The 46715-nt window shown below is 53.8% G+C and carries 42 protein-coding genes; 22 read left to right on the top strand and 20 right to left on the bottom strand.

Features of this window, described 5'->3' with window-relative positions; all coding sequences use genetic code 11:
- Both thiL and pgpA read left to right on the top strand, forming a co-directional pair.
- On the top strand, positions 1-557 hold a 557-nt coding region (gene thiL, locus FD737_RS03265), incomplete at its 5' end, for a thiamine-phosphate kinase (RefSeq protein ID WP_160832683.1).
- Complete coding sequence (pgpA, locus tag FD737_RS03260) at positions 547-1035, top strand: phosphatidylglycerophosphatase A (RefSeq protein WP_034831038.1); 489 nt, start codon at positions 547-549, stop codon at positions 1033-1035. The genes thiL and pgpA, both read left to right, overlap by 11 nt.
- A 149-nt stretch (positions 1036-1184) precedes the next feature.
- Here pgpA and FD737_RS03255 read toward each other — a convergent pair whose 3' ends face one another.
- The 4 genes from FD737_RS03255 to xseB all read right to left on the bottom strand — a co-directional run bounded on the left by FD737_RS03255 (position 1185) and on the right by xseB (position 5248).
- A complete protein-coding gene (locus FD737_RS03255) occupies positions 1185-2159 on the bottom strand; it encodes an aldo/keto reductase (protein ID WP_097117498.1) in 975 nt (324 codons plus the stop codon).
- A 62-nt stretch (positions 2160-2221) separates the two neighbouring features.
- The gene (dxs, locus tag FD737_RS03250; RefSeq protein ID WP_097117497.1) at positions 2222-4087 is read right to left on the bottom strand and encodes a 1-deoxy-D-xylulose-5-phosphate synthase; all 1866 of its coding nucleotides are present in this window, start codon (positions 4085-4087) and stop codon (positions 2222-2224) included.
- Positions 4088-4106: 19 nt separating this feature from the next.
- Positions 4107-5006 (bottom strand): (2E,6E)-farnesyl diphosphate synthase, encoded by a 900-nt coding sequence (ispA, locus tag FD737_RS03245; RefSeq protein ID WP_034831043.1) that lies wholly within the window; start codon positions 5004-5006, stop codon positions 4107-4109.
- A complete protein-coding gene (xseB, locus tag FD737_RS03240) occupies positions 5006-5248 on the bottom strand; it encodes an exodeoxyribonuclease VII small subunit (RefSeq protein ID WP_034831045.1) in 243 nt (80 codons plus the stop codon). The genes ispA and xseB overlap by 1 nt, the downstream gene beginning before the upstream one ends.
- A gap of 233 nt (positions 5249-5481) precedes the next feature.
- On the opposite strand from xseB, the gene thiI reads away from it, so the two are divergent.
- Positions 5482-6930 (top strand): tRNA uracil 4-sulfurtransferase ThiI, encoded by a 1449-nt coding sequence (thiI, locus tag FD737_RS03235; protein WP_160832682.1) that lies wholly within the window; start codon positions 5482-5484, stop codon positions 6928-6930.
- Positions 6931-7051: 121 nt separating this feature from the next.
- Here the strand turns inward: thiI and yajL are convergent, their stop codons facing one another.
- A complete protein-coding gene (gene yajL, locus FD737_RS03230) occupies positions 7052-7663 on the bottom strand; it encodes a protein deglycase YajL (RefSeq protein WP_097117495.1) in 612 nt (203 codons plus the stop codon).
- Positions 7617-8537, bottom strand: coding sequence for a 2-dehydropantoate 2-reductase (panE, locus tag FD737_RS03225; RefSeq protein WP_045833921.1), 921 nt, complete (start codon positions 8535-8537; stop codon positions 7617-7619). The genes yajL and panE overlap by 47 nt, the downstream gene beginning before the upstream one ends.
- Before the next feature lie 125 nt (positions 8538-8662).
- Between panE and FD737_RS03220 the strand changes: the two genes are divergently transcribed.
- Entirely contained in the window at positions 8663-9154 is a 492-nt protein-coding gene (locus FD737_RS03220; protein ID WP_034831052.1) for a YajQ family cyclic di-GMP-binding protein, read from the top strand.
- Here FD737_RS03220 and FD737_RS03215 read toward each other — a convergent pair.
- The gene (locus tag FD737_RS03215; protein WP_160832681.1) at positions 9151-10923 is read right to left on the bottom strand and encodes a sigma-54-dependent Fis family transcriptional regulator; all 1773 of its coding nucleotides are present in this window, start codon (positions 10921-10923) and stop codon (positions 9151-9153) included. The two genes, FD737_RS03220 and FD737_RS03215, sit on opposite strands and share 4 nt — an antisense overlap.
- A gap of 291 nt (positions 10924-11214) precedes the next feature.
- Between FD737_RS03215 and FD737_RS03210 the strand changes: the two genes are divergently transcribed.
- Both FD737_RS03210 and adhP read left to right on the top strand, forming a co-directional pair.
- Positions 11215-12735, top strand: a complete 1521-nt coding sequence (locus FD737_RS03210) for an aldehyde dehydrogenase family protein (protein WP_097117493.1) — start codon at positions 11215-11217, stop codon at positions 12733-12735.
- 30 nt (positions 12736-12765) lie between these two features.
- A complete protein-coding gene (gene adhP / locus FD737_RS03205; RefSeq protein ID WP_034831060.1) occupies positions 12766-13806 on the top strand; it encodes an alcohol dehydrogenase AdhP in 1041 nt (346 codons plus the stop codon).
- 61 nt (positions 13807-13867) lie between these two features.
- Here adhP and FD737_RS03200 read toward each other — a convergent pair whose 3' ends face one another.
- The 8 genes from FD737_RS03200 to FD737_RS03165 form a co-directional block, all read right to left on the bottom strand.
- Positions 13868-15232: an MFS transporter gene (locus tag FD737_RS03200; protein WP_034828088.1), complete on the bottom strand. Its 1365-nt coding sequence runs from the start codon at positions 15230-15232 to the stop codon at positions 13868-13870.
- A gap of 256 nt (positions 15233-15488) precedes the next feature.
- Positions 15489-16376, bottom strand: a complete 888-nt coding sequence (cyoE, locus tag FD737_RS03195; RefSeq protein ID WP_034828090.1) for a heme o synthase — start codon at positions 16374-16376, stop codon at positions 15489-15491.
- Between the two features lie 13 nt (positions 16377-16389).
- Positions 16390-16719, bottom strand: coding sequence for a cytochrome o ubiquinol oxidase subunit IV (locus tag FD737_RS03190; RefSeq protein ID WP_034828092.1), 330 nt, complete (start codon positions 16717-16719; stop codon positions 16390-16392).
- Positions 16719-17333 (bottom strand): cytochrome o ubiquinol oxidase subunit III, encoded by a 615-nt coding sequence (locus tag FD737_RS03185; protein ID WP_038648564.1) that lies wholly within the window; start codon positions 17331-17333, stop codon positions 16719-16721. Before FD737_RS03185 ends, FD737_RS03190 begins: the two co-directional genes overlap by 1 nt.
- Positions 17333-19315 carry a cytochrome o ubiquinol oxidase subunit I gene (cyoB, locus tag FD737_RS03180; RefSeq protein WP_034828096.1) on the bottom strand — a complete coding sequence of 661 codons (1983 nt, stop codon included), beginning with the start codon at positions 19313-19315 and terminating at the stop codon, positions 17333-17335. Before cyoB ends, FD737_RS03185 begins: the two co-directional genes overlap by 1 nt.
- A 4-nt stretch (positions 19316-19319) precedes the next feature.
- Complete coding sequence (gene cyoA / locus FD737_RS03175) at positions 19320-20246, bottom strand: cytochrome o ubiquinol oxidase subunit II (protein ID WP_034828097.1); 927 nt, start codon at positions 20244-20246, stop codon at positions 19320-19322.
- A 440-nt stretch (positions 20247-20686) separates the two neighbouring features.
- A complete protein-coding gene (gene ampG / locus FD737_RS03170) occupies positions 20687-22174 on the bottom strand; it encodes a muropeptide MFS transporter AmpG (protein WP_160832680.1) in 1488 nt (495 codons plus the stop codon).
- A 54-nt stretch (positions 22175-22228) separates the two neighbouring features.
- A complete protein-coding gene (locus tag FD737_RS03165; RefSeq protein WP_034828101.1) occupies positions 22229-22807 on the bottom strand; it encodes a lipoprotein in 579 nt (192 codons plus the stop codon).
- A gap of 267 nt (positions 22808-23074) precedes the next feature.
- Between FD737_RS03165 and bolA the strand changes: the two genes are divergently transcribed.
- The 9 genes from bolA (at position 23075) to FD737_RS03120 (ending at position 33459) form a co-directional block, all read left to right on the top strand.
- Entirely contained in the window at positions 23075-23389 is a 315-nt protein-coding gene (gene bolA / locus FD737_RS03160; RefSeq protein WP_034828103.1) for a transcriptional regulator BolA, read from the top strand.
- A 301-nt stretch (positions 23390-23690) separates the two neighbouring features.
- Positions 23691-24995, top strand: coding sequence for a trigger factor (gene tig / locus FD737_RS03155; RefSeq protein WP_160832679.1), 1305 nt, complete (start codon positions 23691-23693; stop codon positions 24993-24995).
- 336 nt (positions 24996-25331) lie between these two features.
- Positions 25332-25955: an ATP-dependent Clp endopeptidase proteolytic subunit ClpP gene (clpP, locus tag FD737_RS03150; protein ID WP_008103933.1), complete on the top strand. Its 624-nt coding sequence runs from the start codon at positions 25332-25334 to the stop codon at positions 25953-25955.
- A 127-nt stretch (positions 25956-26082) separates the two neighbouring features.
- Entirely contained in the window at positions 26083-27354 is a 1272-nt protein-coding gene (gene clpX / locus FD737_RS03145; RefSeq protein ID WP_034828109.1) for an ATP-dependent protease ATP-binding subunit ClpX, read from the top strand.
- A gap of 186 nt (positions 27355-27540) precedes the next feature.
- Positions 27541-29895, top strand: a complete 2355-nt coding sequence (gene lon, locus FD737_RS03140) for an endopeptidase La (protein WP_034828111.1) — start codon at positions 27541-27543, stop codon at positions 29893-29895.
- Between the two features lie 213 nt (positions 29896-30108).
- Positions 30109-30381 (top strand): nucleoid-associated protein HU-beta, encoded by a 273-nt coding sequence (gene hupB / locus FD737_RS03135; protein WP_034828113.1) that lies wholly within the window; start codon positions 30109-30111, stop codon positions 30379-30381.
- A gap of 237 nt (positions 30382-30618) precedes the next feature.
- Positions 30619-32487, top strand: a complete 1869-nt coding sequence (gene ppiD, locus FD737_RS03130) for a peptidylprolyl isomerase (protein ID WP_160832689.1) — start codon at positions 30619-30621, stop codon at positions 32485-32487.
- A 139-nt stretch (positions 32488-32626) separates the two neighbouring features.
- Positions 32627-32950: a helix-hairpin-helix domain-containing protein gene (locus tag FD737_RS03125; RefSeq protein WP_160832678.1), complete on the top strand. Its 324-nt coding sequence runs from the start codon at positions 32627-32629 to the stop codon at positions 32948-32950.
- Between the two features lie 101 nt (positions 32951-33051).
- Positions 33052-33459 carry a thioesterase family protein gene (locus FD737_RS03120; protein WP_058962233.1) on the top strand — a complete coding sequence of 136 codons (408 nt, stop codon included), beginning with the start codon at positions 33052-33054 and terminating at the stop codon, positions 33457-33459.
- A gap of 209 nt (positions 33460-33668) precedes the next feature.
- Here FD737_RS03120 and queC read toward each other — a convergent pair whose 3' ends face one another.
- Both queC and FD737_RS03110 read right to left on the bottom strand, forming a co-directional pair.
- On the bottom strand, positions 33669-34364 hold the full coding sequence (gene queC / locus FD737_RS03115; protein WP_058962234.1) for a 7-cyano-7-deazaguanine synthase QueC: 696 nt from the start codon (positions 34362-34364) through the stop codon (positions 33669-33671).
- A 26-nt stretch (positions 34365-34390) separates the two neighbouring features.
- Positions 34391-36106 (bottom strand): SgrR family transcriptional regulator, encoded by a 1716-nt coding sequence (locus tag FD737_RS03110; protein WP_160832677.1) that lies wholly within the window; start codon positions 36104-36106, stop codon positions 34391-34393.
- A gap of 93 nt (positions 36107-36199) precedes the next feature.
- On the opposite strand from FD737_RS03110, the gene cof reads away from it, so the two are divergent.
- On the top strand, positions 36200-37021 hold the full coding sequence (gene cof, locus FD737_RS03105; RefSeq protein ID WP_160832676.1) for an HMP-PP phosphatase: 822 nt from the start codon (positions 36200-36202) through the stop codon (positions 37019-37021).
- A gap of 34 nt (positions 37022-37055) precedes the next feature.
- Here cof and FD737_RS03100 read toward each other — a convergent pair whose 3' ends face one another.
- A complete protein-coding gene (locus FD737_RS03100) occupies positions 37056-38090 on the bottom strand; it encodes a PLP-dependent cysteine synthase family protein (protein WP_160832675.1) in 1035 nt (344 codons plus the stop codon).
- A 115-nt stretch (positions 38091-38205) separates the two neighbouring features.
- On the opposite strand from FD737_RS03100, the gene FD737_RS03095 reads away from it, so the two are divergent.
- From FD737_RS03095 to amtB, 5 genes are all read left to right on the top strand, one after another.
- Positions 38206-38667, top strand: coding sequence for an Lrp/AsnC family transcriptional regulator (locus FD737_RS03095; RefSeq protein ID WP_034828126.1), 462 nt, complete (start codon positions 38206-38208; stop codon positions 38665-38667).
- A gap of 24 nt (positions 38668-38691) precedes the next feature.
- A complete protein-coding gene (locus FD737_RS03090) occupies positions 38692-40461 on the top strand; it encodes a SmdA family multidrug ABC transporter permease/ATP-binding protein (RefSeq protein ID WP_160832674.1) in 1770 nt (589 codons plus the stop codon).
- Positions 40454-42229 carry a SmdB family multidrug efflux ABC transporter permease/ATP-binding protein gene (locus tag FD737_RS03085; RefSeq protein ID WP_160832673.1) on the top strand — a complete coding sequence of 592 codons (1776 nt, stop codon included), beginning with the start codon at positions 40454-40456 and terminating at the stop codon, positions 42227-42229. The genes FD737_RS03090 and FD737_RS03085 overlap by 8 nt, the downstream gene beginning before the upstream one ends.
- 259 nt (positions 42230-42488) lie before the next feature.
- Complete coding sequence (glnK, locus tag FD737_RS03080) at positions 42489-42827, top strand: P-II family nitrogen regulator (protein ID WP_007886947.1); 339 nt, start codon at positions 42489-42491, stop codon at positions 42825-42827.
- A 33-nt stretch (positions 42828-42860) separates the two neighbouring features.
- Positions 42861-44150 (top strand): ammonium transporter AmtB, encoded by a 1290-nt coding sequence (gene amtB / locus FD737_RS03075; protein ID WP_038648536.1) that lies wholly within the window; start codon positions 42861-42863, stop codon positions 44148-44150.
- A 72-nt stretch (positions 44151-44222) separates the two neighbouring features.
- Here amtB and tesB read toward each other — a convergent pair whose 3' ends face one another.
- Positions 44223-45086 (bottom strand): acyl-CoA thioesterase II, encoded by an 864-nt coding sequence (gene tesB / locus FD737_RS03070; protein ID WP_034828133.1) that lies wholly within the window; start codon positions 45084-45086, stop codon positions 44223-44225.
- Positions 45087-45290: 204 nt separating this feature from the next.
- Here tesB and FD737_RS03065 point away from each other — a divergent pair, with 204 nt between their 5' ends.
- On the top strand, positions 45291-45848 hold the full coding sequence (locus tag FD737_RS03065; protein ID WP_034828134.1) for a YbaY family lipoprotein: 558 nt from the start codon (positions 45291-45293) through the stop codon (positions 45846-45848).
- Between the two features lie 393 nt (positions 45849-46241).
- Here FD737_RS03065 and FD737_RS03060 read toward each other — a convergent pair whose 3' ends face one another.
- Complete coding sequence (locus tag FD737_RS03060) at positions 46242-46553, bottom strand: MGMT family protein (protein WP_097117484.1); 312 nt, start codon at positions 46551-46553, stop codon at positions 46242-46244.
- Positions 46554-46715 lie beyond the last annotated feature (162 nt).

The raw sequence follows: 46715 nt of genomic DNA, 5'->3' as shown, positions 1-46715 counted from the left end.
GACGCGCATTAAAGCGTTCGGGTGCCAAACCTGGCGACTGGATCTTTGTCACCGGTACGCTGGGTGACAGCGCGGCTGGCCTGTCGCTGCTACAACATCGTCATCGCCTGAACGATCCGGCTGTCCATGAAGTGTTGATCAAGCGCCATCTGCGCCCGATGCCACGCGTGTTGCAGGGCCAGGCGCTGCGCAATCTGGCGACCTCGGCGATCGATATCTCCGATGGTTTGATTGCCGATCTCGGCCATATTCTCACGGCGAGCCGCGTCGGTGCGCGCCTCAATCTGGAAGCGTTGCCGCTGTCTGCTGCGTTGCGCGATCATTTTGAGCCGGAACAGGTGCTGACCTGGGCGTTAAGTGGCGGCGAAGATTATGAGCTGTGCTTTACCGTGCCGGAAGTCAATCGTGGTGCGCTGGACGTGGCGCTGGGTCATCTTGGTGTGCCTTATACCTGCATCGGGCAGATTGCGCCTGAAGCCGACGGGTTGACGCTGCTGGAAAATGGCAAGCCACGTCGTTTTAATCACAAGGGATTTGATCACTTTAATGCGAAGTAAAGATGTAGCGAAAAGCCGCCTGCGCCTGAGCAATCCCTGGCATCTGTTGGCAACCGGTTTTGGCAGTGGCCTGAGCCCGATCATGCCAGGCACCGCCGGTTCGATTGCCGCGATTCCCTTTTGGTGGTTGATGACCTTTCTGCCGTTGCAGATTTACTCTCTGCTGGTGCTGATTGGCATTAGCGTGGGCGTTTATCTGTGCCATCGCACGGCGAAAGACATGGGTGTGCACGACCACGGCAGCATCGTCTGGGATGAGTTTATCGGCATGTGGATTACGCTGATGGCGATCCCAGCGATGAGCTGGCAGTGGGTGCTGGCCGGGTTTGTCATCTTCCGCATCTTCGATATGTGGAAACCCTGGCCGATTCGCTGGTTCGATCAGAACGTGCATGGCGGCATGGGCATTATGGTCGATGACATTATCGCAGGCGTGATATCAGCGGCAATTTTGTATGGATTGGGGCTGGTGCTTTAATTCGGCAGATGCGCCTAACTCACGTGCCCTCTGTCACAACGCGTACGAAAGATTCAGAGCAAGCTGGTGCCGTTCAGGGGCTGGCAATCCGCAGCGCTAAACGGAATGAGTCTGCCAGGATAGCCCGCAGGACGCGGGCTGTTAAATCATTACTCGAATCCTACAACCGGATGCGGTTGATATACCGTCTCCAGCTCGGCGATATCCGTTGAACTCAGCTCCACATCCACTGCTTTAACCAACTCTGCAAACTGCTGCTCGCGCGATGCACCGATAATCGGGGCTGTGACCACCGGTTTATGCAGCAGCCACGCCAGTGCCACCTGTGCACGCGTCACGCCTTTATCGGCGGCAATGGTCGCCAGACGCTCTGCAATCGCCGCATCGTTCTCTTCGGTGCCGGTATAGAGTTTTTCCATCACGTTATCCGATACCGAACGTGCGGTGGTTTCGCCCCATGGACGTGTCAATTTGCCGCGTGCCAGCGGGCTCCACGGCAGCACCGCGATGCCTTCACGTTCACACAGCGGGTGCATTTCGTTCTCTTCCTCGCGCTGAATCAGGTTGTACTGATCCTGCATGCTGACAAAACGCGCCCAGCCATTCTGCTTTTGCAGATCCAGCGCCTGAGCGAACTGCGCAGCATGCATCGAAGAAGCGCCGATGTAGCGCGCTTTACCCGATTTCACCACCTCATTCAGCGCCTCAAGCGTCTCTTCGATCGGCGTGTCGTAATCCCAGCGGTGAATCTGCAGCAGGTCGACATACTCCATGCCGAGACGCGTCAGGCTATCGTCGATGGATTGCAGAATGTTCTTGCGTGACAGTCCCTGAGAAAGGTTGCTGAGCGGGAAATAGACTTTGGTGGCGACAACAACCTGATCGCGCTGGGCGAAATCTTTCAGCGCACGCCCGACAATCTCTTCACTGCTGCCATCGGAGTAGCTGTTGGCGGTGTCGAAAAAGTTAATGCCAGCGTCCAGCGCTTGCTTGATCAGCGGTCGACTGCTCTCTTCGGGCAGGGTCCATGCGTGATTACCGCGCATCGGATCGCCGTAAGTCATGCAGCCTAAACAGAGACGCGAAACCTGTAAGTCGGTTTGGCCTAAACGAATGGTTTTCATGGGAGCTCCTGCTCTTATGCGTTAGGAATGCCCTAAGCATAGCAGCAGGAGCGGGGAGGGGATTACTGCGCCAGCCAGTCAGTGATTTGCTGCTGAATACCGGCGGCATCCAGCTGATAATCCTGACGAACTTCTTCCTGCGTGCCCTGTGGAATAAATTCATCTGGCAGGCCGAGGTTCAGCACGTGCACACGCAGGCGTTTAGCCATCACGTATTCGTTGACGCCGCTACCGGCTCCGCCTTTGATCGCGCCTTCTTCCAGCGTCACCAGTGAATCATGGCTGGTGGACAGTTCGGCAATCAAGGCTTCATCCAGGGGCTTCACAAAACGCATATCTACCAGCGTGGCGTTCAGCGCTTCAGCGGCAGCCTGTGCTTCAGGCAACAGCGTGCCGAAGCTGAGGATCGCCAGCTTTTCACCACGGCGCTTCACAATGCCTTTGCCCAGCGGCAGGCTGGCCAACGGCTCCAGCGTGGCACCGGTGCCCGTGCCGCGCGGATAGCGCACTGCACTTGGCCCCGCCTGATAGTGATAGCCGGTGTAAAGCATCTGGCGACATTCGTTCTCATCGCTTGGCGTCATGATCACCATTTCGGGCACACAGCGCAGGAAGGCGATATCGAATGCGCCCTGATGCGTTTGCCCATCGGCGCCAACGATGCCGCCGCGATCGATAGCGAACAGCACCGGCAGTTTCTGGATCGCCACATCGTGAATCAGCTGATCGTAAGCGCGCTGCAGGAAGGTGGAGTAAATCGCCACCACCGGCTTGTAACCGCCAATCGCCATACCTGCAGCAAAGGTCACCGCATGCTGTTCAGCAATCGCCACGTCAAAGTACTGTTGCGGATAGTCACGAGAGTAGCTGACCATGCCAGAACCTTCACGCATCGCCGGCGTCACCGCCATTAAACGCGGATCGTCCGCCGCCATTTCGCTCAGCCAGCTACCGAAAATTTTCGAGTAGCTCGGCAGGCCTGGCGCGCTTTTCGGCAGAGAACCGCTGGCCGGATCGAACTTCGGTACCGCATGCCAGGCGATAGGGTCTTGCTCGGCAGGCGCGTAGCCTTTGCCCTTTTTGGTCATGATGTGCAGGAACTGCGGGCCTTTCAGGTCACGCATATTCTTCAGCGTGCTCACCAGCGTCAGCACATCGTGGCCATCAACCGGACCGATGTAATTAAAGCCCAGCTCTTCAAACAGCGTGCCCGGCACCACCATGCCTTTCAGGTGCTCTTCGGTGCGCTTCACCAGCTCTTTGATCGGAGGTAGGCCGCCCAACACACGCTTGCCGCCTTCGCGCAGACGTGAGTAGGTTTTACCGGAGAGAATCTGGGCCAGACGATTGTTGAGTGCGCCAACGTTTTCCGAGATCGACATCTCGTTGTCGTTAAGGATCACCAGCATGTCAGGTTTGATGTCGCCAGCGTGGTTCATGGCTTCGAACGCCATACCTGCGGTGATGGCGCCATCGCCAATAATACAGGCAGTACGACGTCCTTTGCCTTCGCGCTCAGCGGCAACCGCCATGCCCAATCCGGCACTGATCGAGGTCGATGAATGACCGACGCTCAATACGTCGTATTCACTTTCGCCGCGCCACGGGAACGGATGCAGGCCATTTTTCTGGCGGATAGTGCCGATACGATCGCGGCGTCCGGTCAGAATTTTGTGCGGATAGGCCTGATGACCAACGTCCCACACCAGATGGTCAAACGGGGTGTTGTAAACATAATGCAGCGCGACTGTTAGTTCGACGACGCCCAGACCCGAAGCAAAGTGGCCGGAAGACCGGCTCACGCTATCCAGCAGATACTGACGCAGCTCGTCACACAGTACCGGAAGTTTTTCTTTCGGTAGTAAACGTAATTCCTGAACCGTGCTCGCTAATGCCAGTGTCGGGTATTTTGCAATATCAAAACTCATCAGAGACTCATTATGAAAGTTATTTATCGCGTTCAATTATGAAGCTTGCCAGTGCTTGTAATGCGGTGGTGTTGTAGGACTGCGCCGCCAGAATCTCTAACGCGCCCAGTGCTTCCTGATAAAGATCCCACGCTTTACTGCGGGCATTATCCAGTCCCATCAGCGCCGGATAAGTGCTCTTACCCAATGCCTGATCCGCGCCCTGAGTTTTGCCCAGCACCGCGGTATCGCCCACCACATCAAGAATGTCATCCTGCACCTGGAACGCCAGTCCGATGGCGTTGGCGTAGGTATCCAGGACCGGAAGTGCCGCACGGCCACGTTCACCCGCCGTCAATGCGCCAAGACGCACTGCAGCGCGAATCAAAGCGCCAGTTTTATGACGATGAATCTGCTCGAGCTGGGCGAGGTCAATGTGCTTGCCTTCTGCGGCGAGATCCAGCGCCTGGCCACCGCACATGCCTGCCACACCGCTGGCCTGAGCCAGTTCGGAGATCATCGCAATGCGATCTTGCGGGCTGACGCCGGGCATCGGCTCATCGGCCAGAATCGAAAACGCCAGGGTTTGCAACGCATCACCAGCGAGAATTGCTGTATCTTCACCATATTTTATATGGCAGGTTGGCTGTCCGCGACGTAACGCATCGTCATCCATCGCGGGCAGATCATCATGAATCAGAGAGTAAGCATGAATGCACTCAACGGCAGCGGCCGGGGCATCCAGGCTGGCCGCATCGGCCTTTAACATCTCGCCCGTGGCGTAAACCAAAAATGGACGCAGACGCTTACCGCCTAATAGTGCCCCATATTGCATGGATTGCACCAGAGGAGAACTCTGAAAAGGAAGTGGATCTATTAAGCGTGTCAACGCCAGATTGACGCGTTCGTGATACGCGTTGAGTAATTTGGCGAAATCCATCAGTCATTTTCCGGCGTGAACGGCGCGAGCGCGGCATCTTTGTCATCGCTGAGCAGGATCTGCACGCGCTGTTCAGCCTGCTGCAGGGTTTGCTGACCGGTGCGTGCCAGCTGTACGCCGCGTTCAAATTCGTTCAGTGCTTCTTCCAGCGGCAGTTCACCACTTTCCAGACGGCTGACGATTTGTTCCAGCTGCTGTAATGCGCTTTCAAAACTGGCTGGCGCTTCGGCTTTTTTCGGCATAATCAGTGTCGACTCACAGGTTAGGAATCATCTTGCAATCGGTCATGGTAGCCGACGAGGATTAATTAGCAAAATAATGAATGTGATTGCGGTTGCAGAAGCGGTCATCTGACAAAGGTGGTATACTTTTGCGCCTCGGATGCGGGCGCCTCTGCGTTACCCGTAATTATATGATTTTACCAGTTAAGTGCCGATGGTTTTAGCACTTATTTGCCCAACGAAGCTGTGTCGCCATGAAGTTTATCATTAAGCTCTTCCCTGAAATCACCATCAAAAGTCAGTCGGTGCGTTTGCGCTTTATCAAGATCCTGACCGGTAACATCCGCAATACCCTGCGTACTGTCGACGACGAAATCGCCGTGGTGCGCCACTGGGACCATATTGAAGTGCGCGCTAAGAAAGAAGCGCTGCGTACCGTCGTTATTGATGAACTGACGCGCATCCCCGGTATTCACCATGTACTGGAGGTTGAGGATCAGCCTTACACCGATATGCACGATATCTTCGAGCAGACGCTGGCACTGAATCGCGAACGTCTGGAAGGGAAAACTTTCTGCGTGCGCGTGAAGCGTCGTGGCAAACACAGCTTCAGCTCGATTGAGGTTGAGCGTTACGTGGGTGGCGGTCTCAATCAGCACATTGAGACTGCACGCGTGCAGTTGAAAAATCCCGATGTGACGGTCAATCTCGAGATCGAAGACGATCGTCTGCTGCTGATCACCGGCCGTTATGAAGGGCTGGGTGGTTTCCCGATCGGGACGCAAGAAGATGTGCTGTCGCTGATTTCAGGTGGCTTCGACTCCGGCGTTTCCAGCTATATGCTGATGCGTCGTGGTTGCCGCGTGCACTACTGCTTCTTCAATCTCGGCGGTGCCGCGCATGAAATCGGCGTGCGTCAGGTCGCGCATTATCTGTGGCAGCGTTATGGTCGTTCGCATCGCGTGCGCTTCGTGGCGATCAACTTCGAGCCGGTGGTAGGCGAGATTCTTGAGAAAGTGGATGACGGCCAGATGGGCGTGGTGCTGAAACGCATGATGGTGCGTGCGGCATCGATGGTCGCTGAGCGTTACGGCGTGCAGGCGCTGGTGACCGGTGAAGCGCTGGGCCAGGTATCGAGCCAGACACTGACCAACCTGCGTCTGATTGATAACGCCTCGGATACCCTGATCCTGCGTCCACTGATCTCGCATGATAAAGAGCACATCATCGATTTGGCGCGCCATATCGGCACCGAAGATTTCGCCAAAACCATGCCGGAATACTGCGGTGTGATTTCGAAAAGCCCAACGGTGAAAGCGGTGAAGGCGAAGATCGAAGCGGAAGAGCAAAACTTCGATTTCGAGATCCTCAATCGCATGGTGCAGGAAGCCAGCAACGTCGATATCCGCGAGATTGCGGAGAAGGCACAGGAAGAAGTGGTGGAAGTGGAGACGGTGGTCTCGTTCACCGCAGAGGATGTGGTGCTGGATATCCGTTCTGTGGATGAGCAAGAGGCATCACCGCTGGCGCTGGAAGGCGTGGATGTGAAATCTCTGCCGTTCTACAAATTGAGCACACAGTTCGGCGATTTGGATCAGAACAAAACCTGGCTGCTGTATTGCGATCGCGGCGTGATGAGCCGTTTACAGGCGTTGTATCTGCATGAGCAAGGCTTTAAAAACGTGAAGGTCTATCGTCCGTAACGGTGATAACCTGGTAACGGCGTGATTCATCGCGCGTGTCACACTCGGCACCTTGCCACTGTGACATGCGCAATACATTGCGCCGCTACCGTTAAGTGCTTTTTACTGCATTACAATGCGGTTATTCACGCTCTTCAAATTCCTGATAGTTATAAATCCCCGCCGCTAATACCAACTGTGACGCCACTTCACGCGCTTTCTCTTTATCCACCAGCAGATCAATCAGCTTCAGTGCAAAATCAATCGAAGTGCCTGGACCCTGGCTGGATAGCAGGTTGACGCGCGGATCCCATACCACACGGCGATCCATCCAGTGTTTGTCAGGGATAGTGTCGCGCAAGCCAGGAAAGCCGGTCATATTGCCTACCGGGAACAGATCGTGCGGAATCAGCACCGTGCCAGGTGCGGCACAAATCGCGGCAACGATTTTCCCTGCCAGATGAAACTGGCGTACGGTTTCCACCAGCAGTGGGCTGTCACGGAAGGTCTCTGCGCCCTTGAGGCCGCCGGGCAGCACCACGGCGTCATAATCGTTATCCGCCACCTCAACCAGTGGCGCATCGGCCAGCAGGCGCACGCCGCGTGAGCAGACGATCTCGCGCGTGCCATCGCTTTCGACACTGGCGGTGGTGACGCTTAAGCCCGCGCGGACCAGCAGGTCGATAGTGGTGACAGCTTCAATCTCTTCACTGCCATGTGCCAGGCAAACCAGAACCGATGCGGTCGCGCTCATATTGGGACTCCTTGCGTTTAATCAGATCGTACAAACGGGTGTTCTCCGGCAGCGCAATGCCCTGCGCGCGAGCGCGGCGCAGCAGGTAGCCGGTGATGTAGTCAATTTCTGTCAGGCGCTGGGCGCGCACATCCTGCAACATTGAGGAGGTATTCGCTGCGGTGCTGTCGATGACGTCATAGATGATGTCGCGCAGGTTATCGACCGCAATGTGCTGGCCTTCACGCTCCATCACCCAGGCAATCTCTTCACACAGCGTGGCAATCTGCTGCGGCCAGGCGCGCAGGGCACCGTTCTGGCAATCGTGTTCAACGGTAAGCGGATTAATCACGCAGTTCACCGCCAGTTTGCGCCAGCTGGCAGATGCAATGTTGTCGTGCCAGGCCACGTCCGGCAGCGCCTGGTGCAGGATATCGGCGATATCGCTCATCGCGGCACTTTCACGTCCGGTGGGACCGATATGCGTGATGCCCTGCGCGACGTGTTTGATCACCGTGCCATCACGCATTGCCGCGTGAGTGGTAATGCCGCGCAGCAGCGGTTGCTGCAACTCCTTCAGCTCTTCCAGCGTGCCCATGCCATTGTGCAATAACAAAATGGCAGCATGAGCAGGCAGGATACTTTGCAGGTTTTTGACTGCCGGGGAAACCTGTGGCGCTTTTAGTGTCACCAGCAACAGCTGGCTTTCGGCAAGAAACAGCGGATCGTTGGCGATAAACGTGTGATTGCTGACCTGTCCTTGCGGATCAATCACGTTCACCGAGCAATAGGGCTGCGGCACGCGCAACCAGCCCTGAACCTCATGTCCCTGACGTGCGAGCGCGGCGAGCCAAATTTGACCCAGGGCGCCACAACCCAACACGGTAATTTTCATTTTGCCTCCCGCTGACGGGTTCTCAATTTCACGACATCGTTAAGTATAGCTTTCCGCGTATCGTGTTTAATTAGCGCCATAAGACGCGTATTATGCATGTCACTTTAGTATCAGGAGAAGAAAAGATGCCATCTTTCGATATCGTTTCCGAAGTCGAACTGCCGGAAGTGCGTAATGCGGTGGAGAATGCCAGCCGTGAAATCTCAACCCGTTTCGATTTCCGCAACGTGAGCGCCAGCATTGAGCTTAACGAAAAGAATGAGACCATCAAAATCACCAGCGAATCTGATTTCCAGGTTAAACAGCTGGTGGATATTTTGCGTGAAAAGCTGCTGAAACGCGGCATTGAAGGCGCAGCGATTGAAGTGCCAGAAGAGATCATTCACAGCGGTAAAAGCTGGAGCGTAGAAGCCAAGCTGAAAAAGGGTATCGAAAGCGATATCGCTAAAAAGCTGGTGAAGCTGATTAAAGACAGCAAGCTGAAAGTGCAAACGCAGATTCAGGGTGAAGAGCTGCGCGTGACCGGTAAATCACGCGACGATTTGCAGGGTGCAATGGCGCTGGTGCGCGGTGGCAACCTTGGTCAGCCCTTCCAGTTCAAGAACTTCCGCGACTAATCGCGTTTGTCGCGTGCGGCACGACGATAGAGCGTGCTGCGCGCGACACCTAATGCCTCCGCCGTTTTACTGATATTGCCATTGAAGCGTTGGAGCGTTTCGCTAATCAGCCGCTCATCATGGCTCTGCTTATCTTCCGCTGGCACCGCCGCTGCTCGGCGATATTCGGCTGGCAAATGCACATCAGTGACTTCTTCCCCTTCGTCCGCCAACGCCAGCAGCACGCGCAACAGACTGCGCAATTGCCGCACGTTGCCCGGCCATGGCAATTGTGCCAGCGATGCCAGCAAGGCGGGAGAAAGCTGGATATCGCGATCTGCGCCGCCCAGCTCAATCCACAACCGACCAATAAAGTCTTCGATATCTGGCCAGGCACGCAACGGCGGGATGGTCATGGAAAATTCCTGCAAGCGATAGAGAAGATCCTCGCGGAACTCGCCCTCGGCCACACGCTGCGCCAAATCACGGTGCGTGGCGCAGATCACGGCAAAATTCACCGGCCAGCTGCGACTGGAACCGAGCGGCGCGACCTCTTTTTCTTGCAGCACGCGCAGCAAACGGGTTTGTAGCGCCAGCGGCATATCTCCAATTTCATCAAGAAACAGCACGCCACCATCCGCCTCGCGGATTTTACCGATGTAGCCATTTTTGCTGGCTCCGGTAAAGGCACCAGGCTGATAACCAAATAGCTCGGATTCAACCAACGCTTCCGGAATGGCAGCACAGTTGATGGCGACAAACTTCCCATCACGCCAGCGACTCTGCTGATGCAGCGCACGGCTGACATACTCTTTACCGCTGCCGGTTTCACCGTGAATGCACAACGACACACCGGCATTCATCAGACGCACCATTTTCTCGCCATCGCGACCCAGTGAGAAGGGAAGATCCACGCTGGGTTCACTTGGCGTAGCAAAGTGGGTGCGGTGCGGAGCGCGCAGGCGGAAGTAGTAGCGCTGTTGTGCAAAATGAATCGGTAAAGGAATGGTGTTGGCCTGCTGTTCGAGCTGATCAAACAGCTGCTGGAATGTCAGGGTGCCCAACTGCCCGGTGGTGAGATTGAGTTCACGCATCGCCAGGCGGTTTGCGGCGGTGAGCACATTATCGGAGAACACCAGCAGCAACTCATCACTGGTATCAATGCCGTGCGGCTCAACGTGCAGGCTCATCAACCATTGTTGGGGATGCAGGCTTTGCTTAACCCACAAATACTCGATCTGTTTAGCGGCGGCTTTGACCCACTGAAACGTTTGCGGATGCGGGAAGTGCGCTGGGCCAGAGATATCCAGCACGCCCGCAATCTGACCGTTGGGCATTTGCAACGGCATGGCGGCGCAGTAGAGCCCCTGATTCAAGGTGAGAAAATGTTGCTGGCCTTCAATTTCACAGCCATCGTCAATCGCTAGCGCGGTGCCAATCGCATTGGTGCCGCGCCCGCATTCGCTCCACAAATTGCCAGGGGCGAGGGCGAATCGCTGCGCTTTCTCCATCGATTGCATGTCGCCAAAGGTGTTCAGTACCAAACCGGTGGCATCAGAAAGGATTACCACAGATTGTTTTTCCGCCAGTTTCTGCGCCAGCTGTTTGATCACCGGCTGGGCAAATTGTTGCAGCCCGGCATTACTGGCCAGCACATCAGCCAGCTCACCCTGGCGGACGCGAGGAAAATCATCGGCGGTGCGGTCGAGACCATACAGCTGGCTACGAAACCAGGAGTCGCTCAAAAGCGGGTTGGTATTAAAGGCAGACGCGGCTGAATTTCCCTGCATTGGTAACCTCATGCCTAAGCGAAAGTGTTGCAGCATTGTAGCGGCTTGGTTTCTGCGGTGTTGCGATACGCAACACAGATGAGGATTTTGGTGGCAGAAACCGTGCGTTTAAAAGGGCTATTGGTTTTATAAATTGATGATAGATAAAACGATTTTTCGAAAATTCGCAAGCTGAAAAAAACTGGCACGCCCGCTGCAATAGGTATGTACGGCAGCGGGCTGTTCAATCTGTTGACCCACAGGTTGCCGCTGCCAGCTAACAATAAACGACCCTACACGAAGGAGTTTGCGATGCGTTATGCACATCCCGGCACGCCCGGCGCTTTGGTCACTTTTAAAGCGACCTACGGCAATTTTATTGCGGGCAAATTCACAGAGCCGCTCAGCGGCCAGTATTTTACGAACACCTCGCCTGTTGATGGCAGCGATATTGCGCAGTTTCCGCGTTCTGACGCGCGGGATATCGATTTAGCACTGGACGCTGCTCATCAGGCCGCTGACGCCTGGGGAAAAACCAGCGTGCAACATCGGGCCAATCTGCTGCTGCAGGTGGCCGACTGCATTGAACAAAACCTCGAAATGTTGTCTGTGGCGGAGAGCTGGGACAACGGCAAGCCGATCCGTGAAACCCTCAACGCCGATCTACCGCTGGCGGTGGATCACTTCCGCTACTTCGCCGGTTGTCTGCGTGCGCAGGAAGGCAGCACCGCTGAGATTGATGAAACCACCGTTGCCTATCACTTCCATGAACCGCTGGGCGTGGTCGGGCAGATCATCCCGTGGAACTTCCCGCTGTTAATGGCGGCATGGAAACTGGCTCCGGCGCTGGCGGCGGGTAACTGCGTGGTGCTGAAACCGGCTGAGCAAACCCCGCTGGCGATCACCTTGCTGATGGAGCTGATCGGCGATCTGTTCCCGGCCGGCGTGCTTAACGTGGTGCAGGGCTTTGGCCGTGAAGCCGGTGAAGCGCTGGCCACCAGCAAACGTATCGCCAAAATCGCTTTCACCGGTTCTACGCCAGTGGGCCGTCATATTATGGCGTGCGCGGCTGAAAACATCATTCCTTGCACCGTCGAGTTGGGCGGCAAGTCGCCGAACATCTACTTTGCCGATGTGATGGACGGTGAATCGGACTTTATCGAAAAAGCGGTGGAAGGGCTGGTGCTCGGTTTCTTCAACCAGGGCGAGGTCTGTACTTGTCCATCACGTGCGTTGATCCATGAATCGATCTATGAGCCGTTTATGGCGCGGGTGATGGAGAAAGTGGCAAACATCCGTCGGGGCGATCCGCTGGATACCGACACCATGATCGGTGCTCAGGCTTCCCGTCAGCAATTCGACAAAATCCTGTCTTACATCAACATCGCGCGCGACGAAGGGGGGCAAATTCTAACCGGAGGCGATCGCGCCAGCGTCGCTGCCGAACTGGATAACGGATTCTATATCCAGCCAACCCTGATTAAAGGCACCAACCAGATGCGGTGTTTCCAGGAAGAGATTTTTGGGCCGGTTATCGGCATCACCACCTTTAAAGATGAAGCGGAAGCCTTGTCGATTGCCAACGAAACCCAGTTTGGTCTCGGGGCGGGCGTGTGGACGCGTGATACCAATCTGGCGTATCGCATGGGACGTGGCATCAAAGCCGGTCGTGTCTGGACCAACTGCTATCACATCTATCCCGCACACGCGGCTTTCGGTGGCTACAAGCAATCGGGCGTGGGACGCGAGACGCATAAGATGGCGCTTAGCGCCTACCAACAAACCAAAAATCTGCTGGTCAGCTATGGCACCGCGCCTTTGGGCCTGTTCTGAGTCTGCATCCGATCAAATGGAGAGTGAAAGATGAATATGCAAATCAAAACCACCATGAAAGCCGCCGTTGTTAAAGCCTTTGGTGAACCGTTAGTGATTGAGCAGGTGCCAGTACCGCAAGTGGGACCGGGCCAGATTCTGGTGAAAATCGCCGCGACCGGCGTGTGCCATACCGACTTACATGCCGCCGAAGGCGACTGGCCGATTAAGCCCAATCCCCCGTTTATTCCTGGCCACGAAGGCGTAGGGCAGGTAGTGGCGCTCGGTGAAGGTGTGAAGCATTTAAAACTGGGCGATCGTGTGGGCGTGCCGTGGCTCTATTCCGCATGTGGCCACTGCGAGCACTGTCTGGATAGTTGGGAAACCCTGTGCCTGTCACAGCAGAATGCCGGTTATTCGGTGAACGGCAGTTTCGCAGAATATTGCCTCGCGGATGCGAATTATGTCGGCATCATTCCGGAAAACATCGATTACAACGAAATCGCACCAATTCTGTGTGCCGGCGTGACGGTGTACAAAGGCCTGAAAATGACCGATACCAAGCCAGGCGATTGGGTAGTGGTGTCCGGTATTGGAGGTTTAGGTCATATGGCGGTGCAGTACGCGGTGGCGATGGGACTGAATGTGGCTGCGGTTGATATCGACGATGAGAAGCTGGCGTTTGCTAAGCGGCTTGGTGCCAGTGTGGTAGCGAATGCGAAGAACGTCGATCCCGCAAAAGTGTTCCAGGAAAGTTTTGGCGGCGCGCATGGTGTGCTGGTTACGGCCGTATCACCTAAAGCGTTTGAGCAGGCGATTGGTACCATGCGCCGTGGCGGCACCATGGTGCTGAACGGTCTGCCACCGGGCAAATTTGATTTGTCGATTTTCGATATGGTGCTGGACGGGATTACGGTGCGCGGTTCAATTGTGGGCACGCGTAAAGATCTCCAGGAAGCGTTGGATTTCGCCGGTCGTCATAAAGTGAAAGCCAACGTGGCGGTTGAACCGCTGACCAACATTAACGACATTTTTGCGCGTATGCATGCGGGAAAAATTGAAGGGCGTATCGTGGTGGATATGTCGCTTTAATTAGCGTGATGGTTTGTGGCGGTGCGGTTAATCGCGCCGCCACAGAGTGTGTGACTACTAACTAACAGCTGGCGAGCAGCGCTTCGATTTCGACGCGGCTCGTCACTTTACTGTCGATCTTGATATAAGCACTTTTCTCTTCCGGCACGATAAATACTGAAGAGACACCCGGCTGCGCTTTTAAACGCTTCTCAAGGTTAGGCACCGCTAATACGGCATCACTGAGCACCATGCGCAGGCTGCTGACGTAAGGCGGCTCCTGCATCGACATCGCCACAAACAACCAGGCTGCCGCGACAATCGCACCCACCAGAAACACCGTCTGCGCATCAAAGTGACCGAAGATCCAACCGCCCATGCTGCCGCCAATCGCCACGCCAATGAACTGGCTGGTGGAGTAAATGCCCATCGCTGTGCCTTTGTAGCCCGGCGGTGATTCTTTACTGATCAGCGAAGGCAGAATAGCTTCCATCAGGTTGAAGGCGAGGAAGAATAGCTGCACGCCAATCACCAGCGTCCAGAAATGACCAGCCGCACCCCACAGTACGATTTCCGCGATAATGATCAGTGCCACGCAGGTAACAAAAACGCGCTTCATGCGGCGTTTCACTTCGGCATAGATGATGAAAGGCACCACCAGAACGAAAGCGACCAGCATGGTGACCAGATAGACTTTCCAGTGTTCAGATGCCGGGAAGCCCGCTTGTTCAAACTGGCCTGGCAAAGCCACAAAACTCGACATCAGCAGGATATGCAGGCAAAGAATACCGATGTTTAATTTCAGGAGTTTAGGGTTGGCTAACACTTCACGAATGCTGGCTTTTACCATGCCGGATTCACGATTCAGCACGTGATTCGGTGCGCTCGGCACCACCAATAGCGTGATAACAATGCCCAGCGAGGCCAGAATAGCGATCATCCAGAACAGTGCATGCAAACCCAGAGCATGGGTGACAATTGGGCCTACCACCATCGCAATAGCAAAGGTCACACCGAAACTGATGCCAATAAACGCCATTGCTTTAGTGCGGTTTTGTTCGCGAGTGAGATCTGAGAGTAACGCCATGACGGCAGCGGCAATTGCGCCAGAGCCTTGTAAAGCACGACCCAGGATTACGCCCCAGATTGAGGTGGTCATCGCTGCGATAATACTGCCCAGCACGAACACTAACAGCCCGCCAACAATGAGCGGTTTGCGACCGACGCGATCGGACAGCAGACCAAACGGAATCTGGAATACGGCTTGCGCCAGACCATAGATGCCAATTGCCAGACCAATTAAGGTTTCACTGGCTCCCTGCAACGCCATACCGTACGTGGTGAGTACCGGCAGGACCATAAACATTCCCAGCATGCGCAGGGAAAAAACTGTGCCTAAACCCCATGTAGCCCGAAGCTCTACTGGCGTCATTTTATTGTCGTTCATTCCAACCTCTGTAAGTTTATGCCCTTTATACTTCAAGCCGCAGATGCGTTGGCTGCGCACGTTCACCCAGGTCACTTACTTTAGTCAGCTCCCAGGGATTCATGCACTTGCCGCCTTCCTGCATCTCGAATTATTCCGGGCATTTAGCTCTCATTTTAGGGAGCAGGGCAGGGCGGGTAAAACAATTGTTGTTAAGCAGTGGTAACAAAAAGAAAGGGCGCGAAATTCGCGCCCTTTCTGGTGTTGCGGAGCTGTATTACCAGACGTAAGTCAGCAGGTCTTTAGAGGCCGGCGTCATAAAATCAACCGACATCATCACGCTCAATGCTGTGATAGCGACAATCGAGAACACAAACAGTTTACGCGCCCAAACTTTATCGTTTGAGGTTTTGTAACCTGAAAGCGCCATGCCCAACCACCACACACTCACTGCCGCGGCGACCACCAGATACTTGTAACCCGCGTAACCGCCGAGTGTCAGCATCAGCGTAGCAATCATGAACGCCAGGATGTATAGCGTAATATGATTTTTGGCTACCGAGATACCTTTCACGACAGGCAGAACCGGGATGTTAGCCGCCTGATAATCCTTGAAGCGGAAAATCGCAATCGCGTACGAGTGCGGCATCTGCCACAGGCTAAAGATAGCCAATAAGATCAGGGCGCCAGCATCAAACTGGTTGGTCACTGCGCAGTAGCCAATCACTGGCGGTGCTGCGCCAGAGAGGCTACCGATCAGCGTGCCATACACGGAGTTGCGTTTCATATACAGGCTGTAAATGCCCACATAGACAACGAAGCCCATCACCGCCAGCCACATGGCCAGCGGGTTAGCGCCGAAATACAGCAACGCAAAGCCAGCAATACCCAATGCGGTTGCATAAACCAGGCTTACTTTCGCCGAGATCAGGCCTTTGACCAGAACACGGTTCCGCGTTCTCTCCATTTTGATATCGATATCGCGGTCAATCACGTTGTTGAATACACAACCCGATGCGACAACCAGCGAAACGCCCACCAGTGAATAGAGAAACAGGGGGTAATCAATGCTGCCTTTCGAAGCCAGCAAGAATCCACCGATCACAGAAATTAAGTTGCCGAAAATAATTCCTGGTTTTGTTACTTGCAGGTATTGCTTAATCATTACGTGTGACTCTTTAGTCGGCCATCATGTTGTAGTTGAGGTTCCACATGATCCACAGTGAGCCGACAACAACAATCAGAATGATGAGTGCTGAGAAGACTATCGCCACCATGTTCCAGCCACCCTCTGACTTGCTGTCTAAGTGCAGGAAGTAGACCAGGTGCACTAACACCTGAACCACCGCACACACCAGAACCACACCCAGAATCGTGCCGTGTGATGCGCCGCCATCCATTACCATCCAGAACGGAATACCGGTCAGGATGATAGAGAGGATGAAGCCGATCATGTAAGACTTCACGCTACCGTGAGAAGCGCCATGTTCGTTAACTGAATGACTCATTACATGGCTCCCATCAGATAGACAACGGTGAATACGCAGATCCAAACCACATCCAGGAAGTGCCAGAACAAGCTCAGGCACATGATGCGGGTGCGGTTGGTTGCAGTCAGACCACGTTTAGAAATCTGGAACATCATCACTGCCATCCAGATCAGGCCTGAGGTCACGTGCAGACCGTGGGTACCGACCAGCGTAAAGAACGCGGACAGGAAACCACTGCGGTCAGGACCGAAGCCTTCCAGGATCAGATGATGGAATTCATAGATTTCCATGCCGATGAATCCAGCACCAAACAGGAAGGTCAGAGCCAACCAGCTGATGACTGAACCCTTGTTCTGGTTGTTCATCGCGATCACTGCCATTCCATAAGTAATGGAGCTGAGCAGCAGCAGCGCGGTTTCAACCAGCACAAACGGCAGTTCAAAGATGTCTTTACCTGCCGGACCACCGGCAGTGTTATTGACCATAACTGCATAGGTCGCAAACAGGGTTGCGAAGATAATGCAGTCACTCATCAGGTAGATCCAGAAGCCAAAGACTTTATTGGCTCCTGCATCGTGATGCCCATGCTCCGCATGGGCGTCGTGGTGGTGTTTTGCAGTTTCAGTTGACATTATTTCAGACCTGCTTTGCTGATTTCGTCAAAGTGCTTCTTCTCGATCTGCTCGACTTCAGCAACCGGAACGTAGTAATCCACGTCTTCATCGAAGCTCTTCACAATCCAGGTCACAATTGTGGCCAGGAAGGTAAGGCCAGCCAGCCACCAGATGTGCCAGATCATCGCGAAACCAAACACAGTCATGAAGGCTGCGATAATCAGGGCTGCGCCGCTGTTTTTCGGCATATGAATTTCTTCATATTTTTCTGGTTGCTTATAGGCTTCGCCTTTCTCTTTCATTTCCCAGAACGCATCGCGCTCGTGGATTTCAGGGATAACAGCAAAGTTATAGAACGGAGGCGGTGAAGAGGTTGCCCACTCCAGCGTACGACCACCCCACGGGTCACCGGTCAGATCGCGGTTCTGGTCGCGGTCACGCACAGAAACGTAGAACTGAGTCAGCTGGCACAGGATACCGCATGCAATCAGTGCCGCACCGCCTGCTGCAACAACCAGCAGTGAGTGGAACTGAGGATCGATGTCCTGGCTGATACGACGGGTCATACCCATGAAGCCCAGTGCGTACAGCGGCATGAAGGCAACGAAGAAACCAATGATCCAGAACCAGAATGCACGGATACCCCATTTTTCGTTCAGGGTGAAGCCGAATGCTTTCGGGAACCAGTAGGTCACGCCAGCCATACAACCGAACACCACACCACCGATAATCACGTTATGGAAGTGTGCAATCAGGAACAAGCTGTTGTGCAGAATGAAGTCCGCACCTGGAACGGCCAGCAGAACACCGGTCATACCACCAATAGAGAAGGTGACCAGGAAGCCGATTGTCCACAGCATCGCTGAGTGGAACTCAACGCGACCCTGATACATGGTGAACAGCCAGTTGAAGATTTTCACGCCGGTCGGAATGGCGATGATCATCGTCATAATACCGAAGAAGGCGTTAACGTTGGCGCCGGCACCCATGGTGAAGAAGTGGTGCAGCCAAACGATGAACGACAGAACGGTAATTGCGATGGTCGCCCACACCAGAGAGGTATAACCGAACAGACGCTTTTTGGAGAAGGTTGCAGTGACTTCCGCGAACACACCGAATACCGGCAGAACGAGGATGTATACTTCCGGGTGACCCCAGACCCAAATCAGGTTGACGTACATCATCATGTTACCGCCCATTTCATTGGTGAAGAAATGGAAGCCGAGGTAACGGTCAAGCGTCAACAGTGCCAGCGTGACGGTCAGAACCGGGAACGCAGCGATGATCAGGACGTTGGTACACAGTGATGCCCAGGTGAATACAGGCATCTTGAACAGGTCCATACCCGGTGCACGCATCTTCAGAATGGTCACGAAGAAGTTGATACCGGTCAGTGTCGTACCGATACCGGATAGCTGGAGACTCCAGATCCAATAATCGACCCCGACGCCAGGACTGTATTCCGCGCCCGAAAGCGGTGGATAAGCCAACCAGCCAGTCTGTGCGAACTCGCCCACACCCAGAGAAATGTTCACCAGGATCACACCGATCGCAGTAAACCAGAAGCTCAGGTTGTTCAGGAACGGGAAGGCAACGTCACGTGCACCGATTTGCAGCGGTACCGCGATGTTCATCAGACCTACCACGAAAGGCATCGCCACGAAGAAGATCATGATCACGCCGTGCGCGGTGAAGATCTGGTCGTAGTGGTGCGGTGGTAATATGCCGGCTTCGCCTGCGGAAGCCATCACTTGTTGGGTACGCATCATTACTGCATCGGCAAAGCCGCGCAGCAGCATGACGAAAGCCATGATGATGTACATGATACCCAGTTTTTTGTGGTCAATGGAGGTGAACCATTCTGACCACAGGTATTGCCACTTACCAAAATAAGTAATCGCGGCAACCAGTGCCAGACCACCTAAGATGATTGCGGCTACCGTTACCACGATAATGGGTTCGTGGTATGGCACTGCATCCAGTGTTAATTTTCCGAACATCGTATTATTCCTCGGCTCCCGCAGCAGCGGCGTGATTCATGTCCATGCCTTTGTGCTCTGGCATGTCCATCTTCCCGTGGCTCATCATGAACTTATCAATAACCTGCTTGAACAGTTCTGGATTCGCAGTTGAGAAATATTCCACCGGGTGATTTTCGCTTGGCGCAGCCAGTTTCTCGAAATCATCCATGGTGGTCAGCGCGTTAGGTGCTGCTTTAACTTTAGCCACCCACTGCTGGAATTCCGCATCGTCTTTGGTTGCAATAGCTTTAAACTTCATGCCAGAGAAACCGCGACCACTGAAGTTCGCAGAGATACCGTCGAATGTTCCTGGCTCATTGGCGATCAGGTGCAGTTTAGTCTGCATGCCCGCCATGGCGTAGATCTGGCTACCGAGCGTAGGAATAAAGAAGGAGTTCATTACGGAGTTGGAGGTGATCTTGAAGTTCACCGGAGTATTTGCCGGGAAGGCAATCTGGTTCACGGTTGCAATACCCTGTTCCGGGTAGATAAACAGCCATTTCCAGTCCAGCGCAACCACATCGATCTCAACCGGCTTCACATCAGAGACCAGCGGTTTGCTTGGCTCAAGTGCGTGGGTTGATTTCCAGGTCAGCACGCCGAGGAAGATAATGATCAGGATTGGAATCGTCCAGACCACGGCTTCCACTTTGTTAGAGTGTGACCAGTTAGGGCTATAAGTCGCATTAGTATTGGTTGCCCGATATTTCCAGGCAAAGAATACTGCCATGAAGACTGCCGGGATAACCACGATCATCATCAAGCCAAAAGCTGTCAGAATCAGCGAACGTTGCTCCAGTGCAATCTGTCCTTTGGGATTTAACAACGCACTATCGCAGCCACTGAGTAATACAGCGCCTGCAATTAATGACAAAATCCCCAAACTTTTATTGTATTTCCTGAGTCTCATTTAACGACCTCAATGACAAAGGGCTCTATTGTCGTTTAAGTGTGCGCGCATTTTACGGGAAGGTTTATGCAGTGTAAACCAGCTTAAGGATGTGTCAGAAGGCTGTTGACACCTTTTGCTAAGGGTGTCACAGATGTTGCGCAGGGTGACAAATTATTAATTGCGACAAGCAGTTGGCGTCAATATAACAAAAAACAATGATAGAAACCGCAGAAAAATCAGGGAAAGCATAAACCGTACTATTAATGCCCATTTATTTAACAATTATGTAGCATTTGGGTGATGAGTTTTCTACAAAGTAATTGCGCACCGGATTTAAATATAATCCAGGGTTGTTAATTTAATGTTTCTTTTTCGCGATGAAAAAAATGCTATTCGTTAAAATGAGTTCGTTGGATTTTTTTTAGCCAAATATTTAGCCGCTGGCAAATTATCATTACTTAACTCAGATTTTTTCCCGGCATTTTTCTTAACGCCAGACAATCCAGAATCACACCTAGCGCCACGGCCACCAGCGCTAGTGCCATGCCCCACTCAAAAAGCGGAGTCAGCAAGGCATTGACATGCCAGACGTCAGCCGCATTTAGTGCCAGCAGCACTAACCAGAGCGCCAGCAGGCCACAGCCGGCGCTAAACAGGCGCACTGTCCAGCGATAGCCTTGCGGCCACAGGCTTCGCATGACAAAACGTCCGTCTTGCTGAATGGCTTGCAGAGTGCCGCGGCTGATCCACAACAGCAATAAGCCAGGCACGCCAGCGAACACAGTGAAAGCGTAGAAGGTCGGCCAGCCCCACAGCTCAACCAGCCATCCCGCTGCCGGTCCGACATAGACACGCCCGACGGCAGAAAGCGCCGAGAGCAGCGCGAACTGTGTCGCGGAAAACGATTTGTTGCACAGCGTCATCAGCAGGGCAACAAAGGCGGCGGTGCCCATCCCTCCGCAAAGGTTCTCAATGAACACCGCGCTCGCCATGCTCCATAAATGAGGCGGCGTCACGGCCAATAGCCAGTAAGCGAAGTTGGAAACGGCCTGAAGAATGCCGAAAATCATCAGGGCACGGAACAGGCTCAGGCGTTGCATCAGCACACCGCCGTACAGCGCACCAATGATGGTTGCCAGCAATCCCAGCGTTTTATTCACCAGTCCGACATCGCCGGCGCTGAAACCTACACCGCGAATCAGGAAGGTGGTGGTGAGCGACGCAGCAAAAGCATCACCCAGCTTATAAAGGATGATTAAGGTGATCAGCAGCCAGGCATTGTTACGCAGGAAGAAGTCTTTGAGCGGGAACGAAACGGCCTGACGCAGGGTGTGCGGCTCGCGCGCGGGTGCTGCGGGCTCTTTGGCCAGCAATGTCGCAATCAAACCTGGCAACATCAACAGTGCCATTAACCAGTAAGTCGCCTGCCATCCCAGATAGCGATCGGCCAGCCACAGCGCCAGTCCGCCTGAAATCAGCATCGCCAGGCGATAACCCAACACAGTAATCGCGGCTCCGCTGCCCCGTTCTTCTGGCGGTAGCACATCGGTTTTCCAGGCATCAAACACGATATCCTGCGATGCAGAACAGAAGGCAACCAGCACGGCCAGGGCAGCCAGCAGCGTCAGATCGCGCGAAGGCTGCATAAAGCCCATGGCGATAATACCGGCGATCAGTGCGAGTTGAGTGACCAGTAGCCAGCCACGGCGACGGCCAAGAAACGGCGGGGTATAGCGATCCATCATCGGCGACCACAGGAACTTAAACACGTAAGCCTGGCCGACAAGGGAGAAGAAACCGATGGTTTTCAGGTCGACATTCTCTACGGTCATCCACGCCTGTAGGGTCCCGGCCGTGAGTGCTAAAGGCAGTCCGGAAGCAAAACCGAGCAGCAGTAATACGGCTGCATTACGTTGGGTGAAAATGCGCAGATAGTGAGAAGTCATAACCAACCTGAAATGATGCCCGGCCAAAGATGACCGGGCAGAATAGCTGAGGAATTAGCGGGCGTTCTGTTTAATAAATTCGTGAACGCTGGTGTCCTGCGCCATATCAGCAATCACGTCGCTCAGGGTAGAGTTGACCGCGTTGGTGATCTTCGCGTTAGTGGCGGTGAATGCGCCTTCTACGCTGTAAGTCTGACGATAGTTTTTAACCTGCTTGTTACCGTTTTTCGCGGTTGCAATGATGGAAATGTCAGCTTTAGTGGTAATGCTGTAACGCACGTTACCTTGTGTCACATCAGCGTAAAGACCATTGACGACAATCTGCAGGTCAACCGCACCGTTTGGTCCGATCATATAACCGCGTGCTGTCATCTGCTTCTCCAGCACTTCCTGTAACAGGAAACGCAGATCGCGCGATGGTGTTAAGGTGACTAACTGACCGTCACGATTCACTTTTGCCAGTGCCTGATCGGAACGCTGATCGGCACCGTTAACGCTGATGGTGGCACCCATCAGACCGGGATCTTGCTGTGGCAGCTGGATCTTAGGCTGAATGTTCAGGGTGGTGTTATTGCTGGCACAGCCGGCTAAAATAAACGCAGCCAGCAGAGGGAATAACAGTTTTTTCAACATACTCATTCTCGTTAGCATATGGGTTGGTTTGCAAAACTGCGGCCATCATAGCATTGCGCGACGGCGAAAAAAGCCCCGTGCCAGTGGAAATTGATTGTAAAGGCTTTTTTCGGACAGGCGGTCATGCAACAGCATTGACCTGACGCATGAGCCCGTTAAGATGCGCAGCAGATCAGGAATTATTTCCGGCGCGCCTGCGGGTTGGGCTAAAAACCTACTAATATTTAAACAGATGGGCACAGCGCTCGCCGTTGAGGAGTGTTAACAATGATTCGCGAACAAATAGAAGAAAAGCTGCGTAAGGCGTTCGAACCTGCACATCTCGAAGTGCATGATGAAAGCTATCGTCATAACGTGCCCGCTGGTTCTGAAAGTCACTTTAAAGTGGTGATTGTCAGCGATGTGTTTACCGGCCAGCGATTCCTGCAGCGTCATCGCGCCATTTATGGCGAATTGACCGAAGAGTTAGCAGGGAGCGTGCACGCACTGGCACTACACACTTACACGCAAAAAGAGTGGGATGGCTTGCAAGATACCGTGCTGGCGTCACCGAACTGTCGTGGAGCGGGTACCCTCGCCTGAGTTCACACTTCATCCTCTCTCAAAACGGCCTGCGGGCCGTTTTCTTTTCATCTATTACCCTCAAACGCGATCCATGGCGCAAAAAAGCAGCAAAACCGCTAAAAAGTGGTGAGTTTGCAGCCTCGACTCATTCCAGCGATGCCGCTATAATGCGGCGTCTATTTTTCCGGAATGTCTTCGGGACGCTTCTGGTGACAGGGATTAGGTTCTGCCTGCAGAGGCCGTCCCGATTGTTGGATACGGCGCATTTAATGTGTGGTGTCTGAAGTTGACCGAGCACGTGATTTTTTGAGGTAACAAGATGACAGTTTCAGTAGAAACCACTCAGGGTCTGGGCCGTCGCATTTCGATTACTGTTGCAGCTGACAGCATCGAAAGCGCAGTGAAGAAAGAACTGGTGGAAGTGGCTAAGAAAGTCCGTATCGACGGTTTCCGTAAAGGCAAAGTGCCGGCAAACATCATTTCTCAGCGCTACGGTGCTTCTGTTCGCCAGGACGTGCTGGGCGAGCTGATGACGCGCAACTTCGTTGACGCCATCATCAAAGAGAAAATCAACCCAGCTGGCGCACCAAACTACGTGCCAGGTGAGTACAAAGAAGGTGAAGATTTCACCTACGCGGTTGAGTTCGAAGTGTATCCTGAAGTTGAGCTGAAAGGCCTGGATGATATCGAAGTCGAGAAGCCAGTGGTTGAAGTCACCGATGCTGACGTTGATACCATGCTGGAAACCCTGCAGAAGCAGCAGGCGACCTGGAAAGAGAGCGATGCAGCAGCGACTGCTGAAGATCGCGCAACCATCGACTTCTCCGGTTCAGTAGACGGCGAAGAGTTCGAAGGCGGCAAAGCGTCTGACTTCGTACTGGCGATGGGCCAGGGTCGTATGATCCCAGGCTTCGAAGAAGGTGTTGTTGGCCACAAAGCGGGCGAAACCTTCACTATCGACGTGAAATTCCCGGACGATTACCACGCTGAAACCCTTAAAGGGAAAGACGCGAAGTTCGAAATCGTGCTGAAAAAAGTGGAAACTCGCGAGCTGCCAGAACTGACTGAAGAGTTCATCAAGCGCTTTGGCGTTGAAGATGGTTCCGTTGCCGGTCTGCGTGCAGAAGTGCGTAAGAACATGGATCGTGAGCTGAAAGGCGCTATTCGTAACCGCGTAAAATCTCAGGCGATTGATGGTCTGGTTGAAGCCAACGACATCGACGTGCCAGTGGCACTGATCGACAGCGAAATCGACGTTCTGCGTCGTCAGGCTGCTCAGCGTTTTGGTGGCAACGAGAAGCAAGCTTTCGAACTGCCACGTGAGTTGTTCGAAGAGCAGGCTAAACGTCGCGTTGTTGTCGGTCTGCTGCTGGGCGAAGTGATTCGCATCAACGAGCTGAAAGCTGACGAAGACCGCGTTAAAGCGCTGATCGAAGAGATGGCTTCTGCATACGAAGATCCGCAGGAAGTGATCGAGTTCTACAGCAAGAACAACGAGCTGATGAACAACATGCGCAACGTTGCGCTGGAAGAGCAGGCTGTTGAAGCGGTTCTGGCGAAAGCCAAAGTGACCGATAAAGCAACCAACTTCCAGGAACTGATGAACCAGACCTCAGCGGCCTGATTCGTTAGTTAACCGAAAGTGCGAAGCCCGCGACTGAAAAGTCGCGGGCTTTTTCGTTTTAAGGCGCTAACCGCACAGATTTGTCCTCTATTTGCCTAATTAATCGGCAAATTGTTCGCTAAGCTCTTTTTCCGTGTTAGCGAATGGGCAAAAGGTTGTTATGCTTGAAACAACTGGGCAGCATCCCCAGATACAGGGAGAATGCATGAAAACAGTGAGACTGGCTGATTAACCGTCCTGTTATGTCGGAGTGAGAAGGCAGCGCATAGTTTTCCCGACGCGCCTCACGTAATATCGGTACAGAATGTTGCCAATGAAATTTATCAGGAGACGGTAATGTCATACAGTGGCGATCGTGAATTTACTGCACCGCACATGGCGCTGGTGCCAATGGTGGTCGAACAAACCTCGCGCGGCGAGCGTTCATACGACATTTACTCCCGCCTGCTCAAAGAGCGTGTGATCTTCCTGACCGGCCAGGTTGAAGATCATATGGCCAACCTGATCGTGGCGCAGATGCTGTTTCTGGAAGCTGAGAATCCTGAAAAAGACATTTATCTCTACATTAACTCGCCAGGCGGCGTGATTACTGCCGGGATGTCGATTTATGACACTATGAAATTTATCAAGCCGGACGTCAGCACCATTTGTATGGGTCAGGCTTGTTCAATGGGTGCGTTCCTGCTGACTGCAGGTACCAAAGGTAAGCGCTTCTGCCTGCCGAATTCCCGCGTCATGATTCACCAGCCGCTGGGCGGTTATCAGGGCCAGGCGACGGATATCGAAATCCATGCGCGTGAAATTCTGAAAGTGAAGCAGCGTATGAATGAGTTGATGGCTGAACATACCGGCAAATCACTGGAAGAGATCGAACGCGACACTGAGCGCGATCGTTTCCTCTCTGCCAGCGAAGCGGTAGAGTATGGCTTGGTCGATTCCATCCTGACGCATCGCCAATAAGACACATCTGGCTGCCCCTTACGCTATAGTTAACGGGGCAGCACGATGAGTTGCATGAATATCGGCCGTTGATGTGCGGCCAGTGCCGTACACCAAATTGGGTCTGAGAACGAAAAGAGGTTAGCTGATGACAGATAAGCGCAAAGACGGTTCAGGTAAGTTGCTGTACTGCTCTTTCTGCGGCAAAAGCCAGCATGAAGTCCGTAAGCTGATTGCCGGGCCGTCAGTGTATATTTGCGACGAATGTGTTGATTTATGCAACGACATCATTCGCGAAGAGATTAAAGAAGTGGCTCCGCACCGTGAGCGCAGTGCACTGCCGACACCGCATGAAATCCGTCATCATTTAGATGATTACGTCATCGGTCAGGAAAGGGCGAAAAAAGTGCTGGCGGTAGCGGTCTATAACCACTACAAACGTCTGCGCAACGGCGATACCAGTAATGGAATCGAACTGGGCAAAAGTAACATTCTGCTGATCGGTCCAACCGGTAGCGGTAAAACCTTGCTGGCTGAAACCCTGGCGCGTTTGCTGGATGTTCCGTTCACCATGGCGGATGCCACCACCCTGACCGAAGCCGGTTATGTGGGTGAGGATGTGGAGAACATCATCCAGAAATTGCTGCAGAAGTGTGATTACGATGTGCAGAAAGCACAGCGCGGTATCGTTTATATCGATGAAATCGATAAGATTTCTCGTAAGTCAGATAACCCGTCAATCACGCGTGACGTTTCCGGTGAAGGCGTACAACAGGCGTTGCTGAAGCTTATCGAAGGTACCGTTGCCGCCGTTCCGCCGCAGGGTGGACGTAAGCATCCACAGCAGGAGTTCCTGCAGGTTGATACGTCTAAGATCCTGTTCATTTGTGGTGGTGCTTTTGCTGGCCTTGACAAAGTGATTTCCCAGCGCGTGGAAACCGGATCCGGTATCGGCTTCGGCGCTACGGTGAAAGGTAAATCGCAAAAAGCCAGCGAAGGCGAGTTGCTGTCGCAGGTTGAGCCAGAAGATCTAATCAAATTTGGTCTGATTCCAGAATTCATTGGTCGTCTGCCGGTGGTGGCGACGCTGAGTGAATTGAGTGAAGAAGCCCTGATTCAGATTCTGCGCGAACCGAAGAATGCGTTGACCAAACAGTACCAGGCTCTGTTTAACCTTGAAGGTGTGGAGCTGGAGTTCCGTGATGAAGCTCTGACGGCGATCGCTAAGAAAGCGATGTCACGCAAAACCGGCGCGCGTGGTCTGCGTTCTATCGTAGAAGGTGCGCTGCTGGAAACCATGTACGATCTGCCATCGATGGATGACGTGGAAAAAGTGGTGATTGATGAGTCAGTGATTGACGGTCAATCCGAGCCGATGTTGATTTATGGTAAGCACGAAGCTCAGGCTTCTGGCGAATAAATAAACAATCTAACCATGTTGTTATCTTAAAAAAGGGGAAAATGTTTCCCCTTTTGTTTTTCTCTCTCCCCTGACATTGAATGTCGACCAAGCATCCCCATATACTCAATATCCTGTGGGTTGAACTGCAAACTTCTTTTACGCGGTACCCATCACCTGGCGGACATTAAACTAAGAGAGAGCTCTATGAATCCTGAGCGTTCTGAACGCATTGAAATCCCCGTGTTGCCTTTGCGCGACGTGGTGGTTTATCCGCACATGGTAATTCCGTTGTTTGTTGGTCGGGAAAAATCGATTCGTTGCCTCGAAGCCGCAATGGATCATGACAAGAAGATCATGCTGGTTGCCCAGAAAGAGGCTTCAACGGATGAACCTGGTATTAACGATCTCTTCTCTGTAGGGACCGTCGCTTCCGTATTGCAGATGCTCAAGCTGCCCGATGGCACGGTGAAAGTGCTGGTTGAAGGCTTGCAGCGTGCGCACATCACCACACTGGCTGATAATGGCGACCATTTTGTTGCCCAGGCCGAATACCTGATCTCGCCAGAAATTGAAGAGCGTGAGCAGGAAGTGCTGGTGCGTACGGCGATTAATCAGTTTGAAGGCTACATCAAACTGAATAAAAAAATTCCTCCTGAGGTTTTGACCTCACTGAACAGCATCGACGATGCGGCGCGTCTCGCCGACACCGTGGCAGCGCATATGCCGCTGAAGCTGGCTGATAAGCAGTCAGTGCTGGAAATGTCCGACATCAACGAACGTCTTGAATATCTGATGGCGATGATGGAATCCGAAATCGATCTGCTGCAGGTTGAGAAGCGCATTCGCAATCGCGTGAAAAAGCAGATGGAGAAAAGCCAGCGTGAGTACTATCTGAATGAGCAAATGAAAGCCATTCAGAAAGAGCTGGGCGAAATGGATGATGCGCCGGACGAATACGAAGCGCTGAAACGTAAAATTGAAGCGGCAAAAATGCCGACTGAAGCGCGCGAAAAAGCCGAAGCAGAACTGCAGAAGCTGAAAATGATGTCGCCGATGTCTGCAGAAGCCACCGTGGTACGCGGTTATATCGACTGGATGGTTCAGGTTCCGTGGGTCGCGCGCAGCAAAGTGAAAAAAGACCTGCTGAAGGCGCAGGAAACGCTGGATACCGATCATTACGGTCTGGAACGCGTGAAAGACCGCATTCTTGAGTATCTTGCGGTGCAGAGTCGCGTTAGCAAAATTAAGGGCCCAATTCTGTGCCTCGTCGGACCGCCAGGCGTGGGTAAAACCTCGCTGGGTCAGTCGATCGCGAAAGCCACCGGCCGTAAATATGTGCGTATGGCGTTGGGCGGTGTACGTGATGAAGCGGAAATCCGTGGGCATCGCCGTACTTACATCGGTTCTATGCCGGGCAAACTGATCCAGAAAATGGCGAAAGTTGGCGTGAAGAACCCGCTGTTCCTGCTGGATGAGATCGATAAGATGTCGTCCGATATGCGTGGCGATCCGGCTTCGGCACTGCTGGAAGTGCTGGATCCAGAGCAGAACATTGCGTTCAACGATCACTATCTGGAAGTGGATTACGATCTCTCCGATGTGATGTTTGTGGCGACCTCCAACTCCATGAACATCCCGGCACCGCTGCTGGATCGTATGGAAGTGATTCGTCTCTCGGGTTATACCGAAGATGAAAAACTGAATATCGCCAAACAGCACTTACTGCCGAAACAGATTGAGCGTAATGCACTGAAAGAAAAAGAGATCAGTGTTGACGATAGCGCCATCATCGGCATTATTCGTTACTACACCCGTGAAGCGGGCGTGCGTAGTCTGGAACGTGAACTCTCCAAGCTGTGCCGTAAAGCAGTAAAAACGCTGCTGATGGACAAAAGTAAGAAGAGCATCAAGATTAATGGTGAAAACCTTCACGACTTCTTGGGCGTGCAGCGCTTTGATTATGGTCGAGCGGACACTGAAAACCGCGTAGGTCAGGTCACCGGTCTGGCATGGACGGAAGTGGGGGGCGATTTGCTGACCATTGAAACCGCCTGCGTACCGGGTAAAGGCAAACTGACTTATACCGGCTCACTGGGTGAAGTGATGCAGGAGTCTATCCAGGCTGCGCTGACAGTGGTTCGCGCACGTGCGGAGAAACTCGGCATTAACGGGGATTTCCACGAGAAACGTGACATCCACGTGCACGTGCCGGAAGGGGCAACGCCGAAAGATGGTCCAAGTGCCGGTATAGCCATGTGTACGGCACTGGTTTCTTGTCTGACCGGTAACCCGGTGCGCTCTGATGTGGCGATGACAGGTGAGATCACTCTGCGCGGTCAGGTGCTGCCAATTGGTGGTCTGAAAGAGAAGCTCCTGGCCGCGCATCGCGGTGGCATCAAAACCGTGTTAATCCCGGATGAAAATAAGCGCGATCTGGAAGAGATTCCACAGAACGTGATTGCCGATCTGACCATCCATCCTGTGAAGCGTATTGAAGAAGTGCTGAACCTGGCACTGGAAAATGCGCCTTACGGCATGCAGGTTGCGACGGCAAAATAGTGATTAACGGCAAAAACCGTTAAAAAGCGAAGCTGGCAGGCCAAATGGTGCTTGCCAGCTTTTTTTTGTGCCGCTAATTTAGGGGGCTGTTGAATCAACGATTAAGATGAATACCGTTGTTTCAGCTCCACAGGCTTGATATAACTGGCTGCGCGTTCGCACCGGGCGGGAAGCGCGGGTGCGATGTGAATAATAAAAGAGGGGATGAATAGAGTGAATAAGTCACAGTTGATCGACAAAATTGCTGCAGACGCTGACATTTCTAAAGCAGCAGCGGGACGTGTGTTAGATGCATTCATGGGCTCCGTTTCTGACGCGCTGAAAGGCGGTGATGAAGTGGCACTGGTTGGTTTCGGTACTTTCTCTGTACGTGAGCGTGCTGCTCGTACAGGCCGTAACCCGCAAACCGGTAAAGAGATCACCATCCCGGCTGGTAAAGTTCCGGGCTTCCGTGCAGGTAAAGCACTGAAAGACTCAGTCAATTAATGACCGCTGACACATCCATTGAAGCATTTTCTTCTATGGATTGAGGACGAAAAAGCCGTTCTCATGTAACATACGGGCACATCATTTTTGATGTGCCTTTTTTATTCTTGATGCGCGGCGATGGCCACAGGCTATTGTCTCCGCATGGTTGCCAACTGCCAGCCTGAACAGCAGTTGCACGATGATGACATCGTGTCAGAGCTTTACATTCACACTACAGCGGAGTGTTGTCATACCATGATGGACAATTTACGCGCGGCGTCGAATCATGTCGTGCTCAAGATCATTCTGGGGTTGATCATCCTGTCTTTCGTACTGACCGGGGTGGGCAACTACCTGATCGGCGGTGGCAGCGATTATGCCGCCAAAGTTAATGGCCATGAAATTAGCCGTGCAGAGCTTGAGCAGGGCTTTAACAACGAGCGTAATCGTCAGCAGCAGATGCTGGGCGATCAATTCTCGCAGCTGGCCAGCAACGAAGGTTACATGCAGCAGATGCGTCAGCAGGCGCTGTCTCAGCTGATTGATCAGGCGTTGCTTGATCAATACATCAAAGATCTGAAGATTGGCATTAGCGATGATCAGATCAAGCAGGCGATCTTCAATCAAAAAGCTTTCCAGACTAACGGCAAGTTTGATAACGCGAAATACAACGGCTTAATCACTCAGATGGGCTTTACGCCGGATCAGTACGCGGCGGCGCTGCGTAAGCAGTTGGCCACTCAGCAGTTGATCAATGCGATCGCTAATACCGATTTCATGCTGAAAGGTGAAACCAGCAAGCTGGTAGACCTGGTCTCGCAGCAGCGTGAAATTCGTCAGGCGGTGATTGATGTTAACGCGCTGGCAGCGAAACAAACGGCCAGTGATGATGAGATCAATCAGTATTACCAGCAGCATCAGAACAGCTTCATGGCACCTGAGCAGTTCCGCGTCAGCTACATCAAAATGGATGCTGCCAGCATGCAGGAAACCGTGAGCGAAGCGGACATTCAGAGTTGGTTCGATCAACACAAAGCTGACTACTCACAGCCGCAGCGCAATCGCTACAGCGTGATTCAGACCAAAACTGAAGCGGATGCCAATGCCGTTCTGGAAGCGCTGAAGAAGGGTGAAGACTTCGCTACGCTGGCAAAAAGCAAATCCATTGACCCAATTTCGGCACGCAAAGGCGGCGATATGGGTTGGCTGGAGCCGGGTACCACGCCGGATGAGCTGAAAAATGCCAACCTGACGCAGAAAGGCCAACTGTCTGGCGTGATCAAATCTTCAGTCGGTTTCCTGGTGGTACGTCTGGATGATATCCAGGCCGAGCAGATTAAGCCGCTGGCTGAGATCCATGACGCCGTTGCTGACAAGGTGAAGCAGGAAAAAGCAGTCGACGCCTTTTACAAGCTGCAGCAGAAAGTCAGTGAAGCGGCCAGCAATGACAACGAGTCGCTGGCGGGTGCGGCACAGGCTTCCGGTCTGAAAGTCACGGAAACCGGCTGGATCACGCGTGATAATGTTCCGGCTGAACTCGATTTCGATCAGGTCAAGCAGGCGATCTTCAACGGTGGACTGGTGGGCCAAAACGGTGCGCCGGGTAATAACTCTGACATCATCAGCGTCGATGGCGATCGTGCATTCGTGCTGCGCATCAGTGAGCACAAGCCTGAAGCCGTGAAACCGCTGGACCAGGTGAAAGCGCAGATTGCCGACACGCTGAAGCATGACAAAGCCACACAGCAGGCTAAAGCGCAGGCCGATAAGCTGCTGGTTGATCTGAAAGCCGGTAAAGAAGATGCGCTGAAAGCGGCAGGCTTGACCCTGAGCGCCAGCAAATCCTTTGATCGTAATGCACAAGATCCGGTTGCGCAGTCTGCCTTTAACTTGCCACAACCCGCGGACAACAAACCGTCCTGGGGCGTGAGCGAAGATATGCAGGGCAACGTGGTGCTGGTCGCACTGGATAAAGTCAGCCCGGGTAATATGCCGCAGGCGCAGATTGATGAGATGGTGAAAGGCGTGACGCAGAATAACGCACAGATTGCGTTTGAAGCGCTGCTGGAAAACCTGCGCAAAGACGCGAAAATCAAATACGGCGCGGCTGCACAAAACCAGTAAGCCTCACAAAAAATGTGAATCCGCTGCAACACTCAAAGGCCGCTTCTGCGGCCTTTTCCATTTCTGGAATTGCCCTTTTGAGCCTGAAAACACGCTGTGACACTCTGCTGTGGCTGTCAAACACAAGGAGAAACACAGCATGGTGAAATCAACTTTTCGCGCTCTATGTATCACGCTGGCGCTGGGTGGCGCACTCTATACCACCGGACTGTCTGCGGCCGAAAGCCCCAGCGAAACGCAGGCGACGCAAGTATCCTCGCCGCAAGAGGGACAGGTCAGCATCAATCTAGCCAGCGCTGAACAGCTCGCAGCCGCAATGAACGGCATCGGCCTGAAGAAAGCTCAGGCGATTGTCAGTTACCGCGAGCAATATGGTCCGTTTACCGCCATCGATCAGCTTAAGGAAATACCGGGCATCGGCAATGCGCTGGTCGAACGTAACAGCGATCGCCTGAAACTGTGAGGCGGGTCGCGACTTAGAAGGATTGATAAAGCACCCAATCAGGCTGTGCTATGCTCAACAGGTCATACCAGTTGGCATTCACAGTCTGAACAGGAGTAACAATGCAAACCACAATCAAAGTACGCGGCTATCATCTGGACGTTTATCAGCATGTGAACAACGCACGTTATCTCGAGTTTCTGGAAGAGGCGCGCTGGCAATGGCTGGAGGATGTCGATGCTTTTCACTGGCTGATGGATCAGAAGCTGGCGTTTGTGGTGGTCAATATCAATATTAACTATCGTCGTCCGGCGGTGCTGGGCGACGTATTACATATTGAGAGCGAAGTGTCACAGTTGAATGGCAAAAGCGGCATTATTTCGCAGCGCGTGCTGCTGGCGGGTGATAACACCGTGGTGGCAGACGCCGCGTTAACTTTCGTCTGCATCGATTTGCGTACGCAAAAAGCGGTACCGATGGAAGGGGAGTTGCGCGACCGTTTGTCGGCATTGATGGTAGAAAGCCATTAACAGCAGAGCGAGCTGGCGTCAGAAACGCCAGCCAGCTAAACCGCTTAATAAGTTCCAGCTAGTTAAGTAGCCCAATGAATTGCAGCGAACGAAGACGCTCAATCAGTTCCTGCTAGCGAAGCAGCTCAATTATTTCCTGCTAGCGAATCAGCTAAACCCTCCCAACCAGCCAGGCCGCGCAATCACTGCGAGCCACCGATTTAGCGCAATCAGTTAAGGCCGCTTTTTTGTTTCATCGCTGCCATGACGGCTGAAGCATTAGCCTGATAATCCGCCAACCCGCGCGCGCGCAGATGGCAAGCCGCGCATTCACCACAGCCATCGCCTTTCACACCGTTATAACAGGTCAGGGTTTCCGCCCGCACCAGTGGCAACTGTTGCCAGTAATCGGCCAGCGCCCAGGTTTCCGCTTTATTCAGCCACATCAGTGGCGTTTCGAAGCGAACGTTGCGCGCCATACCGAGACTCACGGCATTGTTGAGCGCTTTAACGAACTCATCGCGGCAATCAGGGTAGCCGGAGAAATCTGTTTCGCAGACACCGGTAATCACCGCCTCGGCTTCCACCTGATAGGCGTAGATAGAGGCTAAGGTCAGGAACAGAATATTGCGGCCCGGCACAAAAGTGCTCGGCAACCCGCTGGCGTCAGGATCGTAAGTGGGCACTGGAATGTTATCGCGCGTCAGGCTGCTGACTGCCAGCTCATTGAGCAGCGTCACATCCAGTACTTTGTGTGCACGCGCCCCCAGTTTGTGCGCCAGTTCTGCCGCGACTTCAATCTCTTCGCGATGGCGCTGACCATAATCGAAGGTGACACAGTGCACTTCATCATACTGCTGCAGTGCCTGAATCAAGCAGGTGGTGGAATCTTGTCCGCCACTGAATACGACAACGGCTCGTTTCATCTCAATTTCCCCAAAAATCAGTGCGTCTATGGTACTGGCTCGGGCGCGGGCTGAACAGCCCCTGCGGTTGCGGGCGGTGGAATCCAGGCGCGGGTGAAATCAAACCAGCCCAATGTATTGAGCTGGATGCCTTCAACGCCGGGCGGGGCAAACACCTGATAGCGATAGTTAAACAGCGGCAACAGATGTCCGTCACCCATCAGCTGCTGGAACAATTGCTGTGTTAATGCTGCGCGTTGCTCTGGGTCGGGCTGATGGGCGATAGCGATGAGTGGCGCTTGTAGTACCGGGGCACGTAAGGGAGTCCATACGGGATCGTTCTCCAGCCAGTTCACCAGGGTAAACAGCGGCGCATCGCCAATTAACCGGTCACCCATCACCACATCGGCATCGCTCAGGTCGATATCGTCACGCCAGTTTTTCACATCATGAAAAACGCAGGTTAATTCGCAGCCCTGATGGGCCAGCAAAGGCACCAGCGCCTGCGCCATCACATGCAGTTCGATAGGAAGATGGTAGTGCAGTGTGAGTTTTTCGGGCAGCTTGACGGTGGTCATCCCGGCAGAGGGAACGGGCCAACCGGGCAGCAACTCCTTGCTCGCGGTAATCAAGCCTTCATCCAACGGTAACTGCTGAATCACGCCACTGTGTTGTATTAATGCAATCAGTGTTGTTGCCTGAGCAGCAGTGAAACTGGCGGAAATGCGCGGTGCCAGATAACAGAAGCCGAGGCTGATGCTGTGATCGACCGGGCGCAATGCGTCCAGCTCGTCAGGATCACCAATGGCGATTTGCACCGGGTGGCGACAGCTGGTGCCGAGACCATGGGCAAACAGCTGTGGAGTAATCCAGTATTCCACCAGCTGAATCAGCGGTCGTTGCAGATGCCAGCGGGCATGACTTTCCAGGCGAACCAGCTCATCAGTGAAATGGGTCAGCTTCCAGGGGCCACTGCCTATATCCACTGCATCAGGATGTGGCAGCAGGCAGTATTGATGTGCCAGACGCTGCGGCAGCCAGTAGTCGCTCTGACGCAATTGAATACGCAGAGCCAGCGGATGTGGCGCCTCGATGCGTTCGATAGAGGCCAGCAGGCGGCTGCCGCGCACGGTTTGCATAATCTGCTGTAACTGAGCAACCAGCTGCGCAGCTTGAATTGGCTCATCGTTGTGCCAGCTGAGCTGAGGTCGTAACCAGAAATACCAGTCACAGCCGCTGCCATCATGTTGCCAGTGATGCGCAAGATCACCTTCTACATCGTCGCCATTAAAGCGCGTCAGGCCAGAGAAAATCTGCCGCACCAGGTGCTGCTCAGCTCTTCCGGTCAGACGTAGCGGCCGCAGCGGCTCCATCGCGCGATAATAGGGAATACGCAGTACCGGTGCCTGATTCTGCCATTGGCCGCCCATCAGCGGTCGCAGCATTTTCACCAGCCGCTCAGGATGAAGATCCAATACTTGCAACGCTTGTATCGCTTCGCCTGCTTCCAGTTGCTGGGTTAGCAGCTGTTGGCGAAGTTGTTCAGGTGAGATCAGAAATGTCAGTTCGCCTTGTTTTCCGCGGCCGGATTCGCCGCGCCAGTGCAGCCAGCCTGCATCCTGCCACTGGCGTAATAAGGTACGTACGTGGCGCTCACTGCAAAAACAGTGTTGGGCCATGGCAGCAACACTCAAACGCAGAGGCTCGCCCTGGCTGAGTTGCCACAGGCGCTGAAATTGATTAACCCGATGAAGTTGGCGCATGGCTAAACCCGGAACAGTTTCCTGAAAGTATTCACTATTAGTTCCGTAATTACCAGGCGATAGTAGATTCCTCACTCAGACAGGAGACATTGCATGGCTCGCCTCGCGGCATTTGATATGGATGGCACGTTGTTACTGCCGACGCATCGGTTAGGGAATGAAACCATCGACACCCTGCATGCCTTGCATCAGCGCGATATCACCATTGCCTTTGCCACGGGCCGCCATCTGATGGATGTGCAGGTGGTACGTGAACAGCTCACCCTGCCGGCCTGGTTGATCACCGGCAATGGCACACGCATTCACGATCTGGAAGGTCAGCAGCTGTTTGGCTGTGATCTGTCCTCTTCTGTAGCCGAAGAGGTGATCCACACGCATTGGCAAACGCCGACATCGATTCATATCTTCAACGATGAGGGCTGGTTCACCGATAAACCGTTGCTGGGAGCATTGGAAGCACACTTGATGAGCGGCTTCCATTATCAGCTGCGCGATTTGCGTCAGATGTCGGCGCATGAGGTGACCAAAATTTGCTTTATTGCGCCGCATGAGATGCTGCAGGCGTTAAAAGTAGAGTTGCAGCAAGCCCTGGGTGAGCGCGCCAATATCTGTTTTTCCGCATGGGATTGTCTGGAAGTTCTGCCGCTGGACTGCCACAAAGGCGCGGCGCTGGCGCATCTGTGCCAGCATCTGTCGCTATCAATGGCGGATTGTATGGCGTTTGGTGATGCGATGAATGATCGCGAAATGCTGGAGCGCGTTGGCAGCGGGTTCATCATGGGCAACGCCATGCATCAATTGAAATCGTCGCTGCCGCATTTGCCGATTATTGGACATTGCGAGACACAGGCGGTGTCTCATTACTTAAATCACTGGATGAGCACACCACACCTCGATTATTCCCCCGAATGCTGAGGCTTACAGTGAACCGGACAGGATGTCCGGTTTTTTATTGCATCTCACGCAGCCACGGCTGAATATCCCCGATATGCTGCGCGACCCACTCCGGGTTGTAATAGGTGTCCGGATAACGCTCACCACTGTCGCATAGTAGTGTCACCAGCGAACCTTGCTCGCCATTTTCCCGCATGCGTTTCGCCACCTGCAGCATGCCCCAGAAGTTGGTGCCGGTTGAAGCGCCAGGGCGACGACCCAGAATTTTCTCCAGATGAAGCATCGCAGCCACTGTCGCGCCATCGGGTACTTTGATCATTTCGTCGATCACATCCGGTAAAAACGACGGCTCCACACGCGGACGTCCGATGCCTTCAATCATGCTGCCGCGATCGCTACGCAGCGCGCTGTCACGACTATGCCAGAAATCAAAGAACACGGAGTGCTGCGGATCCACCACCAGCAGACGCGTATCGTGCCCCTGATAACGGATATAGCGGCCCAGTGTGGCCGAAGTCCCGCCGGTTCCCGCGCTCATCACCACGGTATGCGGCACCGGGAAAGGCTCATGCGCCATCTGACGGAAAATACTTTCTGCGATGTTGTTGTTGCCGCGCCAGTCAGTCGCGCGCTCGGCATAGGTGAACTGATCCATAAAATGACCGTTGAGTTCACGCGCCAGACGTTCCGATTCGCAATATAGCTGACAAGGATCGGCAACGAAATGGCACTCGCCGCCGTAAAAACGGATCATTTCAATTTTACGTTTCGCCGTGCTGGCGGGCATCACGGCAATAAATGGCAGACCCAACAAACGCGCAAAATAGGCTTCTGACACCGCCGTGCTACCGGATGACGCCTCAATGATAGGCGTATTTTCGCGGATCCAGCCATTGGCCAACCCATACAGGAACAGCGACCGCGCCAGGCGATGCTTCAGGCTGCCACTCGGATGGGTGCTTTCATCTTTGAGGTAAAAGCGGATGCCCGGAAAATCCTCCAGCGCAAAGCGAATAAGATGCGTATCCGCAGAGCGTTGAAAATCGGCGTTAATTTCATTGATGGCGTGGCGAACCCAGGGCGTTTGCATGTGACGAATCCGTAATCATTATTGTGCACAGTGTAAGGCACTGGCAGGAAAATAAGGTTGCTTTAATCCGGGTATAATGCCCGAATAAGAGAAAATTTTTCTCCCGGAGCGCCGAATGCTAGATAAAACTGACCGCACTTTGCTGGCGATACTGCAACAGGATTGCACGTTATCACTGCAGGCCTTGGCGGATGCGGTGAATCTCACTACCACGCCGTGCTGGAAACGCCTGAAAAAGCTGGAAGATGATGGCATTATTCGTGCGCGCGTGGCTTTGCTGGATGGGGAGAAGATGGGCCTTTCTCTCACCGCTTTCATGTTTGTCAAAACACAACAGCACAGCAGCGACTGGTTTCAGCAATTTGTTGCCGTGGTACAGCAGATGCCTGAAGTGATGGCATTCTATCGCATGGCCGGAGAGTACGATTATCTGCTGCGCATCCAGGTGGCCGATATGAAAAGTTACGATGCATTTTATAAACGTCTGGTGAATGGCGTGCCAGGCCTGATTGATGTGACCTCCAGTTTCGCCATGGAAGAGATTAAATACACCACCGCGTTGCCGGTAGCGCCCTGAACGGCCACAGAAAGAGAGCGTCTTGTGCGATTATTCAGCCAATTAAGTTGGTATTTCCTGCGCGAGTGGCGGCGATATCTGGGTGCCGTCAGCTTGCTGATTGTGATTGCGTTATTGCAACTGCTGCCGCCGCATGTGGTCGGCGTGATTGTCGATGGCGTGACGCAACACACTTTAAGCAGCGGCAAAATTTTCATGTGGATCGGCGTGATGCTGGTGACGGCGGTCATCGTCTATCTGCTGCGCTATGTCTGGCGCGTGCTGCTGTTCGGTGCGTCCTACCAACTCGCGGTTGAATTACGCGAAGATTTCTATCGCCAGCTGAGTCGCCAGCATCCGGCGTTCTACTTGCGTCATCGCACTGGTGATTTGATTGCACGCGCCACCAATGATGTGGATCGCGTGGTGTTTGCCGCCGGTGAAGGCGTCCTGACGCTGGTGGATTCGCTGGTGATGGGCTTAGTGGTGCTGGTAGTGATGAGCGTGCAAATCAGCTGGGAATTGACGCTGCTGGCGCTGATCCCGATGCCGCTGATGGCGATTGCCATTCAGAAAGATGGTTCGCGTCTGCACCAGCGCTTTAAAGTGGCGCAGGCCGCCTTCTCCAGCCTGAACGATCAAACGCAGGAGAGCCTCACCAGCATTCGGATGATCAAAGCCTTTGGCCTGGAGGATCATCAATCACAGCAGTTTGCAGACATTGCCCGCGATACGGGTAAAAAGAACCTGCATGTAGCGCGGGTTGATGCACGCTTTGATCCCATCATCTATATCGCCGTGGGTTTCTCTAACCTGTTGGCGATTGCCGGTGGTGGCTGGATGGTGTGGCACGGTAGTTTGACGCTGGGTCAGCTCACCAGCTTCGTTATGTATCTCGGGCTGATGATTTGGCCGATGCTGGCGCTGGCATGGATGATCAATATCGTTGAACGCGGTAGCGCGGCATGGAGTCGCATTCGCGCGCTGTTGGCGGAAGCGCCGGCGGTGGAGGATGGGCAGAAAGTCCTGCCTGCCGACGCCGGAGATTTACAGGTCGCCATTCGTGAATTCCATTATCCCGCCAACTCTGGCGCGGCGCTGAGCCATGTTAATTTTCAACTGAAACCGGGGCAAATGTTGGGGCTGTGCGGTCCAACCGGCTGTGGTAAAAGCACGCTGTTGAGTCTGATTCAACGTCATTTCGACATCGACCAGGGTGATATTCGCTACCATAACCTGCCGCTCACGCAGCTGCGACTTGATAGCTGGCGCAGTCGGCTGGCGGTGGTGAGCCAGACGCCGTTTTTGTTCTCCGATACCGTGGCCAATAACCTGGCACTGGGGCGTCCGAATGCGTCTCAGGAAGAAATTGAGCGCGTGGCGCGCATGGCCTGTGTACACGATGACATTCTCCGTCTGCCGCAGGGCTATGACACCGAAGTGGGTGAGCGCGGTGTGATGCTTTCCGGTGGTCAAAAACAGCGTATTGCCATTGCCCGCGCGCTGTTGCTGAATGCGGAAATCCTGATCCTCGACGATGCACTATCCGCGGTGGACGGTCGCACAGAGCATGAAATCCTGCACAACCTGCGGCAGTGGGGCAAAGGCCGCACATTGATCATCAGTGCGCATCGTTTATCGGCGTTGACCGAGGCCAGTGAAATTCTGGTGTTGCAACAAGGTGCGGTGACTCAGCGCGGCGATCATGACAGCCTGCTAGCGAAAGAGGGATGGTATCGCGATATGTACCGCTATCAGCAACTCGAAGCGGCGCTGGATGAAGACGAAGCCACAGAGGAGGCGAATCATGGCTAAATCGCAACGTTTGTGGCCAACCCTGAAACGCCTGCTGTCGTACGGCAAACCCTGGCGCAAATCGCTGTGGCTGGCGGTTGGCATGCTGTGGATCGCGGCGGCGGCGGAAGTCACCGGCCCGGTGCTGGTGAGCTACTTCATAGATAATTTGGTGGCGAAACACCAGATGCCCTGGGGCATCGCCATCGGGCTGCTGGTGTGCTTTATTTTGCTGCAACTGCTGGCTGCGGGTTTGCACTATTTCCAGGCGCTGCTGTTTAATCGCGCGGCGATTGGTGTGGTACAGCAGTTGCGCGTCGACGTGATGAACGCGGCACTGCGTCAGCCGCTTAGCGCCTTTGATACCCAGCCGGTGGGGCAGATTATCTCGCGCGTCACCAACGATACTGAAGTGATTAAAGATCTCTACGTCACGGTGGTAGCCACCGTGCTGCGCAGTGCGGCACTGATTGGCGCGATGCTGGTGGCAATGTTCTCGCTCGACTGGCGCATGGCGCTGGTGGCGATTGTCATCTTCCCGCTGGTACTCACGGTGATGCTGATTTATCAGCGTTACAGCAAGCCGATTGCACGTCGTGTGCGTAGCTATCTGGCGGATATCAATAATGGTTTCAATGAAGTGATCAACGGCATGAGCGTGATCCAGCAGTTTCGCCAGCAGGCGCGCTTTGGTGAACGCATGGGCGAGGCCAGCCGCTCACACTATCTGGCGCGCATGGAAACTCTGCGACTGGACGGTTTCTTGTTGCGTCCGCTGTTGAGTCTGTTTTCGGCGATGATCCTCTGTGGGCTGCTGATGCTGTTCAGCTTTGCCACGCCCGGGGTGTTTGAGGTCGGCGTGCTGTACGCCTTTATCACCTATCTGGGACGCCTGAATGAACCGTTGATAGAGCTCACCACGCAGCAATCGATGCTGCAACAGGCGGTGGTTTCCGGCGAGCGTATTTTTGAATTGATGGATGCCACACAGCAGGGCTACGGTGGCGATAACCAGCCGTTGGCTTCTGGGCGCATTGCTTTGCACGATGTCAGTTTTGCCTACCGCGATGATCGGGATGTGCTGAGCCACATTAGTCTGGAGGTTCCGGCGCGTGGGTTTGTGGCGCTGGTGGGGCATACAGGCAGTGGCAAAAGTACGCTGGCGAATTTACTGATGGGATATTACCCGGTGACACGCGGTAGCATCGAGCTGGATGGTCGTCCCTTACCGCAGTTGTCGCATGAAGCGTTACGCCAAAGTGTCGCGATGGTGCAGCAAGATCCGGTGGTGCTGGCAGATACCTTGTTAGCCAACGTGCGGCTCGGGCGTGATATCCCGGAAGAGCAGGTGTGGCAGGCTCTGGAAAAAGTGCAGCTCGCCCCGCTGGCACGATCGATGTCAGAGGGCATTCATACGCGGCTGGGTGAACAAGGCAACAATTTGTCGGTCGGGCAAAAACAGTTGCTGGCGCTGGCGCGAGTGCTGGTTTCGCTGCCACAAATTTTGATTCTTGACGAAGCGACTGCCAACATCGATTCCGGTACCGAGCAGGCGATTCAGCATGCGCTGCGTGCACTACGCCAGCACAGCACGCTGGTGGTGATTGCACACCGCCTTTCTACCATCACCGAAGCGGATCAGATTCTGGTATTGCACCGTGGTCAGGTTGCCGAGCGTGGCACGCATGCACAGTTGCTGGCTCAACAGGGTCGTTACTGGCAGATGTATCAGCTACAGCAGGCGGGTGATGAACTCGCGGCGAGCATCCCCGCGCAAGCAGAAGGGTGAATTGCACCTTTTTTGCGCAGATTTATCGGATTGTTCTGTATTGATGCACTCCTTTGAGGCTGAAAGCACCAAAGGGGTGCAATATTGCAACACCTTTCTTTTGTCCTGTTTCCAAACTGAGCCACCCATCACATAACGAAGCGCGATACAGCGCGTCCAGGCCACTGACTGCTCACCTTTTTTCATTTATGGCACAGCGTTTGCTTATATCTCCTCGTGTCCGCGAGACTCACTCAATTTATTATCTGGAGGGGAACGTATGAAGCTGGTTACCGTGGTAATCAAACCATTTAAGCTGGAGGACGTGCGTGAAGCTTTATCCTCCATTGGCATTCAGGGACTGACTGTTACCGAAGTGAAGGGGTTTGGTCGCCAGAAAGGTCACGCAGAGCTTTATCGCGGTGCCGAGTACAGCGTGAACTTCCTGCCAAAAGTTAAAATTGATATCGCGATTGCGGACGATCAACTCGATGAAGTGGTGGATGTCATCAGCAAAGCCGCTTACACCGGCAAAATTGGCGACGGCAAAATCTTCGTCGCAGAACTGCAGCGCGTTATTCGTATTCGTACCGGCGAGACCGACGAAGCAGCACTGTAACTGGGGCTCTGAATTGTGATGGGATGGAAAGAAATGAATAAAATGATGACTAAGTTGGGCCTCACCAGCCTGGCACTGTTACCGTCTCTGGCCATGGCGGCAGCACCTGCCGTTGCGGACAAAGCGGATAACGCCTTTATGATGATCTGTACCGCTCTGGTACTGTTTATGACGATTCCGGGCATCGCCCTGTTTTACGGCGGTTTGATTCGCGGTAAAAACGTCCTGTCGATGCTGACCCAAGTTGCCGTGACCTTCGCATTAGTCTGCGTGCTGTGGGTGATTTACGGTTATTCACTGGCCTTCAGCGAGGGCAACGCCTTCTTCGGTAACTTCCAGTGGGCGATGCTGAAAAATATCGAGCTGAAAGCAGTGATGGGCAGCTTCTATCAGTATATTCACGTCGCGTTCCAGGCTTCCTTCGCCTGTATCACCGTGGGCCTGATTGTGGGCGCGATTGCTGAACGTATTCGCTTCTCAGCAGTACTGATTTTTGTGGTGGTCTGGTTGACGCTCTCTTATCTGCCAATCGCACACATGGTGTGGGCTGGCGGTCTGCTGGCGCAAGACGGCGCGCTGGACTTCGCTGGCGGTACCGTTGTTCATATCAACGCAGCCGTTGCGGGTCTGGTGGGTGCTTATCTGGTGGGCAAACGTGCTGGCTTCGGTAAAGAAGCGTTCAAGCCGCACAACCTGCCAATGGTCTTCACCGGTACTGCGATTCTGTATGTGGGCTGGTTCGGTTTCAACGCCGGTTCTGCTTCTTCAGCTAACGAAATCGCAGCATTGGCTTTCCTGAATACTGTTGTGGCGACTGCAGGTGCGGTGCTGTCATGGGTGTTCGGTGAGTGGGCAATGCGTGGCAAACCTTCTCTGCTGGGTGCGTGTTCTGGCTTTATCGCCGGTTTGGTTGCTATCACCCCGGCTTGTGGTTATGTCGGTGTCGGCGGTGCGCTGATTATCGGTCTGGCCGGTGGCCTGGCAGGTATCTGGGGTGTGACCACCCTGAAGAAATGGCTGCGTGTGGATGACCCATGTGATGTGTTCGGTGTGCACGGCGTGTGCGGTATCCTGGGTTGTATTCTTACCGGTGTGTTCGCCTCCTCTTCACTGGGCGGCGTGGGCTACGCAGAAGGCGTGACCATGGGCCATCAGGTTTGGGTTCAGCTGTTCAGCTGCGGCGTGACCATTGTCTGGTCAGGTGTTGTCGCCTTCATCGGCTTCAAACTGGCGGATATGATCGTTGGCCTGCGTGTTCCAGAAGATCAGGAACGTGAAGGTCTGGATGTGAACAGCCACGGCGAGAACGCTTACAACCAGTAAGAAATGCGCGGTAGAAGAGCAGTGTGCTAAAACTATAAAAAGACGAGGGGGCGATAATATCGCCCCCTTTTATTATGCGTCGCGTTGGCGCATGACGCCTTCCTGAACGGTAGTCGCGACCAGTGTCCCATCCTGCGTGTAGAACTCCCCACGTACAAACCCACGTGCACCTGAAGCTGAGGTGCTCACCACGCTGTACAGCAACCACTCTGAAAGGTCGAACGGGCGGTGGAACCACATGGAGTGGTCAATCGTCGCCACCTGCATGTCAGGCTCTAAAAATCCTTTACCGTGCGGCTGTAGTGCCACAGGCAGGAAGTTGAGATCCGAGGCGTAACCCAGCAGGTATTGATGAATGCGGCGATCGTCCGGCAGCTTGCCGTTGGCACGAATCCACACCTGGCGCATCGGCTCATCAACACGGCCCTTGAGCGGGTTATGGATTTGCACCGGCCGGATATCCAGTGGACGTTCAGCGAGAAACTTTTCTTTGAGTTTGAGCGGCAAATGGGCTGCCAGTTTTTGTGCCAGATCCTGCTCCGAGGGGAGGTTATCCGGCCCCGGTACTTGAGGCATAGTGTTCTGGTGCTCAAATCCGCTTTCGGGTGCCTGGAATGAGGCTGTCATGTAGAAAATGGGGTGACCATTTTGCACCGCGCTGACACGACGCGCGCTGAAGCTTTTGCCATCGCGCAGGGTTTCGACATCGTAAATGATGGCTTTTTCGCTATCACCAGGACGCAGGAAGTAGCTGTGGAACGAGTGGATGATGCGCTCTTCCGGCACGGTTTGTTTTGCTGCGTATAACGCCTGACCGACGACCTGGCCGCCAAACACCTGGCGCAGGCCGAGATCTTCACTTTGGCCGCGAAACAGGCCTTCTTCGAGTTTTTCGAGATCGAGTAAATTAAGCAGGTTTTGCAGTGCCTGGCTCATAGCAGATTCCTCTGGGGGGCAATCGCTTCAGTGTGAAAGATCCGACCAGTTTCCGTCAATGATTTTGCCGTGATTTCAGCGAGCTGGCAGTGCTTTTGGGCGCAATCCGGTTTTTTGTGCCAGAATTAAGGGCATTCGGCGGTTGAAAAGCTACCCAAAAATTTGTCCGCCGACAATCATAGTGTTCATAAGGAGACGACATCGATGAAACTCTGGCATGTTATTAGCGGTGTGACGCTGGCGGCAGCATTGGCTGGCTGTGCCGATCACAGTAAGCCGGTAGCTACCCCAACGCTGGGCTCCGCCGTTGCGGGGCAGCAGGCTGCGATTACGCAGCCTAATGTTAGTGGTTCGGTGTACATTCGTCAGCGCATTGCGTTGCCGCCGGATGCGGTGCTGACCGTTACGCTGTCCGACGCTTCACTGGCCGATGCACCATCGAAAGTGCTGGCGCAGCATGTGGTGCGCACTGAAGGGAAGCAGGCGCCGTTCCAGTTTGTGCTGCCGTTTAACCCGGCCGATATTCAGCCGAATGCGCGGATTCTGTTGAGTGCGGCTATCGCTATTGATGGCAAACTGGCGTTCATTACCGATACGGTGAAGCCGGTGATCAATCAGGGTGGTACGAAAGCGGAACTGCTGTTGGTACCTGTGACCAATATGGCGATGCAGACCACGCCAGGCGCGGCGACCACAGTGCCGTCAACGTCGCCAACGCAGGTGGTGCCTTCTGCTTCGGTGCCTGCGCCGACGAGTATGTGATAAAAGCTGGGGCGGGGAGTTTACGCTTAAAAACAGGGCGGGGGAGTGTGCGGGTAGGCAACATTGTTGCGTAAAGTCGCTGTCTCGTCCCTGATCGCTCGGCACACGCCATCCCTGGCGTGTGACGCTTTACTCCACAGTGTTGCCTACCCGCACCTCAGCATGGGTGCGAATTTGTGGAATGACATCGGCGGATTGTTCCAGATTGCTCGTCGCTTTCATCTTTTTTGGCGGGGATGTTTTACTTCACAGTGTTGACTGCCCGTACCTCAGCATGGGCGCGAATTTGTGGAGTGGCATCGGCGGATTGTTCCAGATTGCTCGTTACTTTCATCTTTGGCGGGGAAGCTTTGCTGCACAGTGTTGCCCGCCCGTACTTCAGCATGGCTGCGCTTAGTACTCCCAGCGATACTTCTCTAATTCAATCTCACCGGCATCACTGACTTCGATGCCTTCGGCTTCCAGCGCATCGCGCTGGCGGAAGAGATCATCGCCCTGCAGAGAAATGCGGCCATGGCGATTGATGACGCGGAACCACGGTAATTTGCTGCCCTCGGGTAAGCGACGTAATACGCCGCCGACTTGTCGGGCTGCGCGCGGTGAACCGGCAAGCAGGGCGATATCGCCGTAGGTGGTGACTTTGCCTCTGGGGATTGCGGCAATAATTTGCCAGACGCGCTCGGAGAAATTGCTTGTGTCATTCATACACGCACCGGATTCAGCGAATAAAGGGCGACTTTAACATGCCGGGAGGGCGAGAATCAGGGTTTTACTGGCGAGCTGTTCAAGAAAACAACGGTCACCCGGCCTGCGCTTGCAATTGCCAGGGGGTTACTTGATAATGCCTGCGCTCTCGAAAGAGAGCTC

It is taken from the genome of Pantoea sp. Seng (assembly GCF_009829935.1).
Classification (GTDB): Bacteria; Pseudomonadota; Gammaproteobacteria; order Enterobacterales; family Enterobacteriaceae; genus Pantoea; species Pantoea communis.
This window is presented reverse-complemented; position numbering and strand designations above follow the sequence as displayed.

What these genes read in the sequence shown, in the direction of transcription:
- tig (WP_160832679.1), top strand. Translation starts at nt 23,691, where the DNA reads ATGACAGTTTCAGTAGAAACCACTCAGGGTCTGGGCCGTCGCATTTCG.
- bolA (WP_034828103.1), top strand. Translation starts at nt 23,075, where the DNA reads ATGATTCGCGAACAAATAGAAGAAAAGCTGCGTAAGGCGTTCGAACCT.
- yajL (WP_097117495.1), bottom strand. Translation starts at nt 7,663, where the DNA reads ATGAGCGCGACCGCATCGGTTCTGGTTTGCCTGGCACATGGCAGTGAA.
- FD737_RS03095 (WP_034828126.1), top strand. Translation starts at nt 38,206, where the DNA reads ATGCTAGATAAAACTGACCGCACTTTGCTGGCGATACTGCAACAGGAT.
- clpX (WP_034828109.1), top strand. Translation starts at nt 26,083, where the DNA reads ATGACAGATAAGCGCAAAGACGGTTCAGGTAAGTTGCTGTACTGCTCT.
- ppiD (WP_160832689.1), top strand. Translation starts at nt 30,619, where the DNA reads ATGATGGACAATTTACGCGCGGCGTCGAATCATGTCGTGCTCAAGATC.
- FD737_RS03100 (WP_160832675.1), bottom strand. Translation starts at nt 38,090, where the DNA reads ATGCAAACGCCCTGGGTTCGCCACGCCATCAATGAAATTAACGCCGAT.
- FD737_RS03210 (WP_097117493.1), top strand. Translation starts at nt 11,215, where the DNA reads ATGCGTTATGCACATCCCGGCACGCCCGGCGCTTTGGTCACTTTTAAA.
- FD737_RS03220 (WP_034831052.1), top strand. Translation starts at nt 8,663, where the DNA reads ATGCCATCTTTCGATATCGTTTCCGAAGTCGAACTGCCGGAAGTGCGT.
- queC (WP_058962234.1), bottom strand. Translation starts at nt 34,364, where the DNA reads ATGAAACGAGCCGTTGTCGTATTCAGTGGCGGACAAGATTCCACCACC.
- FD737_RS03110 (WP_160832677.1), bottom strand. Translation starts at nt 36,106, where the DNA reads ATGCGCCAACTTCATCGGGTTAATCAATTTCAGCGCCTGTGGCAACTC.
- adhP (WP_034831060.1), top strand. Translation starts at nt 12,766, where the DNA reads ATGAATATGCAAATCAAAACCACCATGAAAGCCGCCGTTGTTAAAGCC.
- pgpA (WP_034831038.1), top strand. Translation starts at nt 547, where the DNA reads ATGCGAAGTAAAGATGTAGCGAAAAGCCGCCTGCGCCTGAGCAATCCC.
- thiI (WP_160832682.1), top strand. Translation starts at nt 5,482, where the DNA reads ATGAAGTTTATCATTAAGCTCTTCCCTGAAATCACCATCAAAAGTCAG.
- cyoA (WP_034828097.1), bottom strand. Translation starts at nt 20,246, where the DNA reads ATGAGACTCAGGAAATACAATAAAAGTTTGGGGATTTTGTCATTAATT.
- xseB (WP_034831045.1), bottom strand. Translation starts at nt 5,248, where the DNA reads ATGCCGAAAAAAGCCGAAGCGCCAGCCAGTTTTGAAAGCGCATTACAG.
- clpP (WP_008103933.1), top strand. Translation starts at nt 25,332, where the DNA reads ATGTCATACAGTGGCGATCGTGAATTTACTGCACCGCACATGGCGCTG.
- FD737_RS03215 (WP_160832681.1), bottom strand. Translation starts at nt 10,923, where the DNA reads ATGCAGGGAAATTCAGCCGCGTCTGCCTTTAATACCAACCCGCTTTTG.
- cof (WP_160832676.1), top strand. Translation starts at nt 36,200, where the DNA reads ATGGCTCGCCTCGCGGCATTTGATATGGATGGCACGTTGTTACTGCCG.
- lon (WP_034828111.1), top strand. Translation starts at nt 27,541, where the DNA reads ATGAATCCTGAGCGTTCTGAACGCATTGAAATCCCCGTGTTGCCTTTG.
- FD737_RS03065 (WP_034828134.1), top strand. Translation starts at nt 45,291, where the DNA reads ATGAAACTCTGGCATGTTATTAGCGGTGTGACGCTGGCGGCAGCATTG.
- panE (WP_045833921.1), bottom strand. Translation starts at nt 8,537, where the DNA reads ATGAAAATTACCGTGTTGGGTTGTGGCGCCCTGGGTCAAATTTGGCTC.
- FD737_RS03200 (WP_034828088.1), bottom strand. Translation starts at nt 15,232, where the DNA reads ATGAACGACAATAAAATGACGCCAGTAGAGCTTCGGGCTACATGGGGT.
- glnK (WP_007886947.1), top strand. Translation starts at nt 42,489, where the DNA reads ATGAAGCTGGTTACCGTGGTAATCAAACCATTTAAGCTGGAGGACGTG.
- dxs (WP_097117497.1), bottom strand. Translation starts at nt 4,087, where the DNA reads ATGAGTTTTGATATTGCAAAATACCCGACACTGGCATTAGCGAGCACG.
- FD737_RS03120 (WP_058962233.1), top strand. Translation starts at nt 33,052, where the DNA reads ATGCAAACCACAATCAAAGTACGCGGCTATCATCTGGACGTTTATCAG.
- FD737_RS03185 (WP_038648564.1), bottom strand. Translation starts at nt 17,333, where the DNA reads ATGTCAACTGAAACTGCAAAACACCACCACGACGCCCATGCGGAGCAT.
- cyoB (WP_034828096.1), bottom strand. Translation starts at nt 19,315, where the DNA reads ATGTTCGGAAAATTAACACTGGATGCAGTGCCATACCACGAACCCATT.
- FD737_RS03190 (WP_034828092.1), bottom strand. Translation starts at nt 16,719, where the DNA reads ATGAGTCATTCAGTTAACGAACATGGCGCTTCTCACGGTAGCGTGAAG.
- FD737_RS03255 (WP_097117498.1), bottom strand. Translation starts at nt 2,159, where the DNA reads ATGAAAACCATTCGTTTAGGCCAAACCGACTTACAGGTTTCGCGTCTC.
- amtB (WP_038648536.1), top strand. Translation starts at nt 42,861, where the DNA reads ATGAATAAAATGATGACTAAGTTGGGCCTCACCAGCCTGGCACTGTTA.
- ampG (WP_160832680.1), bottom strand. Translation starts at nt 22,174, where the DNA reads ATGACTTCTCACTATCTGCGCATTTTCACCCAACGTAATGCAGCCGTA.
- FD737_RS03165 (WP_034828101.1), bottom strand. Translation starts at nt 22,807, where the DNA reads ATGTTGAAAAAACTGTTATTCCCTCTGCTGGCTGCGTTTATTTTAGCC.
- cyoE (WP_034828090.1), bottom strand. Translation starts at nt 16,376, where the DNA reads ATGATTAAGCAATACCTGCAAGTAACAAAACCAGGAATTATTTTCGGC.
- FD737_RS03125 (WP_160832678.1), top strand. Translation starts at nt 32,627, where the DNA reads ATGGTGAAATCAACTTTTCGCGCTCTATGTATCACGCTGGCGCTGGGT.
- ispA (WP_034831043.1), bottom strand. Translation starts at nt 5,006, where the DNA reads ATGGATTTCGCCAAATTACTCAACGCGTATCACGAACGCGTCAATCTG.
- FD737_RS03085 (WP_160832673.1), top strand. Translation starts at nt 40,454, where the DNA reads ATGGCTAAATCGCAACGTTTGTGGCCAACCCTGAAACGCCTGCTGTCG.
- FD737_RS03060 (WP_097117484.1), bottom strand. Translation starts at nt 46,553, where the DNA reads ATGAATGACACAAGCAATTTCTCCGAGCGCGTCTGGCAAATTATTGCC.
- tesB (WP_034828133.1), bottom strand. Translation starts at nt 45,086, where the DNA reads ATGAGCCAGGCACTGCAAAACCTGCTTAATTTACTCGATCTCGAAAAA.